This window comes from Pseudomonas sp. p106, assembly GCF_003936645.1.
Classification (GTDB): Bacteria; Pseudomonadota; Gammaproteobacteria; order Pseudomonadales; family Pseudomonadaceae; genus Aquipseudomonas; species Aquipseudomonas putida_E.
The window spans coordinates 1-55,916 of sequence record NZ_RHQR01000008.1 but is presented as its reverse complement, the minus strand read 5'-3'; the positions used below and the strand labels follow the sequence as shown (position 1 = coordinate 55,916).

Annotated in this window: 56 protein-coding genes, 2 tRNA genes and 1 pseudogene (1 of these 59 running past the window's edge); 31 read left to right on the top strand and 28 right to left on the bottom strand. The window is 59.6% G+C overall.

Features of this window, described 5'->3' with window-relative positions:
• The 3 genes from EGJ09_RS12350 to EGJ09_RS12340 form a co-directional block, all read right to left on the bottom strand.
• Window positions 1–350, bottom strand: the 5' end (the start) of a protein-coding gene (locus EGJ09_RS12350) for a hypothetical protein (RefSeq protein WP_125923935.1). The gene continues 619 nt to the left of window position 1, outside the view; only the first 350 of its 969 coding nucleotides appear in the window; the start codon lies at window positions 348–350; the stop codon falls past the left edge of the window.
• Window positions 341–1,036, bottom strand: a complete 696-nt coding sequence (locus EGJ09_RS12345) for a hypothetical protein (RefSeq protein ID WP_125923934.1) — start codon at window positions 1,034–1,036, stop codon at window positions 341–343. The genes EGJ09_RS12350 and EGJ09_RS12345 overlap by 10 nt, the downstream gene beginning before the upstream one ends.
• A 496-nt stretch (window positions 1,037–1,532) precedes the next feature.
• Window positions 1,533–2,726 (bottom strand): IS256 family transposase, encoded by a 1,194-nt coding sequence (locus tag EGJ09_RS12340; RefSeq protein WP_125923933.1) that lies wholly within the window; start codon window positions 2,724–2,726, stop codon window positions 1,533–1,535.
• Between the two features lie 345 nt (window positions 2,727–3,071).
• On the opposite strand from EGJ09_RS12340, the gene EGJ09_RS12335 reads away from it, so the two are divergent.
• A complete protein-coding gene (locus tag EGJ09_RS12335) occupies window positions 3,072–3,434 on the top strand; it encodes a hypothetical protein (protein WP_125923932.1) in 363 nt (120 codons plus the stop codon).
• A 229-nt stretch (window positions 3,435–3,663) separates the two neighbouring features.
• Here the strand turns inward: EGJ09_RS12335 and EGJ09_RS12330 are convergent, their stop codons facing one another.
• The 7 genes from EGJ09_RS12330 to EGJ09_RS12300 form a co-directional block, all read right to left on the bottom strand.
• Entirely contained in the window at window positions 3,664–4,488 is an 825-nt protein-coding gene (locus EGJ09_RS12330; RefSeq protein WP_125923931.1) for a hypothetical protein, read from the bottom strand.
• A 13-nt stretch (window positions 4,489–4,501) separates the two neighbouring features.
• On the bottom strand, window positions 4,502–4,687 hold the full coding sequence (locus EGJ09_RS12325) for a hypothetical protein (protein WP_125923930.1): 186 nt from the start codon (window positions 4,685–4,687) through the stop codon (window positions 4,502–4,504).
• Window positions 4,688–4,785: 98 nt separating this feature from the next.
• Window positions 4,786–6,423, bottom strand: coding sequence for a hypothetical protein (locus EGJ09_RS12320; RefSeq protein ID WP_125923929.1), 1,638 nt, complete (start codon window positions 6,421–6,423; stop codon window positions 4,786–4,788).
• Window positions 6,424–7,482: 1,059 nt separating this feature from the next.
• Window positions 7,483–8,037 (bottom strand): hypothetical protein, encoded by a 555-nt coding sequence (locus EGJ09_RS12315; protein ID WP_125923928.1) that lies wholly within the window; start codon window positions 8,035–8,037, stop codon window positions 7,483–7,485.
• Between the two features lie 74 nt (window positions 8,038–8,111).
• On the bottom strand, window positions 8,112–8,522 hold the full coding sequence (locus EGJ09_RS12310) for a hypothetical protein (protein WP_125923927.1): 411 nt from the start codon (window positions 8,520–8,522) through the stop codon (window positions 8,112–8,114).
• Window positions 8,522–9,067: a plasmid partition protein ParG gene (locus tag EGJ09_RS12305; RefSeq protein WP_158621134.1), complete on the bottom strand. Its 546-nt coding sequence runs from the start codon at window positions 9,065–9,067 to the stop codon at window positions 8,522–8,524. The genes EGJ09_RS12310 and EGJ09_RS12305 overlap by 1 nt, the downstream gene beginning before the upstream one ends.
• 309 nt (window positions 9,068–9,376) lie before the next feature.
• Window positions 9,377–9,760, bottom strand: a complete 384-nt coding sequence (locus EGJ09_RS12300; RefSeq protein WP_125923925.1) for a hypothetical protein — start codon at window positions 9,758–9,760, stop codon at window positions 9,377–9,379.
• A gap of 540 nt (window positions 9,761–10,300) precedes the next feature.
• Here EGJ09_RS12300 and EGJ09_RS12295 point away from each other — a divergent pair.
• The 6 genes from EGJ09_RS12295 (at window position 10,301) to EGJ09_RS12270 (ending at window position 16,201) form a co-directional block, all read left to right on the top strand.
• Window positions 10,301–12,040 (top strand): pentapeptide repeat-containing protein, encoded by a 1,740-nt coding sequence (locus tag EGJ09_RS12295; protein ID WP_158621133.1) that lies wholly within the window; start codon window positions 10,301–10,303, stop codon window positions 12,038–12,040.
• Window positions 12,041–12,283: 243 nt separating this feature from the next.
• Entirely contained in the window at window positions 12,284–12,976 is a 693-nt protein-coding gene (locus EGJ09_RS12290; RefSeq protein ID WP_125923923.1) for a helix-turn-helix domain-containing protein, read from the top strand.
• A 42-nt stretch (window positions 12,977–13,018) separates the two neighbouring features.
• Entirely contained in the window at window positions 13,019–13,528 is a 510-nt protein-coding gene (locus tag EGJ09_RS12285; RefSeq protein WP_125923922.1) for a hypothetical protein, read from the top strand.
• Between the two features lie 479 nt (window positions 13,529–14,007).
• Complete coding sequence (locus EGJ09_RS12280) at window positions 14,008–14,628, top strand: hypothetical protein (protein WP_125923921.1); 621 nt, start codon at window positions 14,008–14,010, stop codon at window positions 14,626–14,628.
• Window positions 14,618–15,715, top strand: coding sequence for an XRE family transcriptional regulator (locus EGJ09_RS12275; protein ID WP_125923920.1), 1,098 nt, complete (start codon window positions 14,618–14,620; stop codon window positions 15,713–15,715). Before EGJ09_RS12280 ends, EGJ09_RS12275 begins: the two co-directional genes overlap by 11 nt.
• 21 nt (window positions 15,716–15,736) lie before the next feature.
• On the top strand, window positions 15,737–16,201 hold the full coding sequence (locus tag EGJ09_RS12270; protein WP_125923919.1) for a hypothetical protein: 465 nt from the start codon (window positions 15,737–15,739) through the stop codon (window positions 16,199–16,201).
• Between the two features lie 121 nt (window positions 16,202–16,322).
• Here the strand turns inward: EGJ09_RS12270 and EGJ09_RS12265 are convergent, their stop codons facing one another.
• A complete protein-coding gene (locus EGJ09_RS12265; RefSeq protein WP_125923918.1) occupies window positions 16,323–17,204 on the bottom strand; it encodes a TIR domain-containing protein in 882 nt (293 codons plus the stop codon).
• A 422-nt stretch (window positions 17,205–17,626) separates the two neighbouring features.
• Between EGJ09_RS12265 and EGJ09_RS12260 the strand changes: the two genes are divergently transcribed.
• Window positions 17,627–18,037 carry a hypothetical protein gene (locus EGJ09_RS12260; protein ID WP_125923917.1) on the top strand — a complete coding sequence of 137 codons (411 nt, stop codon included), beginning with the start codon at window positions 17,627–17,629 and terminating at the stop codon, window positions 18,035–18,037.
• Window positions 18,038–18,486: 449 nt separating this feature from the next.
• Here EGJ09_RS12260 and EGJ09_RS12255 read toward each other — a convergent pair.
• Window positions 18,487–18,576: transfer RNA gene (locus tag EGJ09_RS12255), tRNA-Ser, on the bottom strand.
• 37 nt (window positions 18,577–18,613) lie between these two features.
• Window positions 18,614–18,699, bottom strand: a tRNA-Ser gene (locus EGJ09_RS26440).
• A gap of 134 nt (window positions 18,700–18,833) precedes the next feature.
• Here EGJ09_RS26440 and EGJ09_RS12250 point away from each other — a divergent pair.
• The 8 genes from EGJ09_RS12250 to EGJ09_RS12210 all read left to right on the top strand — a co-directional run bounded on the left by EGJ09_RS12250 (window position 18,834) and on the right by EGJ09_RS12210 (window position 24,624).
• On the top strand, window positions 18,834–19,505 hold the full coding sequence (locus EGJ09_RS12250) for a Bax inhibitor-1/YccA family protein (RefSeq protein WP_012315235.1): 672 nt from the start codon (window positions 18,834–18,836) through the stop codon (window positions 19,503–19,505).
• Between the two features lie 222 nt (window positions 19,506–19,727).
• On the top strand, window positions 19,728–21,107 hold the full coding sequence (locus EGJ09_RS12240; RefSeq protein WP_046788253.1) for a nucleobase:cation symporter-2 family protein: 1,380 nt from the start codon (window positions 19,728–19,730) through the stop codon (window positions 21,105–21,107).
• An 85-nt stretch (window positions 21,108–21,192) separates the two neighbouring features.
• Window positions 21,193–21,585 carry a sulfurtransferase complex subunit TusD gene (gene tusD, locus EGJ09_RS12235; protein ID WP_046788254.1) on the top strand — a complete coding sequence of 131 codons (393 nt, stop codon included), beginning with the start codon at window positions 21,193–21,195 and terminating at the stop codon, window positions 21,583–21,585.
• Window position 21,586: 1 nt separating this feature from the next.
• The gene (tusC, locus tag EGJ09_RS12230) at window positions 21,587–21,946 is read left to right on the top strand and encodes a sulfurtransferase complex subunit TusC (protein ID WP_046788255.1); all 360 of its coding nucleotides are present in this window, start codon (window positions 21,587–21,589) and stop codon (window positions 21,944–21,946) included.
• Entirely contained in the window at window positions 21,946–22,242 is a 297-nt protein-coding gene (tusB, locus tag EGJ09_RS12225; RefSeq protein WP_119687450.1) for a sulfurtransferase complex subunit TusB, read from the top strand. Before tusC ends, tusB begins: the two co-directional genes overlap by 1 nt.
• Complete coding sequence (locus tag EGJ09_RS12220; protein ID WP_125923915.1) at window positions 22,239–22,574, top strand: TusE/DsrC/DsvC family sulfur relay protein; 336 nt, start codon at window positions 22,239–22,241, stop codon at window positions 22,572–22,574. Before tusB ends, EGJ09_RS12220 begins: the two co-directional genes overlap by 4 nt.
• Entirely contained in the window at window positions 22,571–23,575 is a 1,005-nt protein-coding gene (locus EGJ09_RS12215) for a glycosyl transferase family protein (protein ID WP_125923914.1), read from the top strand. The genes EGJ09_RS12220 and EGJ09_RS12215 overlap by 4 nt, the downstream gene beginning before the upstream one ends.
• Before the next feature lie 92 nt (window positions 23,576–23,667).
• Window positions 23,668–24,624 (top strand): glutathione S-transferase family protein, encoded by a 957-nt coding sequence (locus tag EGJ09_RS12210; protein ID WP_125923913.1) that lies wholly within the window; start codon window positions 23,668–23,670, stop codon window positions 24,622–24,624.
• Window positions 24,625–24,741: 117 nt separating this feature from the next.
• Here EGJ09_RS12210 and cysG read toward each other — a convergent pair whose 3' ends face one another.
• The 6 genes and pseudogenes from cysG to EGJ09_RS12180 all read right to left on the bottom strand — a co-directional run bounded on the left by cysG (window position 24,742) and on the right by EGJ09_RS12180 (window position 32,206).
• A complete protein-coding gene (gene cysG, locus EGJ09_RS12205) occupies window positions 24,742–26,136 on the bottom strand; it encodes a siroheme synthase CysG (protein ID WP_125923912.1) in 1,395 nt (464 codons plus the stop codon).
• Window positions 26,137–27,417, bottom strand: a complete 1,281-nt coding sequence (gene serS, locus EGJ09_RS12200; RefSeq protein ID WP_046788260.1) for a serine--tRNA ligase — start codon at window positions 27,415–27,417, stop codon at window positions 26,137–26,139.
• Between the two features lie 30 nt (window positions 27,418–27,447).
• Window positions 27,448–27,627 (bottom strand): annotated as a pseudogene (locus tag EGJ09_RS12195) (CrcB family protein); the annotation flags it as partial.
• 23 nt (window positions 27,628–27,650) lie between these two features.
• Complete coding sequence (locus EGJ09_RS12190) at window positions 27,651–28,976, bottom strand: replication-associated recombination protein A (protein ID WP_125923911.1); 1,326 nt, start codon at window positions 28,974–28,976, stop codon at window positions 27,651–27,653.
• 12 nt (window positions 28,977–28,988) lie between these two features.
• The gene (gene lolA, locus EGJ09_RS12185; RefSeq protein WP_012315247.1) at window positions 28,989–29,624 is read right to left on the bottom strand and encodes an outer membrane lipoprotein chaperone LolA; all 636 of its coding nucleotides are present in this window, start codon (window positions 29,622–29,624) and stop codon (window positions 28,989–28,991) included.
• A gap of 62 nt (window positions 29,625–29,686) precedes the next feature.
• A complete protein-coding gene (locus EGJ09_RS12180; protein ID WP_371928080.1) occupies window positions 29,687–32,206 on the bottom strand; it encodes a DNA translocase FtsK 4TM domain-containing protein in 2,520 nt (839 codons plus the stop codon).
• Window positions 32,207–32,526: 320 nt separating this feature from the next.
• On the opposite strand from EGJ09_RS12180, the gene aat reads away from it, so the two are divergent.
• The 3 genes from aat (at window position 32,527) to infA (ending at window position 34,292) form a co-directional block, all read left to right on the top strand.
• Window positions 32,527–33,207 (top strand): leucyl/phenylalanyl-tRNA--protein transferase, encoded by a 681-nt coding sequence (gene aat, locus EGJ09_RS12175; protein WP_125923910.1) that lies wholly within the window; start codon window positions 32,527–32,529, stop codon window positions 33,205–33,207.
• A gap of 56 nt (window positions 33,208–33,263) precedes the next feature.
• Window positions 33,264–33,971, top strand: a complete 708-nt coding sequence (locus EGJ09_RS12170) for an arginyltransferase (protein WP_046788264.1) — start codon at window positions 33,264–33,266, stop codon at window positions 33,969–33,971.
• A 102-nt stretch (window positions 33,972–34,073) separates the two neighbouring features.
• Window positions 34,074–34,292 carry a translation initiation factor IF-1 gene (gene infA, locus EGJ09_RS12165; RefSeq protein WP_002553999.1) on the top strand — a complete coding sequence of 73 codons (219 nt, stop codon included), beginning with the start codon at window positions 34,074–34,076 and terminating at the stop codon, window positions 34,290–34,292.
• An 83-nt stretch (window positions 34,293–34,375) separates the two neighbouring features.
• Here the strand turns inward: infA and clpA are convergent, their stop codons facing one another.
• Window positions 34,376–36,646 carry an ATP-dependent Clp protease ATP-binding subunit ClpA gene (clpA, locus tag EGJ09_RS12160; RefSeq protein WP_046788265.1) on the bottom strand — a complete coding sequence of 757 codons (2,271 nt, stop codon included), beginning with the start codon at window positions 36,644–36,646 and terminating at the stop codon, window positions 34,376–34,378.
• A gap of 30 nt (window positions 36,647–36,676) precedes the next feature.
• Window positions 36,677–37,039: an ATP-dependent Clp protease adapter ClpS gene (gene clpS / locus EGJ09_RS12155; RefSeq protein ID WP_012315251.1), complete on the bottom strand. Its 363-nt coding sequence runs from the start codon at window positions 37,037–37,039 to the stop codon at window positions 36,677–36,679.
• 230 nt (window positions 37,040–37,269) lie between these two features.
• Between clpS and cspD the strand changes: the two genes are divergently transcribed.
• Entirely contained in the window at window positions 37,270–37,521 is a 252-nt protein-coding gene (cspD, locus tag EGJ09_RS12150) for a cold shock domain-containing protein CspD (protein WP_046788266.1), read from the top strand.
• A gap of 70 nt (window positions 37,522–37,591) precedes the next feature.
• Here cspD and icd read toward each other — a convergent pair whose 3' ends face one another.
• On the bottom strand, window positions 37,592–38,848 hold the full coding sequence (gene icd, locus EGJ09_RS12145; RefSeq protein ID WP_012315253.1) for an NADP-dependent isocitrate dehydrogenase: 1,257 nt from the start codon (window positions 38,846–38,848) through the stop codon (window positions 37,592–37,594).
• Between the two features lie 416 nt (window positions 38,849–39,264).
• Between icd and EGJ09_RS12140 the strand changes: the two genes are divergently transcribed.
• The 8 genes from EGJ09_RS12140 to EGJ09_RS12105 all read left to right on the top strand — a co-directional run bounded on the left by EGJ09_RS12140 (window position 39,265) and on the right by EGJ09_RS12105 (window position 49,299).
• A complete protein-coding gene (locus tag EGJ09_RS12140; protein WP_115274333.1) occupies window positions 39,265–41,490 on the top strand; it encodes an NADP-dependent isocitrate dehydrogenase in 2,226 nt (741 codons plus the stop codon).
• Window positions 41,491–41,585: 95 nt separating this feature from the next.
• Complete coding sequence (locus EGJ09_RS12135) at window positions 41,586–42,026, top strand: NUDIX hydrolase (RefSeq protein WP_046788268.1); 441 nt, start codon at window positions 41,586–41,588, stop codon at window positions 42,024–42,026.
• Window positions 42,027–42,085: 59 nt separating this feature from the next.
• Entirely contained in the window at window positions 42,086–43,210 is a 1,125-nt protein-coding gene (gene mnmA / locus EGJ09_RS12130; protein ID WP_115274332.1) for a tRNA 2-thiouridine(34) synthase MnmA, read from the top strand.
• The gene (hflD, locus tag EGJ09_RS12125) at window positions 43,207–43,833 is read left to right on the top strand and encodes a high frequency lysogenization protein HflD (protein ID WP_046788270.1); all 627 of its coding nucleotides are present in this window, start codon (window positions 43,207–43,209) and stop codon (window positions 43,831–43,833) included. Before mnmA ends, hflD begins: the two co-directional genes overlap by 4 nt.
• Before the next feature lie 191 nt (window positions 43,834–44,024).
• Complete coding sequence (gene purB / locus EGJ09_RS12120) at window positions 44,025–45,395, top strand: adenylosuccinate lyase (protein ID WP_046788271.1); 1,371 nt, start codon at window positions 44,025–44,027, stop codon at window positions 45,393–45,395.
• Window positions 45,396–45,476: 81 nt separating this feature from the next.
• Window positions 45,477–46,643 (top strand): cupin domain-containing protein, encoded by a 1,167-nt coding sequence (locus EGJ09_RS12115; protein ID WP_039604938.1) that lies wholly within the window; start codon window positions 45,477–45,479, stop codon window positions 46,641–46,643.
• Window positions 46,636–47,070, top strand: coding sequence for a GNAT family N-acetyltransferase (locus EGJ09_RS12110; RefSeq protein WP_012315260.1), 435 nt, complete (start codon window positions 46,636–46,638; stop codon window positions 47,068–47,070). The genes EGJ09_RS12115 and EGJ09_RS12110 overlap by 8 nt, the downstream gene beginning before the upstream one ends.
• A 264-nt stretch (window positions 47,071–47,334) precedes the next feature.
• Window positions 47,335–49,299, top strand: coding sequence for a DNA topoisomerase III (locus EGJ09_RS12105; protein ID WP_125923909.1), 1,965 nt, complete (start codon window positions 47,335–47,337; stop codon window positions 49,297–49,299).
• A gap of 24 nt (window positions 49,300–49,323) precedes the next feature.
• Here the strand turns inward: EGJ09_RS12105 and EGJ09_RS12100 are convergent, their stop codons facing one another.
• From EGJ09_RS12100 to EGJ09_RS12085, 4 genes are all read right to left on the bottom strand, one after another.
• Complete coding sequence (locus EGJ09_RS12100; protein WP_115274330.1) at window positions 49,324–49,902, bottom strand: DinB family protein; 579 nt, start codon at window positions 49,900–49,902, stop codon at window positions 49,324–49,326.
• Between the two features lie 12 nt (window positions 49,903–49,914).
• Complete coding sequence (zapE, locus tag EGJ09_RS12095; protein ID WP_125923908.1) at window positions 49,915–51,021, bottom strand: cell division protein ZapE; 1,107 nt, start codon at window positions 51,019–51,021, stop codon at window positions 49,915–49,917.
• Window positions 51,022–51,139: 118 nt separating this feature from the next.
• Window positions 51,140–52,288 carry a PQQ-dependent sugar dehydrogenase gene (locus EGJ09_RS12090; protein WP_046788276.1) on the bottom strand — a complete coding sequence of 383 codons (1,149 nt, stop codon included), beginning with the start codon at window positions 52,286–52,288 and terminating at the stop codon, window positions 51,140–51,142.
• 12 nt (window positions 52,289–52,300) lie between these two features.
• Entirely contained in the window at window positions 52,301–52,630 is a 330-nt protein-coding gene (locus EGJ09_RS12085; RefSeq protein ID WP_125923907.1) for a hypothetical protein, read from the bottom strand.
• Window positions 52,631–52,894: 264 nt separating this feature from the next.
• On the opposite strand from EGJ09_RS12085, the gene EGJ09_RS12080 reads away from it, so the two are divergent.
• Window positions 52,895–53,383, top strand: coding sequence for an LEA type 2 family protein (locus tag EGJ09_RS12080; RefSeq protein WP_125923906.1), 489 nt, complete (start codon window positions 52,895–52,897; stop codon window positions 53,381–53,383).
• Between the two features lie 14 nt (window positions 53,384–53,397).
• Here EGJ09_RS12080 and EGJ09_RS12075 read toward each other — a convergent pair whose 3' ends face one another.
• A complete protein-coding gene (locus EGJ09_RS12075; RefSeq protein ID WP_012315267.1) occupies window positions 53,398–53,661 on the bottom strand; it encodes a hypothetical protein in 264 nt (87 codons plus the stop codon).
• A gap of 125 nt (window positions 53,662–53,786) precedes the next feature.
• Here EGJ09_RS12075 and EGJ09_RS12070 point away from each other — a divergent pair, with 125 nt between their 5' ends.
• Window positions 53,787–54,107 carry a YqjD family protein gene (locus EGJ09_RS12070; RefSeq protein ID WP_115274327.1) on the top strand — a complete coding sequence of 107 codons (321 nt, stop codon included), beginning with the start codon at window positions 53,787–53,789 and terminating at the stop codon, window positions 54,105–54,107.
• A 34-nt stretch (window positions 54,108–54,141) separates the two neighbouring features.
• Here EGJ09_RS12070 and EGJ09_RS12065 read toward each other — a convergent pair whose 3' ends face one another.
• Window positions 54,142–54,759: a tRNA-(ms[2]io[6]A)-hydroxylase gene (locus tag EGJ09_RS12065; protein WP_119687457.1), complete on the bottom strand. Its 618-nt coding sequence runs from the start codon at window positions 54,757–54,759 to the stop codon at window positions 54,142–54,144.
• Between the two features lie 154 nt (window positions 54,760–54,913).
• Here EGJ09_RS12065 and EGJ09_RS12060 point away from each other — a divergent pair, with 154 nt between their 5' ends.
• Window positions 54,914–55,777, top strand: a complete 864-nt coding sequence (locus EGJ09_RS12060) for a universal stress protein (RefSeq protein ID WP_115275507.1) — start codon at window positions 54,914–54,916, stop codon at window positions 55,775–55,777.
• The last annotated feature ends 139 nt before the right edge of the window (window positions 55,778–55,916 follow it).

Genomic DNA, 55,916 nt, shown 5'->3' with positions numbered 1-55,916 from the left:
CATACGATGATGAATCCAGCGGTTGTAACTGCTAGGTTGAGGCCGGACATGACGAGGTTGGCTGACTGCAGACCTTGGAGTACGCCGATGCTCTGCTGCAACTGCCCCATACCTGTATCAAGCGAGCCCAGCCCCTTGGATAGGGTCGACTGGAGCTGATCTAGGCGCTTTCGGATCTCTTCACTATCGCTGGGAAATACCAAGTGGCCGACGATTTGCCCGCCCTTGCCGGTGCCACTGGCATGGCGGACAACCCCACCACAGAGTCGATATAAGCCCAGCCGGATCTTCTCCATCACATCTGGAAGATCGGGTAATGACCGCACTAATGGGTCAACGTTTATAGGCATGCGCGCAAGCTCTCTTGATAGGCGGTGAGATCGGCATCGAAGCGGGTTCTACGAATCTTGGCGACCTGAAGCACTGCCGGGACAGTAATGCGAAAAGCGGGCGACGCAGCCTGAAAAATGGTCGCTCCTGCTGCTGCCACCGCCAGAGGAGGGGCAGCTAACGTCACCAAGCGACCTCCGATCAAGCCTGCAATGGTTGCGGCCCCGCCGCTTGCTGCAAATCCGCCTATAGTGCCGGCCGTTGAGACCAGCAGTCTCACGACCTGACTCACTTGCGCCAACATCGCTGCGTAGTCAGAAAAGCTCTTGACTTCAGAGTATTTGCTGATGGCCAGGCGCATGACCATGTCTTCGACATCAAACACGTCATGAAAGGCTGTGGGCTTACCGTCCAGCTTTTTCGCTACATCAGTGGCAAGCTCCGTGTACTCCACGCTGCTTGATCTGAACATGTTGGCGATGCTGTTGCTCCCGAATGCACGAATCTCGCTATCAAGAATCTCTGGGATAGCCTGGAGCGTGCCTTTTGACCGGTGCGTAACGATGGAGGCTTTTATTTTGCTGTCAAGCGCCACTCTGCCCTTACCGTTATCTGTGATCAGATCTGCCAACACATTCAGATCGTCTGAAGAGGCACCGGATAGCAAGTCAGGTAGGGGGAGATTCCGGGGAACAACAATCGCCATGATTTCACCTGTTTTGTGGATTCAGATACTGCGACGTTGCTGGATACGAGCAGACCTTCAGCTGACTAATGCACTATAGCGATTGGCCATCATGATGTCCTGCCTATCCATCAATGGCAAGCAGCCCCACTGTGTAAGCGCAGCGCTGTGCTTCAGAGCTCAAATTGTCGGTCGAATGCAGCGGCGGTTCACGGACGTTGGGACGAATTATTGGCCGTAGCCAGGAGAGCTGAACGGAGTTCATCACAGCAAATTTCGATGACCATGCTCTCCTCCCGGTCACCAGCTCCTCAGCTCCCCTCAACAATGGTTTCAGACCACAAGATTGAGGTCTCGTGAAATGGTTGCCCGATCATTATCCCGTCTATCTCGACCCAATGCAGTGCTTCCGGGAGCAGGCGCGTTGGCATCGGACGCAAAGCGAATGGGTTATGGAAAAGATCGTGTCCCAGGAAGTGGTGTAACTCATCATGGCTCTTGCCATTGAGTTCGCCGTTTAGTTGATCACAGCTGACAGCTTGGCTTGTGGATTATCGCTGACCGCTTCGAAGGCCTCCAACTGCATGTAACGTCTTTGCAGGCACCACTCGTCGTTCTGCTCCAGCAGCATCGCGCCTACCAGCCGTGTGATGGCCGGATCGTTGGGGAAAATCCCCACGACATCGGTGCGGCGTTTGATTTCAGCGTTGAGCCGTTCAAGCGGGTTGGTGCTGTGTAACTGCTGCCGGTGCGCCTTGGGAAACGCCATGTGCGCCAGAACTTCATCCTCGCAGCCGTCCATGAGCGTTGCGATCTTGGGGTACTTTTCGCGCAGTTGATCAGCGACCAAGCGCCATTGTTGATGGCATTCGGTGCGACTGTCCTGGGCAAAGACCGTGCGTAACAACGCCGCCACCATCGTGCGCTGACCTTTGCCGACGTGGGCCATGGCATTGCGCATGAAGTGGACGCGGCAACGCTGCCAGGTCGCGTTGAATACCTTGGAAACAGCCTTGAGCCCTTCGTGGGCGTCGGAGATGACAAGCTTCACGCCCCGCAAGCCACGTCGCATGAGGCTGCGCAGGAAGTCTGTCCAGAACGGCTCAGCCTCTGACGGCCCAACCCGCATGCCCAGGACTTCGCGGCCACCGTCGGTGTTCACGGCCACGGCGATTATTACGGCGACCGAGACGATGCGCCCGGCCTCCCGCACCTTGACGTAGGTGGCATCGATCCAGAGATAGGGCCAGTCGCCTTCAAGCGGGCGATCAAGGAAAGCGTGAACGCGCTCATCGATCTCACCAGCTAGCCGTGAAACCTGGCTTTTGGAGATACCGGTCATGCCCATGGCCTTGACCAGCTCGTCCACCGAACGCGTTGAAACGCCTTGGATGTAGGCTTCCTGGATCACCGCCGCCATGGCCTTCTCGGCGGTACGTCGGGGTTCGAGGAAGCCAGGAAAGTAGCTGCCTTGGCGCAGCTTCGGGATCTTCAGGTCAACGTCGCCGGCGCGGGTTTGCCAAAGGCGATCACGGTAGCCATTACGGCTATTTGTCCGGTCTGGGCTTTTGACATCGAAGCCCGCGCCGCACAGGCCTTCGACATCGAACTCCATCATGCGCTGGGCAACGAACTGGATCATTTGCTTGAGCAGATCAGCGTCTGCCCCTTTCTCAACCAACTCGGTCAATGCGATAGTGGGCTTGGTCATCGTGGTTTCTCTGGTGAGTGTTTGGTCTTCGCAAACTCAACGTTAGCCAAGAACCACGATGACCATCCTCTTTCGCCCGCAGGGCGCCTTCGGCTGGTTCAGTTACACCACTTCCCGGGACACGATCGCCTCATGTGTAATCTGGACTCTGACCCCCTAGAGTGTCGCTCCTGCTGTTCTTCCTGCAGGGCAGCCTTTTTCTGGCCCCAAGGAAATCCCACTCATGTCAGGGAAAAGAGTTCGGGGTTGATCACCACGCTGCTAGACAGCAAGCCTAACCTGAGAGATTATCATGGCGTCAGATTATCGTAAAATTCAATAAAGACTCTCATGAAAGGATGCACTATGAGCCACCTGATCACCGACCCATCGATCCTGGAACAATTCGCCACCCTTCTTTTCAATATAGATCATAAAGAGCAGCAGTCCGCCCGGACACAAGCTGCAAACCTGTCAATGAATGAACCGAATGTTGTAAAGCTGTTGTTGAACTCTCTGAGTCCTGGCAATCAACTACTGACAACGCTGCGCGATCGAGCATTGAATTATCACAGCGCCCAAGTTGCTTCCAATCCAAATCAGAATCTAAATGACAGCATTGCTGCGACTTTGCATGCAACGTTTACGTATTTGGATGTCAACCCTGCTCCGCAATCCAACTATGATTTCGAGGCATTCGAATTCAGCTTAGACAGTCTATTGATTTAGAAAACCACTTAAACTTTTCCACCCTTGGTGTTCAAGAGAGAATTCATCCGTTGTTAATTTGGAGGAATGGAGCGGCGAGTGCCACTTCTTTGCCCTGAGCAACGCCACCTCTGGGAAACAACGGCACTTGCAGCGACCGTTGGGAAGGGTGACTTCATGGCCGCTTGAAGGGTTAGAGCGGCCTACAGATCAAGGGGAATGGGCCCACTGCTTTAGACGGCTTAGGGCATCAGAGGTCGTAGTACCGCTTTGAGCTGGCTTCTTCCGACTTGAAATGCTCCCGGATCTTTTCACTGAACATGCTGAGAGAAACAATATTCTCCTGCATCAGACAGATAGGCTCGACCAAGGACGGCTCGCTTGGATAGGTGTTTGTGTACGTCACCTTCAGCGTGTCCTTGTCTCGGTAACCACTGAAAGACGGCAGTAGCTGGATTTCCAGGTCAAGGCCAGTGACCTCTGTAGGAGCGCCCACCGACTGGATGAGCCCTACGTATACCTTTCGGTCACTCATGGTGATCATCACAGCCCTTTTGAATGCAAACGCATCCATGATCTTGCAGCCAATCGGACTGTGGCGGAGGGTTTCACGAGTCAAAAAGCTATGAAGCTTCGCCTCGTCTTTCGACTTCAAGTACGCCTTTAGACCACTTTTGGATCGAGCAGCCCAGACAAAGGGCATGATCAAAGTGACTATGCCCGTCAGGAAGCCAAACACGGTGGCCTGGCCGCCCTCCTGCGTCGTGACAAGCTTGGCATCGAGCAGAAGATGACCGATCCACGATAAATAGTCCGTGCTGAAATCATGACACCCCGAAAGAACCGAGTGCGGATTGCCACCATCCAAGCAGATCTGGCCCCAGCTATGGGAGAAAACCAATGACACGATCCCAACAACCAAAAAGGCCGCTATAAGGCACTGAAGCCCAAAGCGCCCGGCCTGAAGGTAGAGCAGCTGGCCTTCGTACCGGTGCAGTTTGTAGTAATTCAGGGGGTCATACAGACAAACGAGAAGACCACTGACAAGCAGCGGCAGAATGAGCAACAGTGCCATGAGGAAGGATCAATCAGCCTTTAACCAATTTTTGGCCAGATTCGTGCAGCTCTTTCAGCTGCTGCTCAAGGTCAGAAGAGTCCATGGACACATGGCCATCTTTGGCTTCAAGGGTGTCGATTTCACGCAACGCTGCCATGAAGGCCTCGTCATCCTTTTTTTGCGACTCGCTTCTGTTACCAATGCGGCTGCGAAACATAGACGTTTCCGATGATGAAGGGGTTGTCACACACGAAGGATAGCATGAATACCACAACCCCAGCACAGCGGGTAGCGGCTGAATCGTCGTGAAACACTTCAGTGGTTGGCCGCGCCGCCCTCAGTAGCAACAGCGGTTTCGACATTCCTGGCAACACCCTTGATGGCACCTCCCGCCTCCCCGACCCACACCGGTGCGAATTGCTCCAGCACCGCAGCAACCTGTACATCGACATCGAGCCCCTTCTTGACCCGCACCCGGGCGAGCTGCTCAAGCATGCTCTTATAACCGCCTTGCGCGACCTGATGCACAACCAAGCTGTGCTGAGCAATCCCGGTCGCATCGAATAAGATGTCCAGCTCAACCTTGTTGTTGACCCTCAGCAACACACGCCACATAAAACGCGGTAGCGACTTATAAAGGGTTGCTGCAGGATCAATACCCCAGGTTGGGTAATCGCTACGGGCCGATATCTTGTAGTCGTTAGCGGTCGTCAAGAAGATATCCCACTCACCCTTGGCCACACGGCCTCGCCGCGCCTGCTCAATGAACTTATCCAGCGAGAACACGGTGTCGTGGATCAACGAGTAGGGAATTCGGATCTTGTGATACAGCGGGAGAAGAACGAAGTTGATTTCCGCAAAGACCTGGTCTGAACCCGAGGTTTTCAGCAGGTTGAAATCCCCTGGGTGCGCAACACCGAAGTCGCTATTGACAGGGGGATTCCAGATCATCCGGGCAAAAGGCCCAACTTGGTCATCATGCCCGTAGAGCTTATCGATCCGCGTCGAGCGTAACTGAAGCCCAGTACGGAGGTGAGGGATCGGCGGGCCCTCGTCGAGCGAATACCCCGTCACAGCCACGGCATGCTGGCCAACCTCCTTTAGCTTCTCCCCATCCCATTCCTTCAACGTATAGACCAGGACTGATGGGATGCGCCCCCTCAAGAAGGCATAGGCCAAACCATTGAGGTCATAACGTGCAGGGGAGCCAATGACCATAGGTTCCAATCCAACACGGCGGACAGCGTAGGCCATCTGGCTTGCCGTCAGGCCGTTGTTGGGGAACGCCCGAGAACTCACCGCGCCTAGATTTTCAGGCATGTGCTCAGCAGCCCAATTTGTGATCTCAACAGGCGGGGGTATCGGGTGTTGGAATAGCTTGCCTGTACCTTGCAAGCATGACCACAACGCACTCGTTGCGCATGCAGCCACAACGGTATCCTGCTCCTGGTAAGCCAGACTTCTGACCTTAAGCTGCATGCCGAACAGGTTGACGTCATAGGTGCGCAAACACGGAAAATGTCTACGCCCGGCATCATTGGGATATGTCCTGAGGCAGGTACGGCCGACCACTGATTGCGGCAACGGCTTAACGACTACAAAGCCAAGGTACGCATCTTGAAGGGATTTCTCCTGAGCACATCCCTCACCTGCCGTGACGGCCGTGACGAACACGTCCTCATCGAATTCCAAATCGAAGAAATGTAAGCGTAGTGTACGCCGCCCGTAGTTCTGGAAGCACCGGTCGTAGTACGCCGCATAGTCCTCAAGGTAGTCGCGGTCGATGTAGTCTTCCTCGACCACGATCGTCTTAGCGCCCAGCTCCTCGAAGTACTCCTTGAAGTAAACAAGGTGCAGCTTTTTAGAAATCCATTTTTCGTCCGCAAAGGTAGACCCTACGGCCAAACACTCAATGAGCTTTTCGACGCTGTACGGATAGAGCTTATAGGCCAAGATTGGTCTACCCCACGGATTGATTTACCCCACGCGGGTAGTCAGATAGCCAGCCCCGGCGCCGATTGCTCGGTCAACCACGACTATAGGTTTATGCAAATCATCTCGGTCGACGGATCGAGAACGATTTAGCTCACTGATGGCCTGGCGGGCCTCAGCTGCAGCGTTGCTCAGAGCCTGGCTGCCCTCCTCGGATTGCAACCACTCAGCAATAGCCTCCAAGTCCTCAGCGGACAGGGAAGACACCGCAGCCTCTACAACTGCAGCGCGTGACTTAGGCTTGTTCATGGGCAAAACACCGGAAAAGGAAATGGTATGACGGGCATGTTCAGGGTAGCAGCCAAGCCGAAAAATGATCAACTCGATTTCACTCTGTTTCGCCGATGGATAGACCGAATGGCTCTCACGTCATCAGCACGGGCACCGGTGCGAGATAGCAGGGAGGCCACGAGATGCGCAGTCATAGTGCAAAGCAGTCCATCAACTGGGGTGACCAGCAATGCGGGCGGAGCCTAGACGATAGCGTCGCTGGTTGCCAGGAGAAAATCGTAACAAACCGGGCTTTCCGGTTCTCTCGCCGCCTCGTGATCAGGAGCGATACGTCGTGCTGGAGAGGATCGAGCGCTTTCTGAGCAGCTCGCACCATCGACAACCAGGATCCCCACGACAGTGATGCGTGCTGCTCTCCTCTGCAGCGTTAGCTTGGGCGCTGCAACAACAGTGGCTTCCGCTTGAAAAGCTGATCACAGAGCCGCTGTAGCATCCGAAACGGCACACTCATACCAATTACGGAGGGATTGTGCTGCCGACTAATTGCGTGAACCAGCCCATCCGGATCGAGCACGCACAGTGCCCCAGCACAACACCCCAGGCTCCAAGGCGTCCGTGCCGAATTTGCGCGCCGAGGGTTTGATCACATCGAGCTCGTCCAAATTGTCTCACGCTAGGCTAATCACATGCTGTTCACGACGGTTCATCGCTCTTCTCGGTTGAGCACGCAACTGATCCTGCATCCAAGCTCCAGCCTGATCAAACTCGGCCGTCATCGCATTAAATTCGCTATCGATCAGAAGACTCGCCACGGTATACAGCCGTTTTCTCTGCGGCTTCGCGAGCCTGCTGCTCAGCATACTCTTGAAGCCAGTTCTGACCGTTGTCGAGCGTGATGAAAGCCATGCGTTTTGCTGCATCCAGGCTGTCTTGCCATCTTGGGAAAGGCGGGCTGAAGCCGTCTTTATGTATCAGGTTCACACGCCATCTTCCGCGGCTTTGCGGCGTGATCGTAAGGGTGAAATCTTCCAAGCGTGTCGTGTAAGAACCATCCCCGAGTTGCGACCACGGCGTGTTGCTGTATGTGCGCAACAACCTGCGCTGGAAGCGCACAGCCTGCTGCACCAAGGCCATCAGCTCGCCTGACGGTTTGATCTGGCCTTCCAGAGCGCGATTAATGCCTCTGAGGATCGTGGCCGCGGTGCGGTAGTCGCCGAGGGAGCGCATGCGATCCATCAGCCCGGCAGCTGACCAGCCAAGCTCATCCAAGGAAACGCGCAGCTCCTGGGCTAGTTCTGTAGCGGTACGCTCGGAAATACTGACTACTTCCTCTTCCTCATGCATGCGAGCACCCTGTCACTATGAAAGTGACAATATGTCACATGACAAGTGACTTTTCCACAGATAATTTTACCCGCTTAAAGTCCGATATCTGAGGCAAAAAGCTGGTCACGTTGGGTGTCATTTAGTAGCTCTGCAGGAAGCTTTCTGAGCAAGGCGCCAGACAGATGGATACGCAGCCGCTCAGGCATTTCTAGCTTTCCAGACTCCCCTTCATTCAGCCGCAAATCAGGCGTATTCCTGATGAAAGCAAGGACAGTAGGGCCGAACACCTTCCGCAGCATTGGCTTCCTAAAATTACAGTAAGCCGTGCCGTTGACGGTAAAGATCCTTCCCCACTTGGTCGCCTTGCGATTAAGCGGAAAGTCATGACCACGATAGAAATCGTCCTGTGCCTTAATGAGCAGGTGCCTTAATTCATCAGCTCCAAAATATTTTAGGGCCTGCTTCCACAGCTGCCCTTCCATCTCAATGGGGAGGGTCATCATTATTTCATCCAGCCAATAATCAACTCAGTCAGCACATCTTGCATGTCGACCCCTCGACGCACACACATGGCCTTGAAGTCATCATGCAAGGGCTTAGGGATGTTCGCATTGACGCGCTTGACTGGGCCCTCTTCCAAAAGCGGATCCGCCAGCTGGCCGCGCAGCCAGAAGGCACATTCGGGACGATCATTGAACGAAATAACCATCTTCCTATAACGATCGGTAACTTCAACCAGCTGGACGGTCTCACCCAGTTGGTCAAGCACATAGCGGGTACCTAGGCGATACCCCAGCAGTTTGGCTTGATGGCTCAAGTCATCAATATCGTACAATTCGGTGCTTACAGCATGAGCGTCGATAAAGGCATACAGGGCCTGCTGAACCGCATCCAATGTGTCGCTGTCGAGATCCAGGCTCGACCGATCAAGGAAGCGCTCGTCTTCCAAAGCATGTCGGTAATAGTCACCGTCGACGAAAAACTCGACGACGATGAAGTTGATGCCATCTTCGGAATCGTGTTCGACACTCTTGATGATGATATTCATGTCATCTCCTAACCTTTTTATGATCATATAATCACATGATCATAAGACGAGATCAAGGACTACCAAGCAACGGATATGTTAAAGGGCGCCACACGCTGGGGACTGTATTCCCCCAGGATGATAAAGCGAGCTTTTCAGCCGCTTGTAGCCCGTACGCTTAAAGCTTGAGCCTAGACGCGTGCGGGCCTCTATAACAAGGGTAGGTCGGTTCTGAGAAGCTATCGGAGTGATCCTCCACCACGCTTCGTACGCGCTCCTTTTTTATCAAGTCACATGAATGCCGAAGTACTGAGCCACGGGCGATCCGCTTCAATGCAGATGATTGGCTGTGAGGTAGGTCAATTTGACGGCCAGACGCCGAAAATCTCGCAGACTCTGACGGCCTCCATCAGAGCTGAAAGTGGCGATAACGTACCGGCTGTTTTCAGTCGTAATCACCCAGAACCGCCCCTCCCTTGCTATGTCCAGCACATCGGATGTGCGAATGATGTGGCCATCCGCAAAACGACCTAGCGAGTCCTTTCTCACATGTCCGAATACTACGCCCACGGCAGCTCGCGCGTAGATGATCACGCCTGTGAGATAGGCCGTAACAGGCTTCGTGAAACCTTGGCTTTTCGCCTTCATGATACGTTTGAGATCAAATTCAGAATGGCGCTTCCAGTGGCATTCGACCATTACAGTGTCAATCATTGCCGCTCCTTGCTCGATTCATTAGCCACCCGGTGAATCGCTGGCGACCTGCCTTAGCCATCTCGGGGACTTGTAAACCAATTTTTTGACGTGTAAAGCAAAGAGGTTTACACATCAAAAAAATGGTTTACACCTCAGCCTTAAACAGCAAGGTAAAGGTAGCATTCGTTTGGTATCAAAACCGCTTACCGCCGGTGAAATTACCAAACGAATCTTGGCATTAGGATGCAATGGAAGCTTGAAAATCACGAACATGTCGCAAGTGGTCTCACCATTCGGCGTATGTATTCAGGGTGGCACGCGCATTACTGCGCCGACGCCACTGTCTATCGCCAAGGCGCTGCGATACCCTTTGGCGCTCAATTTTCTTGCCCCCTGTCCAACCACATGCCATTGAATCGTAAGCAGCCCATTAGGGAGGTCTTCCCTCGCAAAAGACTACGCAAGGAGGAAGCGGCTCAGACCGAGCCTACGTCAGTCCTTTCCTACGCTCTTCTCATTCTCTACGTGCTGGCAAGCGTGTCATCGACGAAAGACTCGATGCTGCTCATGCCGAACAAAGGTATCCAGCTGCCGCTAGTAAGCGTGACGGTATCTGTGGCGGGATTCTACTTCTTGAGCCCACTGATCGTATTGGCTGGCCACCTTGTGACCTTACGAAAGCTTCCGAAGATGTTCCCCGGGCTCAAGTCTGCAGCCCCGAACAACGCTTCGGACAAACTCAGTCGTCGTACTGACTTGCTCATGCTGATTTGCCTGCTATCTGCGGGCCCCGGCACTCTGATCTACATTCTTACCAAATTTACTGCGTACCAGAGCCCCCACCTGTTCTTAATTCAAGTAGCGGCGCTTTACTGCGCTTGCTACGCCGCGCGCATCCGCGGTCGAGAGCTACTAGCCACGCACTTGAGCAGCGGCACCCGTACGAGCACCCGATGGCTTCGACAAATCGGGTCGGGTGTATTCGAGATGTGGCTGCTGGTGTGCGTCGATGTGATTTTCTTGCCCGCACACCTGTCTCCAGTGCTTTGGGTCAAAACCCATACCTACTGGCTAGACAACGAAGACGGTGGGACTGTCGCGTGGGTTCCTCATATCGCGATTGACCGCGGCGAGCGCTTGTGGAGCGGCCCCTCCAAGACGGATGCCGAGCTTGCATCCTACTCAGGCCATGCTGACCCCAAAGAGTATTTCATGGTGCGCGAGGTAGCGATGGATCTGCGCTCGCGCAATCTACGATACCTCGACGTCAGCTTGCAGGTGATCCCTCGTATCTGGGCGCATAACGCTGATCTCGCCGGCGCGAATTTCGCCTTTTCTCGCCTCTACGGATCAGTCTTCGTCAATACCACGCTGAACGGGGCCAATTTCGAATTGGCTTCGTTAGACGGCGCGACATTCATGAACATGGATTTGGTAGCCACCGATTTCGCCCAGACGAGCATGAAAGGATCGTACTGGGACAATGTGACGGTGAGAAACGCCAAATTCGTCAATGCCGACCTTACGCTCTCGTCATTCTTCAACACCTCTTTCGATAATGTCGCTTTTCTGACGACTACACTCCAGGCGACCTCGCTGTTTGAAGTCAAAGGAGGAGAAGGTACGCTGACCTTCACTGCGCGTGAGCCCTTCAAAATCTTGTCGCTAGCAGAATCAGACGACTGGCCACAGGGTAGCGACTCCCCTTTCGAAGTGAACCCTCAAGCTGCGCTTGAAAGCCTACGAAGTGAGCTGTGCAAGCCTAAATTGAGCCCCGACTGGGCTTATGCATGGGGCTTATTCATCCAGACGAAACTTCTCATCGCGCGCACCGAACCCGAGGTTACTGAAGCGCTGCAGGATTTCATGAAAACCAAAGGATGCGAAGGCCTGCCTGATCGAGGATTCAAGGAAGATGCCATGGGCATACTCGCAGCCGCTGCTAAGGACAAGGCCGCTAAGGACAAGGCTTCTCATGAAGACAAGGGCTCACCCGCTTCTAAGGCTGGCAGGGAGCCACCACCTCACCTTACCTCCGAAAGTACACAGAGTGTCGAGCCATTAAAGCCAGTCGAGTCGGCCATTCCCGACAAGGCACCAGACCCGATTCAGGCAAAAGAGAACCAAAGCCGCACGGCGCTGAGCAAAACGATTAGCAGCCGGGCATCCTCACATAGACGAGGAATAGACCCAGCACGAGCAAGCGCGAAGGCTCATGCCTGCCCTGTACTTTCGCCTGCTAAACGCCTGATAAACGCAGAGTCGACAAAAATATTTTTAGGCAACTGTAGGACATAAACGCCCTCCCGGGAGGGTTCCTACGCCCCCAGGGGGGATGACCTTCAGTACTCCCTCCCTGGCGACGCCAACGTCCTACAAAGTATACCGAGCGTTAATAATACCCACTTTGGAACACATCCAGCGAAGGGCACACGTACCATACCAGCGAGGGGGAGGCATTTATGTCGCCCCCCACCCCATTGCCACGCCGCTTTTTACGCTTCCATAATCCGCTCCGACTGATATTTAACGGAGCCCATCATGTCCCCCACTCCAAACTCTGCTGCAACGCACAAGAAGACCGCAGCGCCCAAAGCGACTTCAGCCAAAGACGCTTCGAGCACAAAAAAACCAGCCATCAAACGCACCGGATCAGACAGTACTGCGAGCGATGCTACTCCTGAGCAAGTGGTGCGCAAGAAGCGTAGTTCGGCTAAGGAGACGGTGAGCACCGGCACAGAGTCAACGGACGCGAGCTCTCCTGCCAAACCTAGGAAAAGCAAGAAGCCGCCTGCAGAGGACAAATCGATCGTTGATCGCTGGGGTAAAGACCTCACAGCAGCTGGGTGGACAGCTATTCCGAACGTCTTGTTCGAATACTCACAGGAGCTGGGACTGAAGTCACACCATATCGTGATCATCCTCCATCTCGCGGGGTACTGGTGGCGCAAAGGCAATGACCCTTTCCCAAGCAAAGCCACCCTCGCCCGGAAAATCGGCGTTGACTCGCGTACGATACAGCGCGCCATTGCAGAGCTTGAGCGCAAAGGCTACATCGAACGCAACCAGCGCTTCGCGAGCAGCGGCGGCAATCTCAGCAACAGTTATTCGTTCGATGGCCTCATCAAGGAGGCGCGTACCTACGCCAAACAAATGATCGTTGAGCGGGGAGCAAAAGCGGTGGCCACTACCAGGAAGAAGCCAGCGACCTCTAGGGCGAAGCCGTCCCAGTAGCTCATCAACGCCACAGCCTTGGTCGGCTAAGAGGGCTCAACAATGGGCAATAACCAGTATGGTGATGCAGCAGTCGCTCAAGCATTCCGAGCGCTGCTAGATCATGCGACGCGTCTGGAGCAAGCGGGCCTGCGCCTCGATCAAGCTGGTCATGTCGCAGAGTTCACTTACATCCTTACCGCGAAGCAGTTCGATCGAATTCGAAAAATATGCCGCCAACAACAATGGCCCGAACCAAACTGCAGAGGTATCCGCTTCGACCTGGAGTCGATCAAACATCCACTGCTCGCTCGACAGCTAAAAGACGGCTGCACAGCTGATGAGGTGCTTGAGATTCTAACGAGCGCTTACTGCAGCCAGAGCCAGGTTGGACTCAACAAACCTAAGCATGCACAGATGGTGATGTTCAGCGGCGGGCGCAAGGTGCTGGTGGGGAAAACACGCTACCAGGCAGTCGCCGTCATCAAGGTGTGCCAGGAAGGCACTAGAAAGTACTTGGCCCCCGTCACCGCTTTCCACGCGACGGAGGCCAAGGTGCGGAGCATTTCGTGACTACGGAGGAAGGACGGCCTCAGAAGCAAGCCTCCCGCACTGAAGCGGAACAGCCCAAGCGCCTCCGATTTCCCTTCATATGACCCACAGCTAAAGGGCCTACGCAGCACCGCCGACAAATTTTCTGCTGTCTACGTAGTCAACTGGCAATGCTACGGATGATGCCAGTGCAATGCAACGCCTGACCTACCCAACGGCCTTGGCAAGCGAATGAAATTGTGGCGGTTCCGAGGCTCGCGAGACTTGGGACTCTGCAGCGGATAGCGCCGTTGGTTGAGCAATCCCGTAGCTGGACATGCTTGAACCTCATTGCATCGCATCAGGGCGGCACTTGCAGTGCTCGCGATCCGTCGCGTGGATAAACCAACCGTTCGTGTGCGTTGAGAGCTCGCAGCCTCGCTAGTTGACAAACATAGGATTCTGCACAAAAATGCCGGTTGACAGTATTCCATAATTGCACAGTTTTCGAGGTCGTATCGATGCACGAAACTCAGCACCCAAGTCATTTCGCACCCGAGTTACTCCCCAAATACCTGGATCTGGTCTGCCAAGAAGTAATCTCAGTTGCGTATCAGGCGCTGGCTGATGCATCTACGCCAAACGATACCGCATATACCCGCGCGACCTTGCTCTACGGGCGTCTGCAGGGGCTTTGTAAAGCGCTGGGCGCGGATGTGACCTTGCCATGGCTTGAGCTGCGAAACGGCACCATGGATTTCACGATCAGCATCAACGGTGTGTTGCTACAGATCGTCACCGATGACCCAAATGCTCCCAAGAAGCTGCATAGGCTCAAAGCCAATCTGGTCGAGCTGCATCAACTGAACCTCTTCGAGGCCAGCCCCGAGGTTTCCACCTGGAGACTGTTTGTGGATGGGAACAACGATCTCGAATTCCCTGAATTCAAAGCAACGATCGTGGGCTTCGATATTAACCAAAATATCCTTTGCTACTGGACACATGAATACAAGGCCAGCGTGCCAGTCAGAACAAGCGATCTGCCTGCTCAAGTCGAGATCGAGGAACCTTTGATGGTTCGCAGAAACAAAGACGCCGACACGAAAAAACCCGACGAACCTGGCAGCGTAGATGGACGATAGAACACAGCAACTGGCATTAGGCGACGAATTCTCTCCGGACAAGCTGCGCTTGGCGCGCTGCGCGTCCGGTTGGTCGCTTGCAGACATCGGCGACCTGCTTGGAGTTACCCGGCAGTACGCTCACAAACTGGAGGTGAATGGGCTTCCCTCCCCCGTGCAGCTGGAAATGCTGAGCACGGCGCTGGGCGTCACTCATGAGTTCTTTTTTGCCCCCAGACGCAGCTCCGTTGAACTTGAGCAATGCCATTTCCGAAGCGTGCGCGCCTCAACGGTGACAGTGAAAAAATCGATTGCAGCTCAAGTTGAGCTCTTCGAACTGCTGATCGACGAGGTCGACAAAGAAGTCGCGTTTCCGGACATCAGCTTCCGGACTCATGATGAACCAGTAACCAGCGTCGACACCATCGAACAGATCGCCGAGCGTTTCCGTAGAGAGCAGTCGCTGGGGCTTGGCCCCATCTCTAACGTCACCAAGTTGGTCGAAAAAATTGGAGTGCTGGTCGTCAATATCGCTGAAGCGGATGATCGCATCGACGCCTTTTCCCTTCACAACAAGCGCCCACTGATTGTTCGCAATACCGCGAAGCAGAACCCATGCAGGCAACGTTTCGACATCGCCCATGAACTCGGCCACCTAGTGATGCACCAAGGTGTGGAAACGGGCTGCAGACACACGGAAGATCAGGCCAACCAGTTCGCAAGTGCCCTGTTGATGCCCAGGGCAAGCTTTGCAGGAGAATTCCCTGCGATGCGAGGCAGGTATCTCAACTGGCAAGCCTTGGGTGAGCTCAAGCTGAGGTGGAAAGTTAGTTTCAAGGCTCTGATTTATCGGGCTCAGGCTCTGGATCTCATCACCCAAGAGCAGGCCAAATCAGGCTTCACCTACCTAAATCGTAAAGGCTTCACACGGCGGGAAGATCTCGATGAGTTGATCGAGATGGAGTCACCTCGTCTGGTGCAGCGCGCGCTGGACTTGCTGGATCACGCGAGCTGGAGAAAGGCTCTCAAGGCTTGTGGACTTACCCGCGAGATGGTTGAAAGCCGCTTCATGCTCACACCACCTGAGTCACCTTTGAGACTGGTCTGAAGGATCAACGCGGAGGCGGATATGGAGCACAATTTCGAACGACTGCAGGCACATATCCTTCCGCTTTCAATGGCCAAGACTTTCTCAGTGGCGCGGCACGAGTGGGCACTGGTCGGCATCGAGATCAGCGAAGAATTTGATAGCTGCCCCTGCGGGCAGGACATCAAGGAACACTGCTGGATTGAGAACAAGCTGACAGGCCACAAGACCTATGTAGGCAACGTGTGCATCAACCGCTTCCTCGGCATCGACACCGGATCACTGTTTGACGGGTTGAAGCGGATCGCCAAGAACAGCCAGGCCAATGCGAATCTCGACCTCATCATTCACGCCTACAAGCTTGGGTATATCTACGAAAGCGAATATTCATTTTTGATGAGCACTCGGCTCAAACGTAAGCTCAGTGCCAAGCAAATCGCATGGAAAGAAAAGATCAACAGGCGAATTACCAACAGCACCGTTGTACAACGCCGAACGAAGCCGTAAGGGGCTAGGACAGCATGAGGGAGCCCGTATTAACGGCCTCCGCTCCTCTCCCCCTTATTGCGTTACAAGCAAAATTCAAAGCAGCCTGATAGCCCGCCAGCTGTGAGCGAGCATCCAGGAATCAATCCCACAGTCGATTCGCATCAAATTGGAGCCCTGCCGCTTTCATTTCCCTGACCAGCTTCGTGTGCCATCCCTCTGCCGAATCCATCTCGGTGTAGATGACTCCGTAGAGATCCGACGGAATCTCAACACTGCCCTTGCGTAGCAGACACACCTTGCCTCTTCCCAGCTTTCCAGCAAAGTAGCCAAGCTCAAAGATGACGTTCTGGCGGGCGCGAGCATTAGGCTCTGCGGCACTGACCGCGCCACCTAGGTCATCAGGGGTTAAGAGAACGACTGCGAAGCCAACGCCATTCGCGCAAGCTTCGAATTTCTCAATGATCGTTCGCCCCTGATCCACCTGCTCCCTCAACACTATCGCTTCTAGGCCCAGTTTCTCCAAAAAGCGTGCAAGGCCTTGCAGAGCTGCCTCGTCGTGCCCGTGCACTACGAAGACTTCGTTAGAAGGCGCGATCGGAGCTTTAGTCTGTGGAGGCGTGCTGGCGATCAATTGTTGATGATCTACCAAGTCATCACCCAGGGCTTTTTTCGCTTGCTGAAGTAAAGCGATGGCATCACCGACATTGCGCGCTGTCGGAGTGCGATAGTCCACCTGCGATCTAGACGAAACCACCGATGGAGAATAGCGAAGCTTTCCAGCCCCCGAGTAACGCCGGAAAGCAGAAGTATTCTCACCAAAGCAGCGAATCAATGTTTCAGTGATCGCGGTTTCCAGCGCTGTTAATTCCGAGCTCCTGCCCTTGACCAATTTATCGACATCAAACGCCTCTAGATCCCCCAATCGCTCATCCAGCCGTTCAATCCCGAGCTTCATCTGAGCCGGACTGAGCTGAAGCTTAGGAGCATCTGTGTCGGCTGGCGGCGCGTTTCTACCTGCCATTGCAAGCAATCCTTTTTGTGAAAGATGCCACGCTATCACGGCATCTTGCCACCACGCGACCCTAGAGACGTTGATTTTGGGCGCTCAGGATGCCCTGACCGCGGCTGAGGGATGTCGCAGCTTTACCTCCTCTGCTACGCCCTACGCCCCATCAGGTACAGGACTTGAAGGCAAGGAGCGCACTTGCACTCAAAAATTGTGAGTTCAGCTGCGGCTCTTTTTCCGATTTCTGATCCCAGCCCACATCGCTCTACCCAGCGTTAAAGGCTATTTAGCTCCTCTGCCCTGGAGTCGCTGACGCGGCGTGGCTCGCGCGAGGCACAGGTATTGGCCACACGAACACCGCCTAATTAACCTGAGCGACTGCCCTCATCAGGTACACTACCCGCCTTCATTTTTCCCGCATCAATTGAGCAAAGGTAATGGTACAAGACGAGCGGAGCGAGCAGCTCAGCGCAGTGCTGCAAGACATGCAGATCATCGAAATCGCTTGTAGATCTCTGTCGCCGCAATCGCTAGCACAGAAGGCCAGCGAGTTCTTTTTCGACTTTATTGATGATCAGCCAAGCCAGGAGGTATTAGTCGACTTATCAGCTTTACCTCAGAGGCATGCCGCAGCACTCTTCGATGCATTCATGACGCTTTCGCAGGACAGCGGGATTAGGTTCGGGGTCGCGTCTATGGATCGGCTGTCGGACTACGAGGGAACGGGTATTCCAACAGACCTCCATCCATTCCGGCAATTTGCGCGGCACCTCCTGCTCGACATCGCTTTTGAGGATGTGCCCAAAGAGCTCCGCGACTTCAAATTCGGGGCGGATCTGGGTCTGTAGCGGGGCTGAAGGCGCAGCGACAATTTTCGCGGAGGTACCGCTTTAGCCGTTGGCACTACTCCGACTTTCAGTGGAGCGCGAAGTAGCCACCTAGGTCGCTTGGGCAGTCAGCAGCTCGCCGGGGTAGATATGGACTCTGCCCCGACGGACTGGGGAGAGTAGTGATCGGCACGCCCAAGTGCTCAGAAGACACTGCCGCGACTGATCAGCCTCCCGCAGATAACTCTGAGGCTCACGCCCTAGAGACCAGAGATTTCCGGACTTCCCCAAGTATGCAGTTGGAGCCAAGCCCCTTTTGTAGTGCGCAGCAGTTGGCAGTAGTACGCAACTGAGTAGTTGCGTGCTTTGGATTTTGGGCCTACCAAGGGTACTGAATGCCATAAGCAGCAAGGGAAAAACAGGCATGAAAAAAGGGCCAAGATCGCTCAAGGCCCTTATTTCATTGATGTTGGCGGGAAACCAGGGATTCGAACCCTGGGAACGCTCTCACGTTCGCCGGTTTTCAAGACCGGTGCATTCAACCACTCTGCCAATTTCCCGATGCAGATACAGCTGGGGAACGTGTAGTGTGCATCTGGGAACCGCCTAAGATAAGAACTCTAGGATAGTTGCCCATCGACGGTTTTCAAGACCGTTGCCTTAAACCACTCGGCCACGCTTCCAGCTCGTTTTGCGGCCGCCATAATACCGTAATGAAACACGCTGTCAAACTCTCTATGTCGCCGGTTGCAGGAGCTCTGATAGACTCCTAGCATCTGAACGTTCCAAAACCACAGGTTTACCAAGGAGTGTCGCCATGCGCGAACAGGATTATGCCGTACACAGCGGCCAACAGGTCGAGCAGCGCGAGGTCAGCAAGGTCCTGCGCAACACCTACAGCCTGCTGGCACTCACCCTAGCCTTCAGCGGTGTCATGGCTTTCGTTGCCCAGCAGATGCGTGTCGGCTACCCGAACATCTTCGTCGTGCTGATCGGCTTCTACGGCCTGTTCTTCCTCACCAACAAACTGCGTGATTCGGTCTGGGGCCTGGTTTCCACCTTCGCTCTCACCGGCTTCATGGGCTTCATCCTCGGCCCAATCCTCAACCGTTACCTGGGCATGGCCGGTGGCGCTGAGGTGGTCAGCTCGGCCTTCGCCATGACGGCCCTGGTGTTCGGTGGTCTGTCGGCTTATGTGCTGATCTCGCGCAAGGACATGAGCTTCCTCAGCGGTTTCATCACCGCCGGCTTCTTCGTCCTGCTGGGCGCCGTAGTGGCTAGCTTCTTCTTCCAGATCAGCGGCCTGCAACTGGCGATCAGCGCTGGCTTCGTGCTGTTCTCGTCGGTCTGCATCCTGTTCCAGACCAGCGCGATCATCCACGGCGGTGAGCGTAACTACATCATGGCGACCATCAGCCTGTATGTATCGATCTACAACCTGTTTGTCAGCTTGCTGCAACTGTTCGGCATCATGGGTCGCGACGACTGATACCGGTTGCTTGAGCCCGTTGAAAAAGCCCGCTTCGGCGGGCTTTTTTGTGGGTACGTGCAGGCCTGTATCCTGTAGCCCACCCTTTCCGCGCCAGCTGACCTAAAAGTCAGGTTATTACCCGAATGCTCGCCGATCTTGCTGCCATCGTGCGCGCCACTACCGCAATCCCCCTTCACCCCGTAGAATGCGCTCCTTTTTTCTTCCGGGGCAGCTTCACCGATGAGCTCACACGAACACAGCCCGGGCGCGGATGCGCCTGCCAACGAACTGGTGCTTGGCCTCGAGGACAAGCCACGGCTGCTTATCGGCCTGCTGGCGGCGCTGCAGCACCTGCTGGCGATCATCGTGCCGATCGTGACCCCGGGCCTGCTGATTTGCCAGGCGTTGGGTGTTTCGGCGCGTGATACCAACCTGATCGTGTCGATGTCGCTGGTCATCTCGGGTATCGCCACCTTCGTGCAGTGCAAGCGGTTTGGGCCGTTTGGCGCGGGCTTGCTGATCGTGCAGGGCACCAGCTTCAACTTCGTCGGCCCACTGATTGCCGGTGGTGCGCTGATGGTCAAGCAGGGCACCCCCGTCGAAAGCGTGATGGCAGCGATTTTCGGCGTGGTGATCGCCGGCTCGTTCGTCGAGATGGGCGTGTCGCGCATCCTGCCCTTCGTCAAGCGTCTGATCACGCCGTTGGTGACGGGCATTGTGGTGCTGATGATCGGCCTGACCCTGATCAAGGTCGGTTTGATCAGCATGGGCGGCGGCTTTGGCGCCATGGCCAATGGCACCTTCGCCAATGGCGAAAACCTGCTGCTGTCGGGCGTGGTGCTGGCAATCATCGTCATCCTGAACCGCATCCCGGTGGTGTGGATGCGCAGCTGCGCCATCGTCATCGCCCTGGCGGTGGGTTACGCCCTGGCGGGTTACCTCGGCCGGCTGGACTTCACCGGCATGCATGAAGCTGCACTGTTCCAGGTACCGACGCCGCTGCACTTTGGCCTCGGTTTTTCGTGGGCGCTGTTCATCCCGATGCTGGTGATCTACCTGGTGACCTCGCTCGAAGCCATCGGCGACGTTACAGCCACCAGCAAGGTCTCGCGCCAACCGGTCGAAGGCCCGGTGTGGATGCAGCGCATCAAGGGCGGCGTGCTGGTCAACGGCGCCAACTCGCTGCTGGCGGGCCTGTTCAACACCTTCCCCAGCTCGATCTTCGCGCAGAACAACGGCGTGATTCAGCTGACCGGCATCGCCAGCCGTCACATCGGTATCTGGATTGCCGTGATGCTAGTGGTACTGGGCTTGTTCCCGAGTGTTGCCGGCGTGATTCAGGCTGTGCCTGAGCCTGTGCTGGGCGGCGCGGCCATGGTCATGTTCGGTGCCGTGGCCGCTTCGGGCATCAACATTCTGGCCAGCACGCGCCTGGACCGCCGTGCACTGCTGATCATCGCCGTGTCGTTGGCGTTGGGCTTGGGCGTGGCCCAGGTTCCGGAGTTCCTGGCGCACATGCCGGCGGCCATTCGCAACGTACTGGAGTCGGGCGTTGCCACCGGTGGCATCTGCGCCCTGGTGCTGAACTGGTTCCTGCCAGAGAGCAAGGAACACGCCTGATAGCCCCTCCCCGGCCAACCAGCCCGCGCCCACCCGCGCGGGCTTTTTGCTTTATCATGGCCGCATTCCTTTACACGAGTTGCCCATGAAATTCGCTATCGCGGTTTTTTCCCCGGCCCATGCGCCCTCCTCGCGGCGCGCCTTGCGCTACGCCGAGGCGGTGCTGGCCGGCGGGCATGAGATTGCCCGGTTGTTCTTCTATCAGGACGGTGTTCACAGCGCCTCGGCCAACGTGGTCGCGCCCCAGGACGAACAGGACATCGCCGCCCAGTGGCGCGCTTTTGTCGAGCAGCACCAGCTGGACGCCGTGGTGTGCATCGCCGCTGCCTTGCGCCGCGGCGTGCTCGACGAGGCCGAAGCCGGCCGCTACCAGCGCCCGGCGGTGAACCTGCCCAAACCGTGGGAGCTGTCCGGCCTGGGCCAATTGCATGAAGCGGCACAGCTGGCCGACCGCCTGGTCTGCTTTGGAGGCGATTGAAATGGCCAAATCCCTGTTGATCATCAGCCGCCAGGCGCCCTGGACCGGCCCATCTGCCCGCGAAGCGCTGGACATCGCATTGGCCGGCGGCGCTTTCGATCTGCCACTGGGCATGCTGTTCCTCGATGACGGCGTGTTCCAGCTTGCTCCTGATCAGCAACCGGTTGCCGTGCAACAAAAGAATCTGGCCGCCAACCTGCAGGCACTGCCGATGTTCGGTGTGGAGGAGCTGTTCGCTTGCCAGCACAGCCTGGCCCTTCGCGGGCTTGCTGCCGACACCCTGGACCTGCCCGTTGAGGTGCTGGACGACGCGGCCCTGAAGGCACTGATTGCCCGTTTCGACCAAGTGGTGACGCTCTGATGCCGACTTTGCATGTGATATCCCACTCGCCCTTCGGCGATGATCGCTTGGGCAGTTGCCTGCGCCTGCTCGGCGGCGAAGATGCCTTGCTGCTGTGCGGCGATGCGGTTTATGCCCTGCGTGACGGAAGCGAACCACAGCGCCTGCTGCAGGCGGCAGCGCTGGAGCAACGCCTGTTCGCCCTCGACGAAGACCTGCAGGCGCGCAGCGTCAGCAGCGGGCTGGCAAAGACCGTGGACTACCCAGCGTTCGTCGCGTTGTCGTTGCACTATGACAAGGTCAACAGCTGGCTATGAACACCCTGACCGTAGACAACCAGACAATCGCCCTGGACAAGGACGGCTTTCTGGTCGACCTGCAAGACTGGTCCCACGCCGTCGCCGAGGCACTGGCAGCGCGCGAAAGCATTGCCCTGACCGCCGAACACTGGGAAGTGCTTGAACTGCTACGCCAGTTCTATGCGGAATTCCAGCTGTCTCCGGCCACGCGCCCGCTGGTCAAGTACACAGCGCTAAAGCTGGGCCCTGAAAAGGGTAACAGCCCGCACCTCAACCGCCTGTTCAGCGGCACCCCCGCCAAACTTGCCGCCAAGCTGGCGGGCCTGCCCAAGCCGACCAATTGCATATGACAGACGCTCGCCCGCTCACCCTTCAAACCCCGGCCGAACACCCGTTCGCCGAATTCGTGCGCATCCTTGGCAAAGGCAAACGCGGTGCCCGCAGCCTCACCCGTGAGGAAGCCCGAGCCGCCATGGCCCTGCTGCTTGAAGGCAAGGTTGAAGACACCCAGCTCGGTGCCTTCCTCATGCTGCTGCGGCACAAGGAAGAGAGCGCCGAGGAGCTGGCCGGCTTCACCGAGGCCCTGCGCGCCCAACTGCATGCACCACGCATCGCTGTCGACCTGGACTGGCCCAGCTATGCCGGCAAGAAGCGCCACCTGCCCTGGTTCCTGCTGGCCGCCAAATGCCTGGCCACCAACGGCGTGCGCATCCTGATGCACGGTGGTGGCGCCCACACCGCCGGGCGCATGTACACCGAGCAATTGTTGGCCCTGCTGGACATTGCGCTTTGCCGCGATTGGTCTGCTGTCGAGCAAGCACTGGACCAGCAACGCCTGGCGTTTTTCCCGCTGCACGATTGGGCCCCGCAACTGCAGCGCATGATTGACCTGCGCAACATACTTGGCCTGCGCTCCCCCATCCATTCGCTGGCCCGCGTGCTCAACCCGCTGAGCGCCCGCTGCGGCCTGCAGAGCATCTTCCACCCCGGTTACCAGGCCGTACACCGCGAGGCCAGCCGGCTGCTGGGTGACCATGCGGTGGTCATCAAGGGCGATGGCGGCGAAATCGAAGTCAACCCGGATGTCATCAGCCACCTGTACGGCACCAGCGCAGGTGAAAACTGGGACGAAGAGTGGCCGGCGCTGAGTGAGCGGCGCCATGTAAAACCTGCAAGCCTGCAGCCAGAACAACTGCTGGCGGTTTGGCGTGGCGAGGCTCAGGACAGCTATGGGGAAATGGCCGTGGTGGCGACCATGGCCCTGGCGTTGCGCGGCTTGGGGCAGGACCGGGAGCAGGCGTTCGCGACCGCACGCGGCTATTGGGGCGCTCGAAACCAATCGAATAACTAGATCATTTTTGCGCAGTCTTTGCGCTATTTATTCGAACGCTTTGCCCTAGACTGGGCTCCAACGTCAAACAACTTTGTTCCGAGGAGCTCACCATGGGCCTTTTGATCGACGGCCGCTGGCACGACCAGTGGTACGAAAACGGCAAGGATGGCGCCTTCAAGCGCGAGAACGCCCAGCGCCGCAATCAGTTGCCCGCCCCCGAAGCCGGTCGCTACCACCTGTATGTGTCGCTGGCCTGTCCATGGGCTCACCGCACCCTGATCGTGCGTGCGCTCAAAGGCCTGGAGCCGCTGATCGATGTGTCGGTGGTCAGCTGGCTGATGCAGGAAAACGGCTGGACCTTCGACCAGCAACAGGGCTCCACGGGCGATCACCTCGACGCCCTCGAATTCATGCACCAGCGCTACACCCAGGATGACCCGCACTACACAGGCCGCGTGACCGTGCCCGTGCTGTGGGACAAAAAGGAAAAGCGCATCGTCAATAACGAGTCGGCGGAGATCATCCGTATCTTCAACAGCGCCTTCAACGAACTGACAGGCAATACCCTCGACCTGTATCCGCAGCCGCTGCGCCCGACCATCGAAGCGCTCAATGCACGCATCTACCCAGCGGTGAACAATGGTGTTTACCGTGCAGGCTTCGCCACTACGCAAGAAGCCTACGAGGCTGCGTTCGACGAAGTTTTCAACGAGCTGGACTACCTGGAAGCGCTGCTGGACCGCCAACGTTACCTGGCAGGCGAGCACCTGACCGAGGCCGATGTGCGCCTGTTTACCACGCTGGTGCGCTTCGATGCGGTGTATCACGGCCACTTCAAGTGCAACCTGCGCCGGTTGAGCGGCTACCCCAACCTGTCAAACTGGCTGCGTGAGGTGTACCAGTGGCCGGGTGTGGCGCCGACGGTGAACATGGAGCACATCCAGAAGCACTATTACATGAGCCACAAGACCATCAACCCGAACGGAATCGTGCCCAAGGGGCCGCTGCAGGACTTCAACCTGCCGCATGATCGGGAGCGGTTGCCAGGCAAAGGGATCTGGGGCTGAGAAAGTTGGGGCTGCGTTGCAGCCCATCGCCGGCAAGCCGGCTCCCACAGGGTGGTGAGCTGCGCAGTACATGTGGGAGCCGGCTTGCCGGCGATGGGCTGCAAAGCGGCCCCGCTATTACTGGTCTTGCTGCGAACCTTCGAACCAGGCCAGCTTTTCGCGCAACTGCACCACTTCCCCGACAATCACCAGGGTCGGCGCATGCACTTCATGCTCGGCCACCAGTGCTGGCAGGTCGGCCAAGGTGCCAGTGAACACCCGCTGATTGCGCGTAGTCCCCTGCTGCACCAACGCCGCCGGCGTGCTCGATGCACGCCCATGGCGAATCAGCTCGGCGCAAATGGTCGGCAACCCTACCAGGCCCATGTAGAACACCAAGGTCTGGTTCGGCGCCACCAGGTCATTCCAAGGCAGGTTGCTGGTACCGTCCTTGAGGTGGCCGGTCACGAAACGCACCGACTGGGCATAGTCGCGGTGGGTCAGCGGAATGCCGCCGTAGGCAGAGCAACCGCTGGCCGCGGTAATACCGGGCACCACCTGGAACGGGATGCCATGCTCGGCGAGCTCTTCGATCTCTTCGCCACCACGGCCGAAAATGAACGGGTCGCCCCCCTTCAGGCGCAACACGCGCTTACCCTCGCGGGCCAGGTCGACCAGCAGACGGTTGATCTGGTCCTGCGGCACGGCATGCTCGGCGCGGCGTTTGCCGACGTAGATACGTTCGGCATCGCGGCGGCACATTTCAATGATTGCCGGCGCCACCAGGCGGTCATACAGCACCACATCGGCCTGCTGCATCAGGCGCAAGGCACGGAAGGTGAGCAAGTCTGGATCGCCCGGCCCCGCCCCTACCAGATATACCTCACCACCCTGCTGCACCGGCGAACCGTCGACCATGGCCTGCAACAGCCGCTCGGCCTCGGCACCCTGCCCGGCCAATTGACGCTCGGCGATCGGGCCCTGGAACACGGTCTCCCAGAAGCCGCGACGCTGATTGACATCCGGGTACAGCGCCTTGACCTTGTGCCGGAAGCGCGCCGCCAAGGCGGCCAGTTCGCCATAAGTGGACGGGATCCAGGTTTCCAGCTTGGCGCGAATCAGGCGCGCCAGCACCGGGGCGTCACCGCCGCTGGATACCGCAACCACCAGGGGCGAACGGTCGACAATGGCCGGGAAGATCACCGTGCACAGGGCCGGTGCGTCCACCACGTTGACCGGCACGCAAAGCGCCTGCGCATCCGCCGACACCTGGGCATTGAGCCCGGGGTCGTCGGTGGCTGCGATCACCAGGCGGCAGCCGACCAGGTCGGCCGCCTGATAACCACGCACCAGGACCTCACCGCCACCTTCACGGGCCAGCGCAGCCAGTTGGCCGTCGACCTCGGGCGCCACCACCCGCAGCGCGGCGCCAGCATCGGCTAGCAGGCGCGCCTTGCGCAAAGCGATCTCGCCGCCGCCGACGACCAGCACGCGGCCGCCCTGCAGCTTGTGGAACAGCGGCAGGTAATCCATTTAGCGGATGACCTCGACACCGCCCATGTAGGGCTTGAGCACTTCCGGCACACGGATGGAGCCATCGGCCTGCTGGTAGTTTTCCAGCACAGCGACCAGGGTACGGCCTACGGCCAGGCCCGAGCCATTGAGGGTGTGCACCAGCTCCGGCTTGCCGGTTTCCGGGTTGCGCCAGCGGGCCTGCATGCGGCGCGCCTGGAAGTCACCACAGTTGGAGCAGGAGCTGATCTCGCGGTACTTGTCCTGGCTTGGCACCCACACTTCCAGGTCGTAGGTCTTCACGGCGCCGAAGCCCATGTCACCGGTGCACAGGGCCAGTACGCGGTAGGGCAGCTCCAGCAGCTGCAACACGCGCTCGGCGTTGGCGGTGAGGCCTTCCAGGGCTTCCATGGACTTGGACGGCTCGACCACCTGGACCATCTCGACCTTGTCGAACTGGTGCTGGCGGATCATGCCGCGCGTGTCACGGCCCGAAGCGCCAGCCTCACTGCGGAAGCACGGGGTGTGGGCGACCAGCTTGAGCGGCAGCTGCTTGGCGTCGATGATCTCGCCGGCCACCAGGTTGGTCAGCGACACTTCAGCGGTCGGGATCAGGTAGAAGTCGGCTTCGCCTTCGCGGGTGATCTTGAACAGGTCCTCCTCGAATTTCGGCAGCTGGCCGGTGCCCTGCAAGGCCGGAGCCTGGACCAGGTAGGGGGTGTAGTGTTCTTCGTAGCCATGCTCACCGGTGTGCAGGTTGATCATGAACTGTGCCAGGGCACGGTGCAGGCGGGCAATCGGGCCGCGCAGCACGGCAAAGCGGGCGCCCGACAGCTTGGCAGCTGCTTCGAAGTCCAGGCCACCGCTGATCTCGCCCAGGGCGACGTGGTCCTTGATTTCAAAATCGAATGCCCTCGGCGTGCCCCAACGGCGCACTTCGACGTTGTCGTCCTCACTGGCACCGACCGGCACGCTAGCGTCCGGCAGGTTGGGGATGGTCAGGACAATGCCATCCAGTTCGGCCTGGATGCCGTCCAGCTCGACCTTGCCAGCGGCCAGCTCATTGGCCATGCGTTCGACGTCAGCCATCAGCGGCGCGATGTCCTCGCCCTTGGCCTTGGCCTGGCCGATCGATTTGGAGCGGGCGTTACGCTCGGCCTGCAGCTGCTCGGTGCGGGTCTGCACCGCCTTGCGGCGCTCTTCCAGCGATTCGATGCGCGCGACATCCAGGCTGAAGCCACGGGAGGCGAGGCGGTCCGCCACTTCCTGAAGTTGGCCGCGTAACAGTTTGGAATCGAGCATGTCGTTCTCTCGTTATGTGTGTAGGTTGGTTCAGAGTCGGGTCAGGGACAGGCCGGCCCAGGTGGCCAGTAGCCCGCCCATCACGCTAATACCGGTATAGCCCACGGCCAGGGACGCTTGCCCACTTTCCATCAGGCGCACGGTATCGAGCGAAAAAGAGGAAAACGTCGTCAGCCCACCGATGAAGCCGACGATAAGGCCAAAGCGCAGGAACAGCCCATGGAACAGAGCGCTCACGGCTTTCTCCGTTGACGCGGGCTGCTGCGATCAAGGTCGGCCAAGTGACGCAGTTTCTCGCCGATCTTCAGCTCGAGCCCTCGGGGCACGGGCTGATAATACTGGCGTGGCTCGAGCTGATCGGGGAAGTAATCTTCACCCGCAGCATAGGCATCGGGCTCGTCGTGGGCATAGCGGTACTCCTCGCCGTAGCCGAGCTGCTTCATCAGCTTGGTCGGGGCGTTGCGCAGGTGCAGGGGCACCTCCAGCGAGCCGTGCTCGGCGGCTTCGCGCAGGGCAGTCTTGAAGCCCAGGTACACGGCGTTGCTCTTTGGCGCGCAGGCAATATAGGTAATGGCCTGAGCCACCGCCAGCTCGCCCTCAGGGCTGCCCAGACGCTCCTGCACGTCCCAGGCCGCCAGGCACAGGCTCAGGGCCCGCGGGTCGGCGTTGCCGATGTCCTCGCTGGCCATGCGCACCACGCGGCGGGCAATGTACAGCGGGTCGCAGCCGCCATCGAGCATGCGCGCGAACCAGTACAGCGCGGCGTCCGGGTTGGAGCCGCGCACTGACTTGTGCAGGGCGGAAATCTGGTCGTAGAAGGCCTCGCCGCCTTTGTCAAAGCGCCGGCGGCTGTCACCGAGCAAGCTCTGCAGCAGGTCTACGCCAATCTCGCCGCCATCTTCGGCCAGGTCCGAGGCGTTTTCGAGGAAGTTGAGCATGCGCCGGCCATCGCCATCGGCGGCGGCCATGAGCATCTTGAAGGCGTCGTCGCCCACGCTCAGGTTGCGCTTGCCCAGGCCGCGTTCTTCGTTGAGTGCGCGGTCGACCAGCTTGCGCAAGGCAGGCTCGTCCAGGCTCTTGAGCACATACACCCGCGCCCGCGAGAGCAAAGCATTGTTCAGTTCGAAGGACGGGTTCTCGGTGGTGGCGCCGATGAAGATCAGCGTGCCGTCTTCGACAAAGGGCAGGAAGGCATCCTGCTGGGACTTGTTGAAGCGGTGCACCTCATCGACGAACAGGATGGTCCGGCGGCCATACTGGCCGGCCTGCTGCTTGGCCACCTCGACGGCCTGGCGGATTTCCTTGACCCCCGCCAGTACCGCAGAAACCGTCTCGAAGTGCGCATCGCAAAACTGTGCCAGCAGCCGTGCGAGCGTGGTCTTGCCCACGCCCGGCGGCCCCCAGAAGATCATCGAGTGCAGCGCACCCTGCTCAAGCGCCTCACGCAGCGGTTTGCCGCGCGCCAGCAGGTGCTCCTGGCCGACATACTCGTCCAGGTTGGACGGGCGTAGCCGGGCAGCCAGGGGCTGGGCAACGGGTTCGCTTCGAAACAGGTCCATGGTGCGCTCTGCTTACTCCTTGATGACGTCCGCGCCTTTCGGGATGTCGAACTTGAAGGTGCTGTCCGGCACCGCCTGGTTGGCCTTGACGCCATTGAACAGGATGTTGGTGCGCTGGCCGACGCTGTCGATCAGTTGCATGTCGTTGATCAGGCCACGGCGGAACGACACGCGCAGCGAATCGAACAGGGTGTCCTTGGTCGTTGGCTTGAGGGTGAAGTCCATCACTTCGCCCTGCTCCTTGGAGGTGATGTCGAAGCTCTGGCTGATCTTCGACACATCACCGGACAGCAGCAGCGCCGGGGTCTGGTTCAGGCGCACATCGAGCTTCTTGATGGTGGCCTGCTCCAGGTCAGGGTCCCACAGGGTGACGTTCTTGCCGTCGGACACCACCACCTGCTCCTGGGGAGCATCGGTGTGCCAGTAGAACAGGCCCGGGCGCTTGACCGTCATCTTGCCGGTTGTCTCCTGCAGGCTGGTGCCGCCGGCATCCAGGGTCAGTTGGGAGAAATTGGCCTCGATGGTCTGCGACTTTTCCAGCAACTGGGTCAGGCGCTGCACGTCCTGCTCACCAGCGTGAGCCGACAGTGTGGCCGATAACGAACCCAGGGTCAGGGCAGAAACCAACAGCATGCGAATCGCGCGCATGTTAATCCTCATTGAGCATTGAAGAAGCCGGGCGCCACCGTCGGCGCCCGGCAAGGTGTTCATCAGTCGCGCGGGCCGCCCGGGGCAATCACTTCCCGCGAGCCGTTGCTGTTCATGGGGGTGACCACGCCGGCCATTTCCATCGCCTCGATCATGCGCGCAGCGCGGTTGTAGCCGATCTTGAGCTTGCGCTGCACGGCCGAAATCGACGCCCGACGGCTTTCGAGGACGAATTGCACCGCCTCATCATACAGCGCGTCGCTTTCCGAATCCTCGTCGCCGCCACCGCCACCACCGCCTTCGAAGCCGCTGCCGGCCTCCTCGACGCCGTTGAGGATGTCGTCGTTGTAGTCCGGGGCGCCACGCAGCTTCCAGGCTTCCACCACGCGGTGCACTTCATCGTCGGAGACGAATGCGCCGTGTACCCGGATCGGCAGGCTGGTACCTGGCGGCATGTAGAGCATGTCACCGTGGCCGAGCAACTGCTCGGCGCCACCTTGGTCGATGATGGTGCGCGAGTCGATCTTGCTCGACACCTGGAATGCCATGCGGGTCGGGATGTTGGCCTTGATCAGGCCAGTGATCACGTCCACCGATGGGCGCTGGGTGGCGAGGATCAGGTGAATACCGGCGGCCCGCGCCTTCTGGGCGATACGGGCGATCAGCTCTTCGACCTTCTTGCCGACGATCATCATCATGTCGGCGAATTCGTCGACCACCACCACGATGGTCGGCAGGGTCTTCAGGGCCGGCGGCTCGTCTTCCATGCTCTCGCGGCGGAACAGCGGATCGTGGATGATCTCGCCAGCCTCCTGGGCATCCTTGATCTTGCGGTTGAAGCCGGCCAGGTTACGCACGCCCATGGCCGCCATCAGTTTGTAACGCCGCTCCATCTCGGCCACGCTCCAGCGCAGCGCGTTGGCGGCGTCCTTCATGTCGGTGACCACCGGGCACAGCAGGTGCGGGATGCCTTCGTAGATCGACAGCTCGAGCATCTTTGGGTCGATCATGATCAGGCGCGCGTCTTCAGGGCCGGACTTGAACAGGATCGACAGGATCATCGCGTTCACACCCACCGACTTACCGGAGCCGGTGGTACCGGCTACCAGCAGGTGTGGCATCTTGGCCAGGTCGGTGATGACCGGCTTGCCGCCGATGTCATGGCCCAGGGCCAGGGTGACGGGCGACTTCTGCTCGTCGTACTGCGGCGTCGACAGCACCTCGGAGAAGCGCACCATCTGCCGATTTTCGTTGGGGATCTCGATACCCACGGTGGTCTTGCCGGGTATGACCTCGACCACCCGCACACTGGTCACGGCCAGCGACCGCGCAAGGTCCTTGGCCAGGTTGGCGATGCGGCTGACCTTGACCCCGGCCGCAGGCTGGATTTCGTAGCGGGTAATGACCGGGCCCGGGTGGATGGAGTCCACCGAGACTTCAACGCCGAATTCCTTGAGTTTGATTTCCAGCAACTGACCGACGCCGGCCAGTGATTCTGGCGAATACTCGATCTTCTTCTGCTCGGCCGGGTCGAGGATGGAGATGGACGGCAAGGTGCCTTCCACGGCGCTGTCGACGAACAGCGGCGCCTGCTTTTCCTTCATCACCCGCTTGCTCGGCTCCACTGCCTTGGCCGGCGCTGCCGGCGGCATGATCACAGGGGCAATCGAGGGTTCACGAGGGACAACAGTCTCGCGCGGGGCAATGGGTTCGCGCTGGGCTACGACAGGGCGCGCGGGCGGCTCATCGCGCTCACCGATGCGCTCGCGCAGTTGCGCCTTGGCCGGTTCGCGTTTATCGGCAGCCGCCGGCGCCGCGTCGAACCTTGGTTCGTCCACCTCGCGCAGCTGCGCCTCCAGGCGTTTGCGCTCGTTGCGCGCCTCCCACCAGCGATTGGCCGCGCCTTGCACGAGCTCGAACAGGTCGAGGGTGATCTTGCCGGTCATGTCCATCACCTTGAACCACGAGAGGTCGGTGAACACGGTCAGGCCGAACAGGAACAGGGCGATGAACATCAGTGTGCTGCCCTGCACGTTGAGCAGGTTGCGCGCCAGGTCGCCGAGGCTTTCGCCCAAGGCACCACCGGCGGAGAACGGCAGGCTCGCCGGGGGGTGGAAATGGATATGCGCCAGTGCGGCACCCGACAGCACCAGGAACACCAGGCCGATGAGGCGCCAGGAGAACAACCAGCCGCTCCACTGCCAGGGTTGATGGCGCTCGCGGAAGATCTGCCAGGTTTTTATGGCCAGCAGTAACGGGAAGATGTAGGCGAAGTAGCCCAGCACCATGAACATGATGTCGGCGAAGTACGCACCGGCACGCCCGGCAGCGTTCTGCACCTGGTCGACGTTGCTGGTGTGGCTGAAGCCTGGGTCGGAGGTATCGTAGGTCAGCAGCGCCATCCACAAGTACAGGCACAGGGCGCCGACAGCGATCAACGCACCTTCCTTGAGGCGGTAATGCAGCTGCTGCCGCCACAGGGGCACAGGCAGAGGAGCTGGAGTTGCGGTGGATTTCTTCAAAACGCGTCTATTCCTGCGCGTGCTGCGCGTCCAGTAGTGATTGGCCGATAACGGGCCAATGAACCACTACTTTTAACATTACTGCCCGCCGGCCGCCATGGCGGCACGCCCTATGGCGTTTGGGTGGGGGCGACTTTCGTATAGGTGCAATTTGAGCATGCATTTTCTTTTGTGACAAAGGCTTATGCTGTGTTTTTGCACAGGTGTGACAGCAAATGTGCCAGATGGTGCCTGCAACCTCACGATTGTGTAGGAAATTGCCGACCATATCGCCTGACTGAACGCACACGCAGGCAGGCCTGGCCCCACATGGGCCAGCATTGACCCAAAGCGCCCTCCTTGCCATGCTGCCCCTCCCCTCCCCCACCGCACGATAGACCATGCTCACCTGGCTGACTCGCGACTCGCTGACCTTCCCACCCCTGGAAAAGGCCCTGCAGGATCCTAACGGCTTGCTCGCCGCTGGTGGCGACCTCAGCCCCGAGCGCCTGGTGCAGGCCTATCGCCATGGCTGCTTCCCGTGGTACCAGGACGGCCAACCCATCCTCTGGTGGTCGCCCGACCCTCGCACCGTTCTGTTCCCGGACGAGCTGCATGTCTCGCGCTCGCTGGCCAAGCTGTTGCGCCAGGGGCGCTATCAGGTCAGCTTCGACAGCGACTTCCCCGCCGTGATCGACGCCTGCGCGGCACCGCGTGACTACGCGGATGGCACCTGGATCACCGACACCATGCGCAACGCCTACTGCGAGCTGCACCGGCGCGGTATCGCCCATTCGGTGGAGGTGCGCCACAACGGCGAACTGGTGGGCGGCCTGTACGGCCTGGCCATGGGGCGGTTGTTTTTCGGCGAGTCGATGTTCAGCCGCGCCGACAATGCTTCCAAGGTCGGCTTCGTGACCCTGGTCAAGCACCTGCAAGAGGCGGGCTTTGTGCTGATCGACTGCCAGATGCCGACCGAACACCTGCATAGCCTGGGCGCCCGCGCCATCAGCCGCGCCAGCTTCGCCGATTACCTGGCCCACCACCTCGACCAGCCCAACAGTGCCAGCTGGCGCAGCTAGGCGAGTTCCGAGAGCTGGCTTACACTTAAAGCAAAGTCTCACCGAAGGGGTCGACCATGACAGAGTTGGCGCGGTTGAAGTTCTATGCCACTCAGCCCCACTCCTGCAGCTATCTGCCGAACGAGCAGGCGACCACCCTGTTCCTCGACCCCAGCCAGCCGATGGACGTGCATGTGTATGCCGACCTTTCGGAGATGGGCTTTCGGCGCAGTGGCGACCACCTGTACCGCCCACATTGCCAGAACTGCAATGCCTGCGTTCCAGCCCGCATTCCGGCCGCACGCTTCATCCCCAACCGCCAGCAGCGGCGCATCCTCAAGCGCAATGCCGACCTCACCGTGACGGCTGCCCGGCCGGCGTTCAAGGAAGAATATTTCGACCTGTACCGGCGCTACATCGAAACCCGCCATGCCGATGGCGACATGTACCCGCCAAGCCGCGATCAGTTTTCCACCTTTCTGGTGCGCGACTTGCCGTTCTGCTGGTTCTACGAATTCCGCCTGGCAGGCCGCCTGCTGGCGGTGGCGGTGTGCGACCTGCTGCCCAACGGGCTGTCAGCGGTGTACACGTTCTACGAGCCCGACGAAGAACGGCGCAGCCTGGGGCGCTTTGCCATCCTTTGGCAAATCACCGAAGCCCTGCGCCAGGACCTCGAAGCGGTATACCTCGGCTACTGGATCAAGAACTGCAAGAAGATGAACTACAAGACCCAGTATCGCCCGATCGAACTGCTGATCAACCAGCGTTGGGTCACCCTCAACTGAAAGCATTGGCTTGACACACTATTTTCCGGCATAATCCACGCCACTTTTTTGCCCGGTGCGGTTATGCGTCGGGCCAACACTGGACACCGAGGGCTCAACTGCATGTCGAAAGAAGACAGCTTCGAAATGGAAGGTACTGTCGTCGACACCCTGCCCAACACCATGTTCCGCGTGGAGTTGGAAAACGGGCACGTCGTAACCGCGCACATCTCCGGAAAGATGCGCAAGAACTACATCCGTATTCTCACTGGCGACAAGGTCCGCGTCGAGCTGACGCCTTATGACCTGAGCAAGGGCCGCATCACCTACCGTGCGCGCTAAGCTCCAGCCATGAAAAAGCCCGGCCATGTGCCGGGCTTTTTTGTACCCTAAAATTGCTTGGGGCCGCAAAGCGGCCCCTTGCGTCACGCTACTTCTGCCGTAGTCTCGAAGTCGAACACCAACTCGCCATCGCGCAGGTCGATGTGCACCACACCGCCATGCTCGGCCAGCTCGCCAAACAGGATCTCCTCGGCCAGCGGCCGCTTGATCTTGTCCTGGATAAGCCGCGCCATCGGCCGCGCACCCATCTGCACGTCGTAGCCAGAAGCCGCCAGCCAGCCGCGGGCGGCATCGCTGACTTCAAGCAGCACACGCTTGTCTTCCAGCTGCGCCTGAAGCTCGATGAGGAACTTGTCGACGATGCTCTTGATCGTCTCGTGACTCAGGCGGCCGAACTGGATGATTGTGTCCAGACGGTTGCGGAACTCCGGCGTGAAGCTCTTGCGAATGACTTCCATCGCATCGGACGCATGGTCCTGATGGGTGAAACCGATGGAAGCGCGTGCCGCAGTTTCAGCGCCGGCATTGGTGGTCATGATCAGGATCACGTTGCGGAAGTCCGCTTTGCGCCCGTTGTTGTCGGTAAGCGTACCGTGGTCCATCACCTGCAGCAGCAAGTTGAAGACTTCGGGGTGCGCCTTCTCGATTTCATCGAGCAGCAGCACGCAATGCGGCTGCTTGGTGATCGCCTCGGTCAGCAGGCCACCCTGGTCGAACCCGACATACCCGGGAGGAGCGCCGATCAGGCGTGACACAGTGTGCCGCTCCATGTACTCGGACATGTCGAAGCGCACCAGCTCAACGCCCAGCGCCTTGGCCAACTGGCGTGCCGCTTCGGTCTTGCCCACCCCGGTAGGGCCGGCGAACAGGAACGAGCCGACCGGCTTGTCCGGTGCCTTGAGGCCTGCACGGGACAGCTTGATTGCCGTAGCCAGCGAATCGATCGCCTGGTCCTGACCGAACACGGTCAGTTTCAGGTCACGCTCCAGGTTACGCAGCAGCTCCTTGTCGGAGCTGGTGACGTGCTTCGGCGGAATCCGCGCGATCTTGGCCACGATATCCTCGACTTGCGGCACATCGATACGCTTGACCCGATTCGCCTCAGGCTGCAGGCGCTGATACGCACCGGCCTCGTCGATCACGTCGATGGCCTTGTCCGGCATGTGGCGGTCATTGATGTAGCGTGATGCCAGCTCAGCGGCGGCGCGCAGGGCTTCATCGCTGTACTCGATGTTGTGATGGCTTTCAAAGCGCCCCTTGAGGCCGCGCAGAATGCCCACAGTGTCCTCGACGGACGGCTCGCTGACATCCACCTTCTGGAAGCGCCGCGCCAAGGCACGGTCCTTCTCGAAGATGCCGCGAAACTCCTGGAAGGTCGTCGAACCAATGCAGCGAATCTCGCCGGAAGACAGCAGCGGCTTGAGCAGGTTGGACGCGTCCATCACGCCGCCCGACGCAGCACCGGCACCAATGATGGTGTGGATTTCGTCAATGAACAGGATGGCCTGTGGGCGTTTGCGCAGCTCACCGAGCAACGCCTTGAAGCGCTTCTCGAAGTCGCCGCGGTACTTGGTACCCGCCAGCAGTGCGCCAAGGTCGAGGGAATACACCACGCTCTGCGACAGCAGGTCGGGCACCTGGCCATCGACGATGCGTTTGGCCAGGCCTTCGGCGATGGCAGTTTTGCCCACACCAGCCTCACCGACCAACAGCGGGTTGTTCTTGCGCCGACGGGCAAGGATCTGCGCCACGCGCTCGACTTCCTGCTCGCGCCCTACCAGCGGGTCGATCCGCCCAGCGCGGGCCAGTTCATTCAGGTTGCTGGCGTAAGCATCCAGCGGGTTACTCGAGGACGACGTCTCGCCGCCCTCCTCGTCCTGCATTTCCGGGTCGCTGTCGCTGTGCGAGCCGTGGCCCGGCACCTTGGAAATGCCGTGGGCAATGTAGTTGACCACGTCGATACGGGCCACGCTCTGCTGCTTGAGCAGGAACACGGCCTGGCTTTCCTGTTCGCTGAAAATCGCCACCAGCACATTGGCACCGGTGACTTCGCGCTTGCCAGAGCTTTGCACGTGGAACACGGCACGCTGGAGCACACGCTGGAAGCCCAGGGTCGGCTGGGTTTCGCGATCCTCGTCGTTGACGGGAATCAGGGGAGTGGTGGAATCGATGAACTCTTGCAGGTCATGCTTGAGTTTGTCGAGATTGGCGCCACAGGCGCGCAGAACGGTCGCAGCAGCCTCATTGTCAAGGAGTGCCAGCAGCAGATGCTCGACGGTCATGAACTCATGACGCTTCGAACGAGCCTCCTTGAAGGCAAGATTGAGGGTGACTTCGAGCTCGCGGTTTAACATAGCTTCACCTCATACCCAAGTGGTCGGCGATTAACCGTCCTTCTCGATTTCACAGAGTAGCGGATGCTGGCTTTCCCTGGCGTATTGGTTGACCTGCATGGCCTTTGTTTCGGCGATGTCCCGGGTAAACAATCCGCACACTGCCCGCCCTTCGGTATGGACGGTCAGCATGATCTTGGTCGCCAGCTCGCGGTTCAGACTGAAGAACGTTTCGAGCACTTCGACGACGAAATCCATCGGCGTGTAGTCATCGTTGAACAAAACCACCTTGTACATCGGTGGCGCCTGCAGGATCGGCTTGGCTTCCTGTACCGCAAGCCCTGAGCCGTCGTCCTCATTCGATTGCGGGCGATCCTGATTGAATGTTAGTCGAATCTCGCTACGTGCATGCATGGAAAGAATTTCATCATGATCGACAGGTTAAGGTTGTGAGTTGACCGCTCAAGCCGCAGCCCGCGCGAAGACGGGGCGACCTTGACTATCGGCAAAACGGTGTTACAACCAATAAGAACCCACCGTGGTCGATAAAGATCCGCGCAGTCAACCAGATTTTTCGCAAGGTTCGTATGCGGATGAAGTGGATGATACTCCAGTGATGGAGTCCTTTGCAGAGGGACATAGGGATGGCAAGCGGTAAAGTCAAGTGGTTCAACAATGCCAAGGGCTACGGATTCATCAATGAAGACGGCAAAACCGACGATCTGTTCGCCCATTATTCGGCGATCAAGATGGACGGTTACAAAACCCTGAAGGCCGGACAAGCCGTGACTTTCGAGATCGTGCAGGGCCCCAAGGGCCTGCATGCGACCGAGATCGCCAACGCTGTTGCCAGCACCTCAACAGGAGCCTCGCAATCATCGACCGCTGAAGCCTGATCCCTGCTTTGCGTCGGCATACGAAAAACCGGCCGCCCCACTTAACAGGGGCGGCCGGTTTTCAATTGTTTCACATATGCTTGATCATTTCGTCGCCGAAGCCTGAACTACCCACCAGCTTCGCGCCTTCCATCAGCCGCTCGAAGTCGTAGGTAACCGTCTTGGCCCCGATCGCGCCATTGGTGCCTTTGATGATCAGGTCGGCCGCCTCGGTCCAACCCATGTGGCGCAGCATCATCTCTGCAGAGAGGATCACCGAGCCCGGGTTGACCTTGTCCTGGCCGGCATACTTGGGCGCCGTGCCGTGGGTGGCCTCGAACATGGCCACGGTGTCGGACAGGTTGGCGCCTGGCGCGATACCGATCCCACCCACTTCCGCCGCCAGTGCATCGGACAGGTAGTCGCCGTTGAGGTTAAGGGTGGCAATCACGTCATACTCGGCCGGGCGCAGCAGGATCTGCTGAAGCATGGCGTCGGCAATGGCGTCCTTGACGATGACCTCGCGGCCGGTCTTGGGGTTCTTGAACTTCATCCAAGGGCCACCATCGAGCAGCTCGGCGCCAAACTCATCCTTGGCCACCTCGTAACCCCAGTCCTTGAAGGCACCTTCGGTGAACTTCATGATGTTGCCCTTGTGCACCAGGGTCAGCGACTCACGGTCGTTGTCCACCACGTATTGCAGGGCCTTGCGCACCAGGCGCTTGGTGCCCTCGCGGGAAACCGGCTTGACGCCGATGCCGCAGTCCTGGTCGAAACGGATCTTGGTGACGCCCATTTCCTCCTTGAGGAACTTGATGACCTTGTTCGCTTCGGGCGAGCCGGCTTTCCATTCGATACCGGCGTAGATGTCCTCGGAATTCTCGCGGAAAATCACCATGTCGACATCGCCGGGTTTCTTGACCGGGCTAGGCACGCCTTCGAACCACAGCACCGGCCGCAGGCACACATAGAGATCAAGTTGCTGGCGCAGCGCCACATTCAACGAACGGATGCCCCCGCCGACCGGAGTGGTCAGCGGCCCCTTGATCGATACGACATAGTCGCGCACCGCGTCCAGGGTCTCCTGGGGCAGCCAGGTGTCCTGGTCATAGACCTGGGTAGCCTTCTCCCCGGCGTATACTTCCATCCAGGCTATCTTGCGCTTGCCGCCGTAGGCCTTCTGCACGGCAGCGTCCACCACCTTGATCATCACCGGTGAGACATCGACGCCAATGCCGTCGCCTTCGATATAGGGAATGATGGGGTTGTCGGGCACGTTGAGCGAATGGTCTGCATTGACGGTGATCTTGGCGCCGTCGGTCGGAACCTTGATTTTCTGGTATCCCATGCTTGCACTACTCCGCTTTCGGGTGTGATTGGACATCATGCGATCCCACTGAGCCTAAACCACATCTGCCGACCTGCAAGCGCTGCGACATCACGCCACATTGCCGCTACGTCTTTGGTCTTATAAATGGCGCCGATGTCACTTCGCCTTGCTGAATAGCCCGATTGGTTTGATATACTGCGCCGCGACCGAAGGGTCATCGGGGCGAATCCCAGGAAAATGCGGCTCGCCCTCGGCCAGTAACTGGCCAAAAAGCCTGGGCTGTTACCGCAGTTCAGCACTTGACGCTCGACTGATGCATCCACCATCACCGCTCGCAGCCTCTCGACTTTCCGCTCATGGCGTCGCCAGGGCGAAGCGCCTACCCTGCGCACCTCGAGACTCGAGTACGCTCAGCACATAGAGAGTTAACCCGCATGCCCACCCGTTCCAAGATCATCTATACCTTCACCGACGAAGCCCCCGCCCTCGCCACCTACTCGCTGCTGCCGATCGTCGAAGCTTTCACCGCTTCGGCTGACATCGCCGTCGAAACTCGCGACATTTCCCTGGCTGGCCGCATCCTCGCGGCATTCCCGGAGCAACTGGGCACCGAGAAGCAGGTAGGCGATCACCTGGCGGAACTGGGCCAACTGGCTACCACACCTGAAGCCAATATCATCAAGCTGCCGAACATCAGCGCCTCGGTACCGCAGCTCAAGGCCGCGATCAAGGAACTGCAAGGCAAGGGCTTCAATATCCCGGACTACGCCGACGAGCCGGCCACCGCGGAAGAAAAAGAATCCCGCGCGCGCTACGACCGCATCAAGGGCAGCGCCGTGAACCCGGTACTGCGCGAAGGCAACTCCGACCGCCGCGCACCGCTGTCGGTCAAGAACTACGCGCGCAAGCACCCGCACAAGATGGGTGCCTGGGCCGCCGACTCCAAGTCGCACGTTGCCCACATGACCCAAGGCGACTTCTACGGCAGCGAAAAGGCCGCACTGATCGAGGCTGACGACAGCCTGCGCATCGAGCTGGTCGCCAAAGACGGCAGCACCACCGTGCTGAAAGAAAAGACCGCCGTCAAAGCCGCCGAAATCATCGACTGCGCAACCATGAGCCGCAAGGCACTGAAAGCCTTCATCGCCGAGCAGATCGCCGATGCCAAGGCCTCCGGCGTGCTGCTGTCGGTGCACCTGAAAGCCACCATGATGAAGGTTTCGGACCCGATCATGTTCGGCGTCATCGTCGAAGCCTTCTACGGCGAAGTGCTGGCCAAGCACGCTGCCGCGCTGGCCGAAGTGGGCTTCAATGCCAACAACGGCATCGGTGACCTGTATGCCCGCATCAAGGATCTGCCAGCCGACAAGCAGGCCGAGATCGAAGCCGACATCCAGGCCCTGTACGCCGAGCGCCCGGCCCTGGCCATGGTCAACTCCGACAAAGGCATCACCAACCTGCACGTGCCGAGCGACGTGATCGTCGACGCCTCGATGCCGGCCATGATCCGTGACTCGGGCAAGATGTGGAACACCGCTGGCGAGCTGCAGGATGCCAAGGCGATCATCCCGGACCGCTGCTACGCCGGCATCTACCAGGCCACCATCGAAGACTGCAAGGCCAACGGCGCGTTCGACCCGACCACCATGGGCAGCGTACCGAACGTCGGCCTGATGGCACAGAAGGCCGAAGAGTACGGCTCCCACGACAAGACCTTCCAGGTCAAGGCTGACGGCGTCGTGCGCGTGGTCGATGGCAAGGGCAAGGTCGTTCTGGAGCAGAACGTCGAAGCCGGTGACATCTTCCGCATGTGCCAGACCAAAGACGCGCCGATCCAGGACTGGGTCAAGCTGGCCGTCAACCGCGCCCGCCTGAGCGACACCCCGGCGGTGTTCTGGCTGGACCCAGCCCGCGCCCACGACGGCGTGATGATCGAGAAGGTGCAGAAGTACCTGAAGGATCACGACACTGCAGGCCTGGACATCCGCGTTCTGGCGCCGGTCGACGCCATCAAGTTCTCGCTCGCCCGCATCCGCGAAGGCAAGGACACCATCTCGGTGACCGGCAACGTGCTGCGCGACTACCTGACCGACCTGTTCCCGATCATGGAGCTGGGCACCAGCGCCAAGATGCTGTCGATCGTGCCGCTGATGAACGGCGGCGGCCTGTTCGAAACCGGCGCTGGCGGTTCGGCACCCAAGCACGTGCAGCAGCTGGTTGAAGAAAACTTCCTGCGTTGGGACTCGCTGGGTGAATTCCTGGCCCTGGCCGCTTCCCTGGAGCACCTGGGCAACACCTACGACAACCCGCGCGCCAAGGTCCTGGCCAACACCCTGGACCAGGCCACCGGCAAGTTCCTCGACACCAACAAGTCGCCTTCGCGCAAAGTCGGTGGTATCGACAACCGTGGCAGCCACTTCTACCTGACCCTGTACTGGGCAGAAGCGCTGGCCGCCCAGACTGACGACGCCGCCCTGCAGGCGCGCTTCGCACCACTGGCAAAAACCCTGGCCGAGAACGAAGCGACCATCGTCGCCGAGCTCAACGCCGTGCAGGGCAAGCCGGCCGACATCGGTGGCTACTACGCTCCGGATGCCGAGCTGACCGCCAAGGTGATGCGCCCAAGCCAGACCCTGAACAGCGCCATTGCCGCCCTGTAAGGCTCGCTTGAGGTAACAGCACAAACCCCGGCCACGCACCGGGGTTTGTGCTTTCTGAAGCACAGACGCGCCCGCGCCAACCATAGGAAATGCCCATGTCCTGGCAACCCCACATCACCGTCGCCACCATCGTCGAGCACGCAGGCAAATTTCTCTTCGTCGAAGAGTTCAAAGCCGGCCAGCACGTGTTCAACCAGCCCGCCGGCCACCTGGAGCCAAACGAAACACTGCCCCAGGCCGCCCTGCGCGAAACCCTGGAGGAAACCGCCTGGGAAGTCGAGCTTACCGGCGTGGTCGGCATCTACCTGTACACCGCACCCAGCAACGGCGTGACCTACCAGCGCATCTGCTTTGCCGCACGCCCCGTGCACCACCACGCCGACCTTGCGCTGGACAGCGACATCGTCCGTGCCGTCTGGCTCACCCGCGAGGAACTGTTGGCTGCCCCCGACCGCTGGCGCAGCGAGCTGGTACCACGCTGCCTGGATGACTACCTTGCAGGCCCGCTGCATAGCCTTGATTTGCTGCGCGACTGACGCGCAGCCTCGGGTTTGGTAGACTCGGCGCTTTTCCCCCTTGATACACATCGGTAGCCATGACCAGCCCAGCACTCAAAGACCCCGCCAAGACCCGCGTCATCGTCGGCATGTCCGGCGGCGTGGACTCTTCCGTCTCCGCCCTTCTGCTCATGGAGCAGGGCTACCAGGTGGAAGGTCTGTTCATGAAGAACTGGGAAGAGGACGACGGCACCGAATACTGCACTGCCCGTGAAGACTTGGCAGACGCCCAGGCCGTGTGCGACCGCATCGGCATCAAACTGCACACCGCCAACTTCGCTGCCGAATACTGGGACAACGTTTTCGAGCACTTCCTCGAAGAGTACAAGGCCGGCCGTACACCCAACCCGGACATCCTCTGCAACCGCGAAATCAAGTTCAAGGCGTTCCTCGACTACGCACTGTCGCTGGGTGCAGACCTGATCGCCACTGGCCATTACGTGCGCCGCCGCGACACCGGCGCGATCACCGAACTGCTCAAGGGCCTGGACCCGAACAAGGACCAGAGCTACTTCCTGCATGCCGTCGGCGGCAAGGAAATCGCCCGCACCCTGTTCCCGGTCGGCGAACTGGAAAAGCCCGAGGTTCGCGCCATCGCCGAAAAGCACGGCCTGGCCACTGCCAAGAAGAAGGACTCCACCGGTATCTGCTTCATCGGTGAGCGCCGCTTCAGCGACTTCCTCAAGCAGTACCTGCCGGCCCAGCCAGGTGAGATACAGACCACCGACGGCGAAGTCATCGGCCGCCATCACGGCCTGATGTACCACACCATCGGCCAGCGCCAGGGCTTGGGCATCGGGGGCTTGAAAGACGCCGGCGACGAGCCGTGGTACGTGCTGCACAAAGACCTGACCCGCAATGTGCTGGTGGTCGGCCAGGGCAACGAACACCCTTGGTTGTTCTCCCGCGCCCTGCTCGCCTCGGAGATCTTCTGGGTCAACCCGATCGACCTCAGCAGCCCGCGTACGCTCACTGCCAAGGTGCGCTACCGTCAGAGCGACCAGCGCTGCACCCTGGAGCTGACCGAAAGCGGCTACCGCGCTGTGTTCGACGAGCCACAGCGCGCCGTTACCCCTGGCCAGTCGGTAGTGTTCTACGACGGCGAGGTGTGCCTGGGCGGCGGCGTGATCGAGACGGCCGAGCCGTGGAGCCCGCGCGCATGAGCAAACTGCAGGAGCAATTGATTGCCCTGGGTGGGGTGTTTCAGGCCGCCGTGCTGGTCGACCGCATCGCCCGCACCGGCCAGGCCAGCGAGGCCGATATCGGCTGCATGCTGGGCAGCCTGCTGGTGCGCGACCCCAAGGACACCCTGGAGGTATTCGGTGGCGACGACCTCAACCTGCGCGACGGTTATCGTGCCCTGGTCGGCGCCCTGGAGCGCGACCCCAGCAGCCTGCAGCGCGAACCGCTGCGTTATGCGCTGTCGATGCTCGGGCTGGAACGCCAGCTGAACAAGCGTGGCGACCTGCTCGACACCATCGGCAACCGCCTGCCGCAAATCCAGTCACAGGCCGACCATTTCGGCCTGGTTCACGAAAACGTCATCGCCTCCAGCGGCGCCTTGTATCAGGACACCTTGAGCACACTGCGCCAGCGCATTCAGGTGCATGGCGACATGCGTTTCCTGCAGCAGGCCAGCAACGCGTCGAAGATCCGCGCCCTGCTGCTGGCAGGCATCCGCGCCGCACGCCTGTGGCGCCAGCTGGGCGGGCATCGCTGGCAGCTGGTGTTCAGCCGGCGCAAGTTGCTCAACGAACTGTACGATATGATGCGCACACCTTCCTGAAGGCGGCGCTGAACCCTCGGTAGGAGCGGCCTTGCGTCGCGAAAGGGCTGCGCAGCGGCCCCGGCAATCTATGCTGGGGCGGCGATTTGGGGGCCGCTGCGCAGCCCTTTCGCGACGCAAGGCCGCTCCTACAGGCATTTTTCATGTATCATATGCGCCCTTCCAAAAGCCTGACTGTCCGAGAACACCCCATGCAGCTTTCTTCGCTCACTGCGGTTTCCCCTGTAGACGGCCGTTATGCCGGCAAAACCCAGGCCTTGCGCCCCATTTTCAGCGAATTCGGCCTGATCCGTTTCCGCGCCCTGGTCGAAGTGCGCTGGCTGCAGCGCCTGGCCGCTCACCCGCAAATTGGCGAAGTGCCGGCGTTCTCCGCTGAAGCCAACGCCCTGCTGGACGGCCTGGCCACCGACTTCAAGCTCGAGCACGCTGAACGCGTCAAGGAAATCGAGCGCACCACCAACCATGACGTCAAGGCGATCGAATACCTCCTCAAGGAGCAGGCTGCGCAACTGCCTGAGCTGGCAAAGGTCAGCGAATTCATCCACTTCGCCTGCACCAGTGAGGACATCAACAACCTGTCCCACGCGCTGATGCTGCGTGCTGGCCGCGACGACGTGCTGCTGCCGCTGATGCGTCAGATCGCCGAAGCCATTCGTGCCCTGGCCCATGCCCACGCCGACGTGCCGATGCTGTCGCGCACCCACGGCCAGCCGGCTTCGCCGACCACCCTGGGCAAAGAGCTGGCCAACGTCGTCTACCGCCTGGAGCGCCAGATCGCTCAAGTGGCCGCCGTGCCGCTGCTGGGCAAGATCAACGGCGCCGTGGGCAACTACAACGCCCACCTCTCGGCCTACTCGCAGATCGACTGGGAAGAAAACGCCCGCGCCTTCATCGAAGACGAACTGGGCCTGGTGTTCAACCCTTACACCACCCAGATCGAACCGCACGACTACATCGCCGAGCTGTTCGACGCCATCGCCCGCTTCAACACCATCCTCATCGACTTCGACCGCGACGTCTGGGGCTACATCTCGCTGGGCTACTTCAAGCAGAAGACCGTCGCTGGCGAAATTGGCTCGTCGACCATGCCGCACAAGGTCAACCCGATCGACTTCGAGAACTCCGAAGGCAACCTGGGTATCGCCAACGCCCTGTTCCAGCACCTGGCCAGCAAGCTGCCGATCTCGCGCTGGCAGCGTGACCTGACCGACTCCACCGTGCTGCGCAACCTGGGTGTGGGCTTCGCCCACAGCGTCATCGCCTATGAAGCCAGCCTGAAAGGCATCGGCAAGCTGGAAGTCAACGCCGCGCGTATCGCCGCCGACCTGGACGCCTGCTGGGAAGTCCTCGCCGAGCCAATCCAGACCGTGATGCGCCGCTTCAACATCGAGAACCCCTACGAGAAGCTCAAAGAGCTGACCCGTGGCAAGGGCATCACCCCAGAAGCGCTGCTGACCTTCATCGACGGCCTGGACATGCCAGCCGAAGCCAAGGCCGAGCTCAAGCAATTGACCCCTGCCAGCTACATCGGTAACGCCGCAGCGCAGGCCAAACGCATCTAAGCTGAGCGTCGCCTTCAACGCCCGGCCTGGCCGGGCGTTTTTATTCCCGGACGAAAATTACGTTTTTTCAATAGGTTGAACATGAATCCTGATACTCCACTGCAGTTGCTCGGCGGCATCTCGGCCCGCGAATTCATGCGCGACTACTGGCAGAAGAAGCCGCTGCTGGTGCGCCAGGCATTCCCGGACTTCGAAAGCCCGATCGACCCCGACGAGCTGGCCGGCCTGGCCCTGGAAGAGGAAGTCGAGTCGCGCATCGTGCTCGAGCACGGCGCCCACCCGTGGGAGCTGCGCCGCGGCCCGTTCAACGAAGACACCTTCGCCGACCTGCCTGAAAAGGACTGGACCCTGCTGGTTCAGGCCGTCGACCAGTTCGTACCGGAAGTGGCCGAACTGCTGGAGCACTTCCGCTTCCTGCCAAGCTGGCGCATCGACGACGTGATGATCAGCTTCGCCACCCCCGGTGGCAGCGTAGGCCCGCACTTCGACAATTACGACGTGTTCCTGCTGCAAGGCCACGGCCAGCGCAACTGGAAGATCGGCCAGATGTGCAACAGCGACAGCCCGCTGCTGGACCATGCCGACCTGCGCATCCTCGCCGAATTCGAACAGAGCGGCGAATGGACCCTGGAGCCAGGCGACATGCTCTACCTGCCACCGCGCCTGGCCCACTACGGCGTAGCCGTGGACGACTGCCTGACCTACTCGGTCGGCTTCCGCGCCCCAAGTGCCGCCGAAGTGCTGACCCACTTCACAGACTTCCTCGGCCAGTTCCTGCCGGACGAGGAGCGCTACAGCGACGCCGACGCCGAGCCTGCCAGCGACCCACACCAGATCCAGCACGACGCCCTCGACCGCCTCAAGGGCCTGCTCGACAAGCACATGAACGACAAGGACCTGCTGCTGACCTGGTTCGGCCAGTTCATGACCGAGCCGCGCTACCCCGAGCAGGTCGTCGGTGAAGAACTGGACGAGCAGGAGCTGATCGAAGCGCTCGAAGATGGCGCTATCCTGATCCGCAACCCAAGCGCACGCATGGCCTGGTCGGAGCTTGGCGACGACCTGATGCTGTTCGCCAGCGGCCGCAGCTGCCCGTTGCCAGCCAAACTGCGCGAGCTGCTGAAGCTGGTTTGTGCCGCCGACGCGTTACACATCGACAACCTTGCGCAGTGGCTGGAGGATGAAGATGGCCTTATGCTGGTACAGCAATTGATCAAACAAGGAAGCTTGGGATTCGCCAATGAATAAGATTCGTGTGCGCCTCGCCGACTGGCAGAAAGATAACGCCGATATCCGTCGTATCCGTGAAGCGGTGTTCGTCGCCGAACAGCACATTCCGCCGGAGCTGGAGTTCGATTCGGAAGACCAGGACGCGCTGCACTTTCTGGCGCTGGAAGGTGATTACCCTATTGGCACGGCCCGCCTGCTGGCGGACGGCACCATCGGGCGCATCTCGGTGCTCAAGGACTGGCGCGGGCTGAAGGTTGGCGACGCGCTGGTCAATGCGGTAATCCTTGAGGCACAGAACCGCGACCTCAAGCAGCAGATGCTGAGTGCTCAGGTGCATGCCACGCCGTTCTATGAGCGGCTGGGCTTTCGCGTGGTCAGCGAGGAATTCCTCGAAGCCGGCATCCCGCATGTGGACATGGTGCGCGACTCCCGCGAGATCGCCTGAAGCTTCAAACTTGCGCTAAACCCGTGTAGGAGCGGCCTTGCGTCGCGAAAGGGCCGCACAGCGGCCCCGGGCTTATTGCAGCGCCGTCTGTAACGTCGGGGCTGCTTCGCAGCCCTTTCGCGACGCAAGGCCGCTCCTACGGCAACTGCGTTGTTTGGGTAAACCATGCAATAACAAACCTGTACATCCATCCAGATAAAACTTGCCACCGCGCCCCCGCTTGCGCATCCTACTGCCTATCACCCTCGATAAAGCGTCCCGGCCATGCGCCTGTTCCTCTGCGAAAAACCCTCCCAGGCAAAAGACATCGCCAAGATCCTTGGCGCCCACCGCAGGGGCGACGGCTGCTGGCAAGGCACCGACGTCTGCGTCACCTGGTGCATCGGCCACCTGTTGGAAACCGCTCCGCCCGACAGCTACGACGAACGCTACAAGCGCTGGAACCTCGCCGACCTGCCGATCATTCCGGAAAAGTGGAAGATGCTGGTCAAGCCCAAGACTGCCAGCCAGTTCAAGGCCGTCAAGCGCCTGCTCGGCGAAGCACGCGAACTGGTAATCGCCACCGATGCCGACCGCGAAGGCGAAATGATCGCCCGCGAGCTAGTCGAGCATTGTCGCTACCGTGGGCCCATTCAGCGCCTGTGGTTGTCCGCTCTGGACGATGCCTCGATTCGCAAGGCGCTGGCACGCCTGCTGCCGGGGCAGGATACCTTCAACCTCTATCACTCGGCGCTGGGCCGCTCACGCGCCGACTGGCTCATCGGCATGAACATGAGCCGGCTTTTCACCTTGTTGGGCCGCCAGTCCGGCTATCAGGGTGTACTACCCGTTGGCCGGGTACAAACACCCACCCTGCGCCTGGTGGTGGACCGCGACCGTAGCATCGCTGATTTCGTACCGCTACCGTTCTGGGCCATCGACGTGCAACTCGAGCATGCCAACATTGGCTTCAACGCCCAATGGCGAGCACCGCAAGATACCTGCGACGACCATGGGCGCTGCCTTAACCAGGCGCTGGCCCAACAGGCTGCAACAGATATCGGCAACGCCCGCACTGCACGGGTGCTCAAGGTGGCCACCGAACGCGTACGCGAGGCAGCACCCCTGCCCTTCGACCTCGGCACCCTGCAGGAATTGTGCTCAAAGAAGTTCGGCCTTGGCGCCCAGGAAACCCTCGACATTGCCCAGGCCCTGTACGAAACCCACAAGCTGATCACTTACCCACGAAGCGACTGCGGTTACCTGCCGGTCAGCCAACACAGCGAAGCGCCGGCAATCCTCACTGCATTACAGCGCGCCGATAGCAGCCTGGCGCCGTTGCAAGCGCACCTTGAGCCGCACCGCCGCTCGCGGGCCTGGAACGATTCCAAGGTCACCGCGCACCACGGCATCATCCCTACCGCGGCCGCCAGCGACCCGTCACGCTTGCCAGCCAAGTACAGGGCGGTCTATACCCTGATCCGTGCCCGTTACCTGGCCCAGTTCCTACCCAACCACGAGTACGATCGAACCCAGGCCGAGTTCGACTGTGCAGGCCATGCACTGCGCGCCGTGGGCAAGCAGATCGCGGAGCCGGGCTGGCGTCGCGCATTACCAGAAGCGTTGGCCCCGGCCAAAGGCCGCGAAGCGCCGCCGGCGCAAGTCCTGCCAACGTTGCGTGAGGGCCAGGACTGCTCGGTGCAGGGCCTGCAGTTGAAAGACCTGTGGACCCAACCGCCCAAACCCTTCACCGAAGGCGACCTGATCAAGGCCATGAAGAACGTCGCCAAACTGGTGGACGACCCGCGGCTGAAACAGAAGCTCAAGGAAACCACCGGCATCGGCACCGAGGCGACCCGTGCCAGCATCATCCAGGGCCTGCTCGACCGCGGCTACCTGGTCAAGAACGGCAAGGCACTGGCCGCCACCCCAGCGGCTTTCAGCCTGATCGACGCAGTGCCACGCGCCATCGCCGACCCAGGTACCACGGCAATCTGGGAGCAGGCGCTGGACATGGTGCAAAGTGGTGAAATGAGCCTGGAGGACTTCGTGGCGCGGCAGTCGGCATGGATGGGCAAGCTGGTCGAGCGCTGCAGCGGCATGCGCATGACAATAAACGGGCCAGCGGTGGGCAAGGCGGCGCCGTGGAAGAAAAAGCGCAGGAGCGGGGGCAAAGGCAAGCCTGCAGCTAACGGCGCCAAGGCCATGGGCAGCAAGGCACGGCAGCCTCGGCGCAAGGCCCCCAACTGAATAGCCATCCACAACAGCACGGCATCACCTCCAGACGCGATCCTCGCTCCAGCCAAGCTCGGCAAAATCATGCGCCCGCAAACCGGCCTCTTCCTCACAGAAGAACTCATCCAGCTGGGGCGGTCGCACCGCTGTATCGCTGAGCATGGCATGGACCTGCCCACGGTGATGGATCTGGTGCTCGAACAGGTGGGCAAGCAAGCGCAACCGCTGTTCACGCTGCACACGGTCGGGCCTTACGATACTCACGTAGCGCGATAGCTGGTCGTCGCTCAGCACACTGCAGTAGGCGATCAGCCGGTGGTCAGCCTGGGCCTGTTCGGCGTGCAGGTCGGTGCATGTGGCAAAAGGTTGCTCCGGCTCGAAGAAGCGTTCGCCGTCGGGCTCAGGCGCCTCGCCACGCTGCTCGCACTCGAGCATGTGCAGGTAGAACCAGTCCACCGTCAGCAAATGGTTGAGGGTGGCCTTGATCGATGGGAAGAAGCTGCACCGAGGCGCGACGAACTCGTCCTGGGTCAGTTGCAGGCAGGCCTTGTACAGGCGGTGATTGGCCCAGCCATTGTTGTAGGCCTGGGTCAGCAGATGATGCGACAGCGGCTCCATGGTTCGGCTCCTTCAGGCGAAGCGTTGCAGTTGCATCTCCCGTAGCCGGCTCAGGGTCCTTTGGTACGGGAACGCCAGATACCCTTGAGTGTAGAGCGCTTCGAGCGGAACCTGCGCCTCAAGGTACAGCGCCACCCTACGGTCGTAACATTCGTCGACCAGGGCAATGAAGCGGCGGACGGCGTCATCCTTGGCAGCCAGCGCTGGCAGTTGCCGATCCCCCGCCTCTACCCGCGCGACTCCATGCTCGGTACCACGGGCAATACGCCCGGCCCGCTGCTCGCCGCTCAGGGCTGGAATGCCTTCGACCAGGATTGCCGAGAACTGATCGCACAGCGCCATGAACTCCATCGCCGCCAGTGGTTGCTCGCACAGGTCGGCGAAGCGACACCAGATCGCTTGGCTGCTACGCCGGATCACTTGGATTTGCCGTGAACCCACTGCGAACGGCTGCGCACTGCCCGGATCGTCGGGGCTGAGCTGCTTGAAAACCGCCTCGAGCGCCTTTGCCTTACCAGCTTCAGCCACCCAGTAGCGCTGGTGTGCGGCCCCAGGGTGAAGACGATGGTCTTGCTCGCCTGCCACCGCCAGGACCTGCATGTGCCGTTCGATGGCGGTGATGGCCGGCAGAAAACGATCGCGGTTGAAACCGTCCTGGTACAGCAGATGCGGCGGCTGGTTGGAGGTGGCAACCACCACCACGCCATGATCGAACAACACCTGGAACAGGCGGCCGAGAATGATTGCATCTGCGATGTCGCTGACAAAAAGTTCGTCGAAGCACAGCACGCGGATTTGCCCTGCCAGCTCTTGGGCAAGAGCCTGCAACGGATCGGCGGTGCCATTGAGCTGGAACAGCCGCTGATGGACCCATGCCATGAAATGGTGAAAGTGCTGACGCCGGGCGGCAATGCTCAGGCAGCGGTGGAACAGGTCCATGAGCCAGGTCTTGCCGCGGCCGACCGGCCCCCACAGGTAAAGCCCCTGGGCGGGACTGCCCCGCTCGAGGGCTTCGAAACAGGCTTGCAAGGCATTGACGGCCTGCGCTTGCTGCGGGTCGGGGACGTAGCCTTGATCGGCAAGGGCCTGCTGATAGAGCGTTTTGGGGTCAAATGCCATGCAGCATTATGTTTAAGGCCCCCATCGTCGGCAAGCCTGCGCCCACTCATGCATCACCGCGCTTGCAATTAGCGAGGCAGCTTGCCAGCGATAGGGCCGGTAAAGCCCGGAATCGCTTTCAGCCCTCGCTCAGACCCACTTTGAGCAGCGACCCGTCCTTTTCATCGATGAGCACATACAGGTAGCCATCCGGCCCAACCCGCACATCGCGGATTCGCGCCTTCAAGTCCCCTAGCAAGCGCTCCTCATGGACGATCTTGTCGCCCTCTAGCTGCAGGCGAATCAGCTCTTGGGTAGCCAGCGCACCGATGAACAGATTGTGGTCCCAGGCCTTGAACGTGGGGCTGTCATAAAAAGCCATGCCACTGATGCCTGGGGACTTTTCCCAAACATGATGCGGGTCGACCATACCGTCGACATGTTCGCCCTTGGCCTCAGGGATCGGCATCAGCGAGTAGTTGATGCCGTGGGTGGCGATCGGCCAACCGTAGTTCTTCCCCGCCTGCGGGATATTGATCTCGTCACCGCCGCGGGGGCCATGTTCGTGGGTCCAGAGCTTACCGGTCCAAGGATTGAGGGCCGCCCCCTGCTGATTACGGTGGCCGAATGACCAGATCTCGGCGCGAACTGCTTTTTTCCCGACGAAGGGGTTGTCTTTGGGCACTTCACCATCGGGCAGGATGCGCACGATTTTGCCCTGCAGCTTGTCCAGGTCCTGCGCCGTGGGGCGCTGGTTGTTCTCGCCCAGCGCAATGAACAGGTAGCCGTGGCGATCGAACACCAAGCGCGAGCCGAAGTGATTGCCCACCGAAAGCTTCGGTTGCTGACGGAAGATCACGTCGAAGTTCTCCAAGCGTGCGCGATCTTCGGACAGTTGGCCACGACCAACGGCAGTGCCGGCCTTGCCATCACTGCCCTCTTCGGCATACGACAGGTATACGGTACGGTCCTGGGCAAACTCGGGTGACAACACCACATCGAGCAGACCGCCCTGGCCCTCTGCCCAGACCTTGGGCACCCCGCTTATGGGGGGCCCGACCTTGCCTTCGGCATTGACCACACGCAGGTTACCGGAGCGTTCAGTCACCAGCATATCCTTGCCGCCTGGCAGGAACGCGAGCGCCCAAGGGTTGCGCAAGCCGTCGGCCACGGTGCTGACGGTTACCTGCCCCTCCTCGCTGGGGAAGTGCTCCTCGGCGGCGGCGTGCGCGAGCAGTGGCAGCAGTGTGGCAGCGGTAAGCGTGGTCAGCCAGGTAGCTTTGATCATGCAGGATTCCTTTCAGTGGTACTCAGGGCGCGCGCGCCGGGTGTCACGCGGTGGGCGGGTGGGTTCCAGATTCGGCGTCTGCTGCTGGCGGCGCAGATTTTCACCATTACCGATGCCGCGGTTGTCCAGGGAAGGTGTGCGCTGGATGGGCTGGGTAGAAGGGCCGCGCACCGGTGGTGTGACAGGTTGGCTGCCTTGGCGGCTGTTGGGGTTGGCGCGCTGGATCGGGCTGTTGTAGGGGTTGTTGTTACTGGCAGCGAGCAGCAAGGGCTGCACGGGCGCCGCCTGTGCAGACAAGCCCAGCAACAAGCCGACGGCCAGGGCTGGCAATATAAGATTCATACTCCACCTCGTGTACGAAAAGGTGCGCCTCATGCGTTTGATAGCGTAAGGCGCGAGGCGTTCGCAGAAAAAGGGTGAATGCGATTCGTGATGTTTCAGTATGAACCTCAGGCAGCCCTGCTCGCCTTGCAGACTATGCCAGGCATGGGCCTTCGATGCTCGAAGGTTGAGATAGCGGCATCCTCAGAAGTAGAACCGCTGCTTTCAACACTGACTTACATTTGCCACACTTAAGGCCAGTTTCCATTGGCAAGGTCCATTTGCATGACTGCCGCTTTGCAACGCTACGCCCGACTATCGCTGGTCTTGCTGCTGGCTGGCGTGTTAAATGCCTGCGCTTTGTTGCAGGCGCGCGACCCGCTGAACATCAGCGTGATCGGCATCGAACCACTGGCGGGGCAAGAACTGGAGATGCGCATGGCGGTAAAGATGCGTGTACAAAATCCTAACGAGGCCCCAGTCGACTACAACGGCATCGCGCTGAATCTGGAGGTCAATGGCCAGGCACTGGCCTCTGGGGTTAGCGACCAGCAGGGGCATATTGGCCGTTACAGTGAAGCGGTGGTGGTGGTACCGGTGAGCGTCACGGCTTTTGCATTCCTGCGCCAGGCCTATGGTCTGAGCAAACTCGACTCGCTACAAGGGATGCCTTATGTACTGCGCGGGAAACTGGCTGGGGGCCCCCTGGGCACCGTGCGCTTCACCGATGAGGGCAAGCTGGACCTGCCCAAAGGGGGCAACCTGTATTGGTGACAGGCTGCGGATCATCAACGGTTGGTGCTGGCGGCGGCCATCATCTTGTTGACCTCGCTGCGTACCATGCTGGCGTATTCAGGCGGCGACATGCCGTCCAGTTCGGCACGTACCCATTCGGCCCATTTGCCCTTGCGGCGCGGCTTTTCCGAAATCAGCCGAGCTGCGTCGCCCTTCGCCTTGCCCAGGTTGTTCTGCCACAATTCGAACAGCCGCGCCTTTTCTGCCTCGATCTGTGCCCGTTCCTCGAAGCTCCTGTTGGCCAGATTGAAACTCATGAAAGTACCTGCCAGTTGAAATGGCCGCTATCTTACACCGTAGTGCTGCTTCATCGCTAAGCTGGCGCAACTTTCCCGGCGCACCGGCATCCATTGCTTACCCCCCTATCGACGAGGACATGTTCATGGCCCGAAAATCAGCCATTGCAGCTAACAGCGAGCAGATCAAGGATCAGGTGTTCAGTGAGCTGCAGGCATTGATCGAAGAGTCGGAGAAGCTGCTCAACGACAGCGCCTCTCTGGTAGGTGAAGAAGCCGACACGCTGCGCGCGCAGGTCAGCCTGAAACTTCGCCAGGCTCGAGAGGCGGCCGGGCAGGTGCGCGCCAAGGCACAACCGGTAGTAGACGCAACCCAAGACTATATCGGCGGCCACCCATGGCAGACCGTTGCGGTTTCTGCCGGGTTTGGCCTGGTAATTGGCCTGCTGCTAGGCCGCCGTCACTAAACCGTTCCCCAGGCGTAGTGCCGGCTGCTTCAAATCAGGCGGCCTGCGCCATCGGAATACCACTGTGGAAACGCAATTCCTGGTCAGCAGACAGGATCAACTCCGCTTCCGCATCGCGCACCTGCTGAACCCGCTGGGCTATATCTGCTTCATCACCATACTGATGGGCGAGTTTCAGGTAGCCCTGGTAGTGACGCGCTTCGCTTTTCAGCAAGCCGTGATAGAAAGTGCCGAGCTCTTCATCAAGGTGCGGGACCAATGCTGCAAAGCGTTCGCAGCTGCGTGCTTCGATAAATGCCCCTACCACTAGCGTATCCACCAGCTTGACTGGCTCATGGGCACGTACCAGGCGACGCAAGCCAGAGGCGTAGCGCCCTGCCGACACTGGCCGCAAAGGCACACCACGGCGCTTCATCAAGCGCAAAACCTGCTCATGATGTACCAGTTCCTCTCGGGCCAGGCGCGACATCATGTTGATCAGGTCCAGGTGGGTGTTGTACTTGGCGATCAGGCTCAGCGCAGTGCTGGCAGCTTTGAACTCACAGTTCTTGTGGTCGATCAGCAAGGTTTCCTGGTCGGCGATGGCCGCTTCGATCCAGGCGTCTGGAGTCTTGCAACCTAGGAAGGCATCGATTTCGGGGATCAGGGACATAACGTACAACCACACACAGCAGGCAGGACGGGCGATTATACCGGCGCCAATCATGAGCGCCAGTGGCTATGCTTGATGTACATCAAGCGGCGACGCAAGGCTCGCCTACTATAGTCAGGCATAGGCCACCATCTTTTGAGGGGAGTTCATGCCCATGCAAGCTGTCCGTAGCATTCTAGTGGTACTCGATCCCGATCATGCCCATAGCCGTGCGTTGACCCGTGCCAAGCTTATAGCCGGCGTAACCGGTGCGCGCCTGCACCTGCTCATGTGCGACAAAAAACAGGATCACAGTGCACTACTCAGCCTGCTTGGCAGTCAGCTACACGACGATGGCTACGATAACGTCTCTCATGAACAGAACTGGAACGAGACCCTGCACGAGTCGATCATCGCCGTTCAGCAGGCTGAAGGCTGTGACCTGGTGATCAAGGAACACCGGCCGGACAACCCCCTGCGCAAGGCATTGCTGACGCCAAGTGACTGGAAACTTCTGCGCCAGTGCCCTTGCGCCGTGTTGATGGTCAAGAGCGAGCGGCCCTGGACGGGAGGCAAGATTTTGGCAGCAGTGGATGTCGGTAACGATGACGAAGATCATCGGCGGCTGCATACCAGCATCATCGACCATGGCTATGACATTGCCAGCCTGGCAAAAGGTGAACTGCACGTGATCAGTGCGCATCCCTCCCCCATGCTGGCAGCATCCGATCCTGTCTACCAGCTCAGTGAGACCATCGAAAAACGCTACCGAGAGGCGTGCAGTGCTTTCCAGGCCGAATATGATATCAGCGAAGATCGCCTGCATGTCGCAGAGGGCCCTGCGGATGTGCTGATACCTCATACCGAGCAGAAGCTCGATGCAGTGGTCACGGTCATTGGCACTGTCGCGCGCACGGGCATCTCAGGTGCCTTGATTGGCAATACCTCTGAAGTCGTGCTCGATACGCTGGTAGGTGATGTGCTGGTACTTAAAAGTGAAGAGGGGATCGCGCACCTGGCTGAATTGGCCCGAGGCTAGAAATTTTTGCGCACAAAGACAAAACCCCTACCTGCTTGCGCAGATAGGGGTTTTGCGAAATGAATCTTGACGATGACCTACTCTCACATGGGGAAACCCCACACTACCATCGGCGATGCATCGTTTCACTACTGAGTTC

Bases quoted from the DNA above. Each gene is read 5' to 3' on its own strand.
- EGJ09_RS12345 (WP_125923934.1), bottom strand. From the start codon at position 1,036: ATGGCGATTGTTGTTCCCCGGAATCTCCCCCTACCTGACTTGCTATCC.
- EGJ09_RS12340 (WP_125923933.1), bottom strand. From the start codon at position 2,726: ATGACCAAGCCCACTATCGCATTGACCGAGTTGGTTGAGAAAGGGGCA.
- EGJ09_RS12335 (WP_125923932.1), top strand. From the start codon at position 3,072: ATGAGCCACCTGATCACCGACCCATCGATCCTGGAACAATTCGCCACC.
- EGJ09_RS12330 (WP_125923931.1), bottom strand. From the start codon at position 4,488: ATGGCACTGTTGCTCATTCTGCCGCTGCTTGTCAGTGGTCTTCTCGTT.
- EGJ09_RS12325 (WP_125923930.1), bottom strand. From the start codon at position 4,687: ATGTTTCGCAGCCGCATTGGTAACAGAAGCGAGTCGCAAAAAAAGGAT.
- EGJ09_RS12315 (WP_125923928.1), bottom strand. From the start codon at position 8,037: ATGCATGAGGAAGAGGAAGTAGTCAGTATTTCCGAGCGTACCGCTACA.
- EGJ09_RS12310 (WP_125923927.1), bottom strand. From the start codon at position 8,522: ATGATGACCCTCCCCATTGAGATGGAAGGGCAGCTGTGGAAGCAGGCC.
- EGJ09_RS12305 (WP_158621134.1), bottom strand. From the start codon at position 9,067: ATGAATATCATCATCAAGAGTGTCGAACACGATTCCGAAGATGGCATC.
- EGJ09_RS12300 (WP_125923925.1), bottom strand. From the start codon at position 9,760: ATGATTGACACTGTAATGGTCGAATGCCACTGGAAGCGCCATTCTGAA.
- EGJ09_RS12295 (WP_158621133.1), top strand. From the start codon at position 10,301: ATGCTGCTCATGCCGAACAAAGGTATCCAGCTGCCGCTAGTAAGCGTG.
- EGJ09_RS12290 (WP_125923923.1), top strand. From the start codon at position 12,284: ATGTCCCCCACTCCAAACTCTGCTGCAACGCACAAGAAGACCGCAGCG.
- EGJ09_RS12285 (WP_125923922.1), top strand. From the start codon at position 13,019: ATGGGCAATAACCAGTATGGTGATGCAGCAGTCGCTCAAGCATTCCGA.
- EGJ09_RS12280 (WP_125923921.1), top strand. From the start codon at position 14,008: ATGCACGAAACTCAGCACCCAAGTCATTTCGCACCCGAGTTACTCCCC.
- EGJ09_RS12275 (WP_125923920.1), top strand. From the start codon at position 14,618: ATGGACGATAGAACACAGCAACTGGCATTAGGCGACGAATTCTCTCCG.
- EGJ09_RS12270 (WP_125923919.1), top strand. From the start codon at position 15,737: ATGGAGCACAATTTCGAACGACTGCAGGCACATATCCTTCCGCTTTCA.
- EGJ09_RS12265 (WP_125923918.1), bottom strand. From the start codon at position 17,204: ATGGCAGGTAGAAACGCGCCGCCAGCCGACACAGATGCTCCTAAGCTT.
- EGJ09_RS12260 (WP_125923917.1), top strand. From the start codon at position 17,627: ATGGTACAAGACGAGCGGAGCGAGCAGCTCAGCGCAGTGCTGCAAGAC.
- EGJ09_RS12250 (WP_012315235.1), top strand. From the start codon at position 18,834: ATGCGCGAACAGGATTATGCCGTACACAGCGGCCAACAGGTCGAGCAG.
- EGJ09_RS12240 (WP_046788253.1), top strand. From the start codon at position 19,728: ATGAGCTCACACGAACACAGCCCGGGCGCGGATGCGCCTGCCAACGAA.
- tusD (WP_046788254.1), top strand. From the start codon at position 21,193: ATGAAATTCGCTATCGCGGTTTTTTCCCCGGCCCATGCGCCCTCCTCG.
- tusC (WP_046788255.1), top strand. From the start codon at position 21,587: ATGGCCAAATCCCTGTTGATCATCAGCCGCCAGGCGCCCTGGACCGGC.
- tusB (WP_119687450.1), top strand. From the start codon at position 21,946: ATGCCGACTTTGCATGTGATATCCCACTCGCCCTTCGGCGATGATCGC.
- EGJ09_RS12220 (WP_125923915.1), top strand. From the start codon at position 22,239: ATGAACACCCTGACCGTAGACAACCAGACAATCGCCCTGGACAAGGAC.
- EGJ09_RS12215 (WP_125923914.1), top strand. From the start codon at position 22,571: ATGACAGACGCTCGCCCGCTCACCCTTCAAACCCCGGCCGAACACCCG.
- EGJ09_RS12210 (WP_125923913.1), top strand. From the start codon at position 23,668: ATGGGCCTTTTGATCGACGGCCGCTGGCACGACCAGTGGTACGAAAAC.
- cysG (WP_125923912.1), bottom strand. From the start codon at position 26,136: ATGGATTACCTGCCGCTGTTCCACAAGCTGCAGGGCGGCCGCGTGCTG.
- serS (WP_046788260.1), bottom strand. From the start codon at position 27,417: ATGCTCGATTCCAAACTGTTACGCGGCCAACTTCAGGAAGTGGCGGAC.
- EGJ09_RS12190 (WP_125923911.1), bottom strand. From the start codon at position 28,976: ATGGACCTGTTTCGAAGCGAACCCGTTGCCCAGCCCCTGGCTGCCCGG.
- lolA (WP_012315247.1), bottom strand. From the start codon at position 29,624: ATGCGCGCGATTCGCATGCTGTTGGTTTCTGCCCTGACCCTGGGTTCG.
- aat (WP_125923910.1), top strand. From the start codon at position 32,527: ATGCTCACCTGGCTGACTCGCGACTCGCTGACCTTCCCACCCCTGGAA.
- EGJ09_RS12170 (WP_046788264.1), top strand. From the start codon at position 33,264: ATGACAGAGTTGGCGCGGTTGAAGTTCTATGCCACTCAGCCCCACTCC.
- infA (WP_002553999.1), top strand. From the start codon at position 34,074: ATGTCGAAAGAAGACAGCTTCGAAATGGAAGGTACTGTCGTCGACACC.
- clpA (WP_046788265.1), bottom strand. From the start codon at position 36,646: ATGTTAAACCGCGAGCTCGAAGTCACCCTCAATCTTGCCTTCAAGGAG.
- clpS (WP_012315251.1), bottom strand. From the start codon at position 37,039: ATGCATGCACGTAGCGAGATTCGACTAACATTCAATCAGGATCGCCCG.
- cspD (WP_046788266.1), top strand. From the start codon at position 37,270: ATGGCAAGCGGTAAAGTCAAGTGGTTCAACAATGCCAAGGGCTACGGA.
- icd (WP_012315253.1), bottom strand. From the start codon at position 38,848: ATGGGATACCAGAAAATCAAGGTTCCGACCGACGGCGCCAAGATCACC.
- EGJ09_RS12140 (WP_115274333.1), top strand. From the start codon at position 39,265: ATGCCCACCCGTTCCAAGATCATCTATACCTTCACCGACGAAGCCCCC.
- EGJ09_RS12135 (WP_046788268.1), top strand. From the start codon at position 41,586: ATGTCCTGGCAACCCCACATCACCGTCGCCACCATCGTCGAGCACGCA.
- mnmA (WP_115274332.1), top strand. From the start codon at position 42,086: ATGACCAGCCCAGCACTCAAAGACCCCGCCAAGACCCGCGTCATCGTC.
- hflD (WP_046788270.1), top strand. From the start codon at position 43,207: ATGAGCAAACTGCAGGAGCAATTGATTGCCCTGGGTGGGGTGTTTCAG.
- purB (WP_046788271.1), top strand. From the start codon at position 44,025: ATGCAGCTTTCTTCGCTCACTGCGGTTTCCCCTGTAGACGGCCGTTAT.
- EGJ09_RS12115 (WP_039604938.1), top strand. From the start codon at position 45,477: ATGAATCCTGATACTCCACTGCAGTTGCTCGGCGGCATCTCGGCCCGC.
- EGJ09_RS12110 (WP_012315260.1), top strand. From the start codon at position 46,636: ATGAATAAGATTCGTGTGCGCCTCGCCGACTGGCAGAAAGATAACGCC.
- EGJ09_RS12105 (WP_125923909.1), top strand. From the start codon at position 47,335: ATGCGCCTGTTCCTCTGCGAAAAACCCTCCCAGGCAAAAGACATCGCC.
- EGJ09_RS12100 (WP_115274330.1), bottom strand. From the start codon at position 49,902: ATGGAGCCGCTGTCGCATCATCTGCTGACCCAGGCCTACAACAATGGC.
- zapE (WP_125923908.1), bottom strand. From the start codon at position 51,021: ATGGCATTTGACCCCAAAACGCTCTATCAGCAGGCCCTTGCCGATCAA.
- EGJ09_RS12090 (WP_046788276.1), bottom strand. From the start codon at position 52,288: ATGATCAAAGCTACCTGGCTGACCACGCTTACCGCTGCCACACTGCTG.
- EGJ09_RS12085 (WP_125923907.1), bottom strand. From the start codon at position 52,630: ATGAATCTTATATTGCCAGCCCTGGCCGTCGGCTTGTTGCTGGGCTTG.
- EGJ09_RS12080 (WP_125923906.1), top strand. From the start codon at position 52,895: ATGACTGCCGCTTTGCAACGCTACGCCCGACTATCGCTGGTCTTGCTG.
- EGJ09_RS12075 (WP_012315267.1), bottom strand. From the start codon at position 53,661: ATGAGTTTCAATCTGGCCAACAGGAGCTTCGAGGAACGGGCACAGATC.
- EGJ09_RS12070 (WP_115274327.1), top strand. From the start codon at position 53,787: ATGGCCCGAAAATCAGCCATTGCAGCTAACAGCGAGCAGATCAAGGAT.
- EGJ09_RS12065 (WP_119687457.1), bottom strand. From the start codon at position 54,759: ATGTCCCTGATCCCCGAAATCGATGCCTTCCTAGGTTGCAAGACTCCA.
- EGJ09_RS12060 (WP_115275507.1), top strand. From the start codon at position 54,914: ATGCAAGCTGTCCGTAGCATTCTAGTGGTACTCGATCCCGATCATGCC.